The following is a 56,393-nucleotide window of genomic DNA, read 5'->3' as shown; positions in this document are numbered from 1 at the left end:
TCTCGGCCACCGAACATTCCGCCGAATGGCGCGACCGCTTTCTGGGCGCGGTGCAGCAATCGCCGGAGGTGATGGAGGTTTTGCGGCTCGGCGGCGATGCGGATTACCTCTTGCGCGTCACCGTGGCCGATACGCAGGGTTATGACGCCTTCTACCGCCGCCTGACCTCGGCCGTGGCCTTGCGGGCGGTGAGTTCGAAGTTCGTCATGGAAGTCGTCCACACCAAGCGCAGCCTGCCGCTCTTGGATGTGGCGTAAGATGGGCAGTATTGCCCATCCTACCGTTATAGGGCGCGCCTCTGATCAGGCGCGCAGGTCTGCCGGCAGGAGGGCGTCCGGCAGGTTCTGATAGGCCACCGGGCGCAGCCAGCGCCGGATCGCCATGGTGCCGACCGAGGTGGCGCCGAAGTTGGTCGAGGCGGGGTAGGGCCCGCCATGGACCTGCGCATCCACCACTTCCACGCCGGTCGGGAAGCCATTGGCGAGGATCCGGCCGGCTTTGCGTTCGAGGATCGGCATGAGGGCCTGAGCGATTTCGGTATCGGCCTCGTCCAAGAAGAGCGTGCAGGTCAGCTGGCCTTCCAGCCCCTGAGCCACCTCTTTCAGACCTGCCACATCCTTGACCCGAATGATCAGGCCGAGCGGGCCGAAGACTTCCTGCGCAAGGCTGTGATTGCCGACGAAATCGCCCGCCTTCACCTCGAAGAGGTCGGGCGAGGCCTTGCGGTCGGCGCTTTCGGTGGCCAGCACCCGCTTCACCCCCGCTTCGGCGGCGATCCGGTCGCGGCCGGCGCGGTAGGCGGCAGCGATGCCATCGGTCAGCATGGTCTGCGGGCCGATCTGCGATGCGGCCAGCTTGGCGGTTTCCACGAAGACATCCGCCTCGGGGCTGTCGATCATCACGGTGATGCCGGGATTGGTGCAGAACTGGCCGGCGCCCATGGTCAGCGAGCCGGCCCAGCCGCGGGCAATCTCCTCACCGCGGGCTTCGATGGCGGCGGGCAGGATGAACATCGGGTTGACCGAGCCGAGCTCGCCGAAGAAGGGGATCGGTTCGGGGCGCTGCGCGCAAAGGTCAAAGAGGGCGCGGCCGCCGAAGAGGCTGCCGGTGAAGCCCACGGCCTTGATCAGCGGGTGCTGGACCAGCGCCTCGCCGATGTCGCGCCCCGGGCCTTGCACCATCGAGAAGACGCCGGGGTGCAGGTCCAGCGCCTTGATCGCGGCGTCGATGGCCTGGGCCACGATCTCGCCGGTGCCGGGATGGGCCGGGTGGCCCTTGACGACCACCGGGCAGCCGGCGGCCAGGGCCGAGGCGGTATCGCCGCCGGCGGTGGAGAAGGCGAGCGGGAAGTTCGAGGCGCCGAAGACCGCGACCGGGCCGATCGGGCGTTGCACCATCTTGATATCGGGGCGCGGCGCGGGCTTGCGGTCGGGCAGGGCGGCGTCATGGCGGCGGTCGAGGTAGTCGCCCTTGCGGATATGGCTCGCGAAGAGGCGCAGCTGGCCGGTGGTCCGCCCACGCTCGCCTTCCAGACGCGCGGCCGGCAGGCCGCTTTCGGCCATGGCCACGGCGGTCAGCTCGGGGCCGCGCGCTTCGATCTCGTCAGCGATCTTTTCGAGGAAGACCGCCCGCGCCTCGCGGCTGAGGGCGGAGAAGCTGGGGAAGGCCGCCTCGGCGCCCATGACCGCCGCATCCACATCGGCGGGCGTGCCGGAGGAGAAGCTTTGCGGCTCGCCCGTCGCGGGGAAGGATTGGAAGGTCGCGGCGCTGGCAACCCAGGTGCCAGCAATCAGGTGCTTTCCGGTCAGCATGGTGGTCTCCTTGATCCGGCGGCCGGGGGTTTCGCACCCCCGGACCCCTGCGGGATATTTAGGCCAAAGTGAAGTCAAAGGAAGAAGGCGGGGACCATCTGTCTGCGCCCCAGCGTCAGGGCGTCGGCGACATGGGTCATCGGCGCAAGATCGACCTCGGACTGGCGGCGGGCGACGAGGTCGGCCATCCGGGCATAGAGCGCCGGATATTCGCCCATGATCGAATTCTCACCCGCCGCTTCGATCCCGTCGATCTCCAGCCGGTTGCCGCCCATCCTGAGGGCGAGGGTGCCCTGGGTGGTCTCGATGTCGAAGTCCCAGGTCTGCGGGCCTTCCTGGCGCCAGTCGAAATCGGCGGTGACATTGTCCGAAAAGGTCAGATCGGCCGCAATCGCGGTCTGGCAGTTTTCCGGGAAGGTCAGGGTGGCAGCGGTCAGATGCACCGGCTTCGGCAGGATCTCTGTCATGATCGACAAAGCGTTGATGCCGGGGTCGAAGACGCCCATGCCACCGGGTTCGAAGACCCAGTTCTGGCCGGGATGCCAGCGCCGCACATCCTCGCGCCAGGTGATGTGGCATTTGGTGATGGTCTTGTCGGCGAGCCAGACCTTGGCCGGGGCGACCGCATAGGCCATCCGGCTGTGCCAGGTCGTGTAAAGCGTCAGGCCCTTTTCGGCGGCCAGCGCCTCCAGCGCGTGAACCTCGGCCAGGGTGGCACCCGGTGGCTTTTCCAGCATGACGTGACGGCCCGCAAGCAGGGCCGCCTCGGCATAGGCAAAGCGCGGCACCGGGGGCACGCAAAGCGAGACCACCGGCACATCGGGCCGCGCCGCGAGGAAGGTGGCGAAATCGGTGAAGGCTTCGACGCCTTCGACCGAACCCTTGCGGCTGATCGTCGCCGCAAGCTCCCAATCCGGGGAATTGGCGATCGCCGGGACATGCTGGTCCACGGCGATCTTGCCCACGCCGACGAGTGCGACTTTCATCAGTGCGAATCCTTGCCGACCGGGTTGCCACGGCAGCCCTTGAGGAAATCGAGGTCGGCGCCGGTGTCGGCACCCTGCACATGGCGGTGGTGCAGCAGGGCATAGCCCGAGTCCGGCGGCACGATGCGGCTTTCCCATTTGGCCAGGCGCGCAGCGAGGTCGGCATCGGAAATGTCCAGATGCAGGCGGCGGTTCGGCACGTCGAGTTCGATCATGTCGCCGTTCTGCACGACGGCGAGCGGGCCACCAGCCGCAGCTTCGGGCGAGGTGTGCAGGACCACGGTGCCGAAAGCGGTGCCCGACATGCGGGCGTCCGAGATGCGGACCATGTCGGTGATGCCCTTGCGCAGGATCTTCGGCGGCAGGCCCATGTTGCCGACCTCTGCCATGCCCGGATAGCCCTTGGGGCCGCAGTTCTTCAGGACCATGACGCAGGTCTCGTCGATGTCCAAAGCCTCGTCGTTGATCTTGGCCTTGTAGTCGTCGATGTCCTCGAACACCACGGCGCGGCCGCGGTGGGTCATCAGGGCAGGGGTGGCGGCCGAGGGCTTCAGCACCGCACCCTTGGGCGCGAGGTTGCCCTTGACCACGACCACGCCGCCCGACTGGGTCAGCGCCTTTTCGGCCGGCAGGATGACGTCCTCGTTGTGGTTGGTCACGTCCTTGACCTGATCCCAGGCGGTCTGGCCGGACACCGTCAGCGCGTCCTTGTGCAGAAGGCCCGCTTCGCCGAGGCGCTTGATGACGACGGGCAGGCCGCCGGCATAGAAGAACTCTTCCATCAGATACTTGCCCGAGGGCATCAGGTTCACGATGGTCGGCACGTCGCGGCCGCAACGGTCCCAGTCTTCCAGCGTCAGGTCAATGCCGACCCGGCCAGCGATGGCCAAGAGGTGGATCACGGCATTGGTCGAACCGCCGATGGCCGCATTGGTGCGGATGGCGTTCTCAAACGCTTCTTTCTTCAGGATGTCGGAGGGCTTCAGGTCATCCTTGACCATCTGCACGATCCGCCGCCCGGTCAGCTGCGCCATCACGCGGCGCCGGCTGTCCACGGCGGGAATGGCGGCGTTGCCCGACAGGGCCATGCCCAAGGCTTCCGCCATCGAGGCCATGGTGGAGGCGGTGCCCATCGTGTTGCAGGACCCGGGGCTGCGGCTCATCGAAGCTTCGGCCTCGACGAACTCTTCCTTGGTCATCTTGCCGGCCTTCACGGCTTCGGAGAATTTCCAGAGGTGGGTGCCGGAGCCAACCCGCTCGTTCTTGTAATAGCCGTTCAGCATCGGCCCGCCGGTCACGACGATCGAGGGCAGGTCGGTCGAGGCCGCCGCCATCAGAAGCGAGGGCGTGGTCTTGTCGCAGCCGACCAAGAGCACACAGCCGTCCATCGGTTGGCCGCGCATCTGTTCCTCGACCGCCATGGCGGCGAGGTTGCGGAACATCATCGCGGTCGGGCGGAAGGCGGATTCCGAGGTCGAGAACACCGGCACTTCGACCGGGAAGCCGCCGGCCTCGTAGATCCCGTGCTTGACGCGTTGGGCGAGGTCATTGAGGTGGGCGTTGCAGGGCGTCAGCTCCGACCAGGTGTTGAGGATGCCGATCACCGGGCGCCCGTCGAACAGGTCCGGCGGGAAGCCCTGGTTCTTCATCCAGCCCCGGTGGTAGATATTGTCCTTCGAGGTCCCGCCAAACCAGGTTTGCGAGCGGAGTTTGCGGGGCCAGGCGGCGGGTTTGAAGGTCATTTCATCCTCACAGGGGTTTCACTGTGGTCGTGCCCGATTGGCCGGGCGCGAAGGTCAGGGGATTGGTCAGCGGCAGACCGAATTCGGCGACTTCGATCTCGAAGACATCGCCAGCGGTCGTCTTGATGCCATCGGCAAAGGACAGGGTCGCAGTGCCGAAGAAGTGGACATGCAGATCGCCGGGCTGCCGGAAGAGGTCGTATTTGAAGTGGTGGTGTTCCAGGTTGGCGAAGGTATGCGACATGTTCGCCTCGCCCGACAGGAAGGGCTTCTCCCAGATCACCTTGCCATCGCGGCGGATGCGGCTGGTGCCGCGGATGTCGGCGGGCAGATCGCCCACCAGGATCTCGGGGCCATAGGAGGCCTCGCGGAGCTTGGAATGGGCGAGCCAGAGGTAGTTGACCCGCTCGGTCACATGGTCGGAGAATTCATTGCCAAGCGCCCAGCCGATCCGGTGGACCGTGCCATCCGGGCCGACGATGTAGATGCCGGCCAGTTCCGGCTCTTCGCCGCCATCCTCGGCAAAGCCGGGGGCGGTGAGGGGCGCGCCGGGGGCGACGGCGACGCTGCCGTTGCCCTTGTAGAACCACTCGGGCTGGGCGCCGACGGCACCAGCGGCCGGGCGGCCGCCTTCCAGACCCATGCGGAACATCTTCATGCTGTCGGTCAGGGTCTCGGCCCCGTCCAGTTTCGCATGCATCGCATCGCGGGCCGAGGCGCTGCCCAGATGGGTCAGCCCGGTGCCGGTCAGATGCAGGTGGGCGGCATCGGGATGGGTGACGGGCAAGAGAAGACGGCCTTCGGCGGCGGCGGCGGCCAGATCGACCACCTCGCCCAGACCCTTCGCCTTCACTTCGGCGGCCAAATCATGACCGGCGGCGATGGCCGACAGGGCCAGATCATAGACCGAGGTTGCCCCCGTGACGGCCCGGGCCACCGATCCCTCGCGGGCAACCACAACCAGACCGCTGGCGGTTTGAATTTGAGACAGATGCATGGCAGACCTTACTTGGATTTGTTGTAAACGTCGAAGATCACGGCAATCAGCAGGACCAACCCCTTGATCATCATCTGGTATTCAATGCCCACGCCGAGGATCGACATGCCCATGTTCATGACGCCCATGATCAGCGCACCGACCACGACGCCGACGATCTTGCCCGAACCGCCCGTCATCGACGCGCCGCCGATGAAGACCGAGGCGATGGCGTCCAGCTCGAAGCCCGTGCCGGCCTTGGGCGTGGCCGAGTTCAGGCGCGCCGTCACGACCATCCCGGCCAAGGCCGCCAGAACGCCCATGTTGACGAAGCAGAAGAAGACCAGGCGGTCGGTGCGGATGCCCGAAAGCTTGGCGGCCTTCTCGTTCCCGCCAAGCGCATAGATGCGGCGGCCGGGCGTCGTGTTCTCGGTGAAGAAGGCGTAGAGGATGGTCAGCACGACAAGGATGACCATGACATCCGGCAAGCCACGGAAATAGGCCAGCTGCCAGCCGACGAAGGCCACACCGGCCGAGATGATCAGGCTGCGGCCGATGAAGAATCCCATCGGCTCCGGCTCGGTGCCGAATTCCATATCGCGCGCCCGGGCCCGGAAGCCGGCCCAGAAGGTTGCCATGATCGCCACGACGATGGCGGCCAGCGCCAGCCCATTGGGCTTGCCGATGCCGAAGATATCGGGGACGAAGCCGTTGGCCATGGCCTGGAAGGCCGGCGGGAAGGGGCCGATGTTCTGCCCGCTGAGCAGCCACATCGTCGCACCGCGGAACACCATCATGCCGGCCAGGGTCACGATGAAGGAGGGGATGCGCCAATAGGCCACCCAATAACCCTGCATGGCGCCGATCAGACCGCCGACCACCAGGGTCGCCGGGATCACCACATAGAAGGGCAGGCCAAGGTTGATCGTCATCCAGGCCGAAGCAGCACCCGTGAAGGCCGCGACCGAGCCGACCGACAGGTCGATATGGCCCGAGACGATGACCAGAAGCATCCCGAGGGCCAGAATGATCACATGGCCGTTCTGCAGGAAGATGTTGGTGATATTGGCCGAGTTCAGGAAGTCCTTCCCGTCCATCTTCAGCATGACCGTGAAGAAGACCACGATGGCGACCAGCGCCAGCAACATGCCGTTCTCGCGCAGGTGGCCGCCCAGAATGGCGCCCGCGCCCTTGCTCTCTTTTGTTGCAGCCATCATGCCACCATTCCCCCGCTTTGCACTTCGCTGTCGTCATGGCCCTTCAGGATCAGGCTCATGATCTTTTCCTGGCTGGCTTCCTCGCGGGTCAGCTCGCCCACAAGCTCGCCCTCGGACATCACATAGATCCGGTCGCACATGCCCAGAAGCTCGGGCATTTCCGACGAGATCATCACCACGCCACGCCCCTGCGCGGCCAGTTCGTTCATGATGCCGTAGATTTCAAACTTGGCCCCCACGTCGATGCCGCGCGTCGGCTCGTCGAGGATCAGGACCTGCGGATCGGCGAAGAGCCATTTCGACAGGACCACCTTCTGCTGGTTGCCGCCCGACAGGTTCACCACCTTCTGGTTCACATCCGGCGTGCGGATCGCCAGCGCCTTGCGGTAATCCTCGGCCACCTTCTGTTCGCGCGGGTGGTTCAGGATGCCGTTCTTGGAAATGCCGAAGAGGTTGGCGAGGCTGATGTTGCGCAGGATCGGCTCTTCCAGGATCAGGCCCAGCGTCTTGCGGTCCTCGGTCACATAGGCCAGACCCGACTTGATCGCCTTCGAGACGGTCGAGGTATCGGCAACCGCGCCACCCAGCTTGACCTGGCCCGAGATGTTGCGGCCATAGCTGCGGCCGAAGATCGACATGGCAAGCTCGGTCCGGCCCGAGCCCATCAGGCCCGCGATGCCGACGATCTCGCCCTTGGCGACGGTGAAGGAGGCGTTCTTGATCATCTGGCGCTGATGCTGTTCGGGATGCCAGACGTTCCAGTTCGTGACCTCCATCAGCGTCTCGCCGATCTTGGGGGTGCGTTCGGGATAGCGGTGCGCCATGTCGCGGCCCACCATGTCGCGGATGATCCGCGCTTCGGAAATGTCTTCGGCATCCAGCGTCGAGACGGTCGCCCCGTCCCGGATCACCGTGATCCGGTCGGCCACGCGCGAGATCTCGTTCAGCTTGTGGCTGATGATGATCTGGGTGACCCCTTGATTCTGCAGTTCCAGCATCAGGTCGAGCAGCTTCTGGCTGTCGTTCTCCTGCAGGGCCGCGGTCGGCTCATCGAGGATCAGCAGGCGCACATCCTTGGCCAGGGCCTTGGCAATCTCGATCAGCTGCTGCTTGCCGACGCCGAGCTTTTCGATCTTGGTGCCCGGCGGTTCGTCCAGGCCGACCTTCTTCAGCAGGGCCTCGGTCTTCTGGAAGGCGAGGGGCCAGTTGATCACGCCATTGCTTGCGATCTCGTTGCCCAGAAACAGGTTTTCGGCAATCGACAGAAGCGGCACCAGGGCCAGCTCCTGGTGGATGATGATGATGCCCTTCTCTTCGCTGTCGCGGATCGAGCGATTCTCCAGCAGCTTGCCGTCATAGTAGATTTCGCCGCCATAGGAGCCGACGGGGTAGACCCCGGACAGCACCTTCATCAGCGTCGATTTTCCCGCGCCATTCTCGCCGCAGATCGCATGGATCTCGCCGGCCTTGACGGTCAGATCGACGTGATCCAGGGCGCGCACGCCGGGGAAAACCTTGCTGATCCCGCGCATTTCCAGAAGTGTCGACATTCATTCCCCCGCATGAGGCCCCGATGAAGGGCAACATGGCCGCGGCCCGATCCTGGGCTGCGGCCATGATCCGTCTTTCAGTCTAGCAGATTACTTCAGTTGGTCTGCGGTGTAATAGCCCGAACCGACGAGGACGGCCTCGTAGTTGGACTTGTCGACCGGAACCGGCTTCAGAAGGTAGGACGGCACGACCTTGACGCCATTGTCATAGGTCTTGGTGTCGTTGACTTCCGGCGTGCCGCCCGACAGGACGGTGTCGACCATCTTGACGGTGACCTTGGCCAGCTCGCGGGTGTCCTTGAAGATCGAGGAATACTGCTCGCCCGCGATGATCGACTTGATCGACGGGATTTCGCAGTCCTGACCGGTGACGATCGGCATCTTCAGATCGCCCGAGCCATAGCCCACACCCTTGACCGAGGACAGGATGCCGATCGACAGACCGTCGTAGGGCGACAGCGCGCCGTGCAGCTTCTTGTCGCCGTAGTTGGAGGACAGAAGGTTGTCCATACGGGCTTGCGCGACCGAACCGTCCCAACGCAGGGTGCCGCAGACCTTCATGTCCATCTGACCCGACGGCACGGCGATCTCGCCGGCGTCGATCATCGGCTTCAGGACGGACATGGCGCCGTCGAAGAAGAAGAAGGCGTTGTTGTCGTCCGGCGAGCCGCCGAAGAGTTCGACGTTCCACGGCTTCACGTCCGGGAAACGCTCTTTCAGGCCGTTGACCAGCGAGGTCGCCTGCAGGACGCCAACCTGGAAGTTGTCGAAGGTGGTGTAGAAGTCGACATCGCCCGACTGACGGATCAGGCGGTCATAGGCCACGACCTTGATGCCGGCAGCGGCGGCGTTGGCCAGCGCGTTCGACAGGGTGGTGCCGTCGATCGCGGCCACGATCAGGGCCTTGACGCCCGAGGTGATCATGTTCTCGATCTGGCTCAGCTGGGTCGGGATATCGTCTTCGGCATATTGCAGGTCAGCGTCGTAGCCCGCTTCCTTGAACTGCGCGACCATCGATTCGCCGTCATGGATCCAGCGGGTCGAGGATTTGGTGGGCATCGCGATGCCGATCGTGCCCTTGCTGGCGGCGAAAGCCGGCATGCCAATGATCGTCGTGGCCGAAGTCGCGCCAACCAGCGCCAGAAGCGCACGTCTAGAAATATTCATGAGTAGTCCTCCCAGGCCGCAACCCTCTTGCGGCGAAAACCTTACGAAACGGCGGTTTTTCCGTCGTCTTCGTCTGGCGACAGTTGCAACGCCAAAGTATATCAGTCAAATGATGTTTTAGAATGAAAACATGGCGAATTGGTTATGTCTCAAGTTCACCGCTCTGACAGCCTGCTGCGCAAGGGGCTGAAGTTCAGCCACCTGAGGCTTTTGGCGGCGCTGGCGGAATCCGAACAGCTGACCAAGGCGGCCAGCCTGATCGGCATCTCGCAACCGGCGGCCTCGCGGCTGGTGGGCGAGATCGAGGGGATCATCGGGGCGGCGGTGCATGAACGCACCGGGCGCGGGGTCGGGCTGACAGCGATGGGCCGGGCGCTGGCCTTGCGGGCACAGCGCGTGCGGCTGGAGCTGGACGATGCCGCCCGCGACCTGGCCGAGATCGCGATGGGCGGTGTCGGCCATGTCCGCATAGGCGCCGTGACTGGCCCCGCGCTCGACCGGGTTCTGCCGGCCCTGCAGGACGAGGCCTTCCATCACCCCAATGTGACGGTGGAGGTCGTGGTCTCGCCCTCCGATGTCCTGTGCGAACAGCTACTCGCCGGGCGCCTCGATTTCGCCGTGGGCCGCTTGCCCGAGGGCCCGCGGACCGAGGCGCTGACCTTCGTGCCGATCGAGGTGGAGCCGGTGGCCCTGATGGTGCGCAGCGGCCATCCGCTTCTGGCGCAGAACACCGTCCTGCAGGCGAGCGAGACCCTGGCCTATGACTGGGTGATGCCGGGGCCGGAATCGCTGCTGACCCGCAGCGTCCATGCCCGGCTGCACAGCCTCGGCCTGCCCAAGCCGACGCAGCGGCTCTGGACCGCGTCCTTCCTTCTGACGCTGGCCATGCTGCACAAATCCGACGGGATTGCCGCGATGTCGCGCGCCTCGGCGGCGCAGTTCGCCACGGGGGAGGGCGCGGCCTTCGCCCTCCTGCCGATCGACCTTGGCATCGAGGTGGAGCCTTTCGGGCTGATCACACGGCAGAAGGTCTCGCTTACCGCCGCCTCGCAGCGCCTCGCCGACCTGATCCTGAAGGCGCCGGACTAACGGGTAAAGCGGGCAGGGGAAAGCTGCGCCACCAGGGCCGGCTCCAGCTCCGGCACGCGGCCCAACGTCAGGTCGGCGACCAGCTGGCTTGCCGCGGGCGAGGTCTGAAAGCCGTAACCGCCTTGCCCCGCCAGCCAGATGAAGGCCTGCTCCGCCACATCCGGCCCGATCACCAGCACCCGGTCCGGCGCAAAGGTCCTGAGGCCCGCCCAGGAGCTGAGAAGGCGGGTCACCGGCTCGGTCACCATCTCCTCATAGCGGGCGAGGCCCTCGGCCAGCACCATGTCATCGGCCCAGGCGTCATGCGGGTCCATCGGATGCTCCTCGGCCGGCGAGACGATCAAGGCCCCGGCATCCGGCTTGGCATACCAGCTTTCGCCACAGCCGAAGATCATCGGCCATGTCGAGACGTCATGCCCGCCCGGCGCCGGGATCCGCGCCATCGAGCGGCGGTTGGGCTGAAATCCCAGGGGCGCCACGCCCGCAAGCTTCGCCACCTCGTCCACCCAGGCCCCGGCCGCGTTGAGCATGAGCCGCGCGGTGATCTCCTGCCCGCCCGCCGTGACGCGCCAGCCGCCCGGGATCTTCGCAATCGCGGTGACGCGGGCATTGAGACGGATCTCCGCGCCATGTGCCCTGGCGGTGCGGGCAAAGCCCTGCAGCAGAAGGTCAGTGTCGATGTCCCAGGCATGGTCGGCCAGCGCCGCAAAGGCCACCATCTCGGGGTTGAGGATCGGCACCAGGGCCCGCGCCTCCTCCACCGAAATGGCCGCGACTCCGAGGTCGGCAATCTCGCGGGCGAAATCCTCCGCCTGATCGGCCCGGCCCAGCACCATCAACCCGCGCGGCGCCAGTACCCCCGGCACCCCGCGGAGATAATCGCCCGAGGCCATCGACAGGCCCACCACCGGCGCCAGCCCGTAACGCGGCTCGTAAAGTGCCGCCGACCGGCCCGAGGCATGATGCGCCAGCGCCGCCTCGGCCTCGAGCAGCACGACCTTGCCCGCAGGCGCCAGCCGCGCCGCCGCCGAAACCCCGGCGATGCCGCCGCCGATGATCAGGAATTCCGCGTCCATGATGATCCCCATTTTCGCCAAGTCCTTCCACGCTTTGCCCGAAGACACAAGCCGGGGACAAAGTCCGGGAAGATGGGCAGATTGCCCATCCTACCGCCCGGCGGCATCGCCCTTGATAAAGGTGGCAGGCCGCGCTGGCCCGATCGACCAGCGCGCCCGAACAAACCCGGCACGCGCAATGCCCCTTTGCTCTTTGCCCAAATACTCCCGCCGGAGGCGCAGGCCAGCCACAGGCGCCCCCCTGTCCGGTAGGATGGGCAATCTGCCCATCTTCCCAAAGCAAAAAGGCCCGCACGGGGCGGGCCTTTCCGAAATTTCAGAACCTCTTACGAGGCGCTTTCGACGCCCTTGACGAACCAGTCGATCACCGCGAGGTCGGCCAGCGCCATCACCTCGCCCTCCTTCACGCGCAGCTTGCCGTCCTGGTCATAGATCGGGCCGGTGAAGATGTCGTAGGTCCCGGCCTTGTAGCCCGCCTGCACGTCATCGGCGAGTTTGGCCACATCGGCTGGCACGTCCTTGGAATAGGGCGCGATGACCACGGTGCCTTCCTTGAACCCGTCCCAGGTGTCGGCCGATTTCCACGACCCGTCGAGGATCGCCTTGGCGCGTTCGACGTAATAGGGGCCCCAGATATCCTCGATCGCGGTCAGATGGGCGTTCGGGGCAAAGGTCGACATGTCGGCGCCCTGGCCAAAGCCATGCAGGCCCTTCTGCTCCAGGATCTGCAGCGGGCCGGGGCTGTCGGTATGGGTGGTGACGATGTCGCAGCCGAGGTTGATCAGCGTCTCGGTCGCGGCGGCCTCTTTCGGCGGGTCGAACCAGCTGTCGATCATGACGAGCTTCACGGTCGCCTTCGGGTTCTGCTTCTGCGCGGCCAGGCAGAAGGAGTTCACGCCCAGGACCACCTCCGGCACCTTGTAGGAGCCGAGATAGCCCAGCACGCCCTCTTTCGACATCTTGCCCGCGATGGTGCCCAGAACGGCGCGGCCCTCGTGGAATTTCGAGTTGTAGGTCGACACGTTGTCGGCCCGCTTGTAGCCGGTGCAATGTTCGAACTTCACGTCCGGGAACTCGCCCGCGACCTGGATCGTCTGGTCCATATAGCCGAAAGAGGTGGTGAAGATCAGCTTGCAGCCCTGCTGCGCCAGATCGCGCATGACCGGGATGGCGCTGGCGTCTTCGGCGACGTTCTCGACATAGATCGTCTCGACCTGATCGCCCAATTCGCTTTCGACCTGCTCGCGGCCCTTGTTATGCGCCCAGGTCCAGCCATAGTCGCCGATCGGGCCGAGGAAAACGAAGCCGATCTTCACCTTGTCGGCCGCCAGCGCGGGTTTGGCCAGGGTGGAAAGGGCGGCAACACCGGCCCCTTTCATCAGCGTGCGCCGAGAGATTTTGGTCATCAGACTCTCCTGTTGGTTTCTTATTAGGATGATGGAAGGAACGGTTTGCCAAGGCAAGCGGGCGCATTGGCCCCCGCCGTGCCGCGGGACGAGATGAAAGACAGGGCAACCACGGTCATGGCATAGGGCATAGCGGCCCAGAACTGACTGGGCAAGAACGAGAATCCTGCGGCTTTGGCGTAAAGCTCCAAGGCCATCAGGATGCCGAAGAAATAGGCGCCTGCCAAGAGCCGCCCGGTGCGCCAGCCGGCGAAGACCACCAACGCCAGCGCGATCCAGCCGCGCCCCGCCGTCATCTTCTCGGCCCACATCGGCGTGATGACCATGCTGAAATAGCAACCGCCGATCCCCGCCATGGCGCCGCCGAAGGCGATGGCAGCATAGCGGACCTTGACCACCGAATAGCCGATCGAATGGGCCGAGAGGTCGTTCTCCCCCACCGCGCGCAGGATCAGCCCGGCGCGGGTGGATTTGAGGAACCAGGCCGTCAAGGGCACCATGATCAGGGCGAAATAGACGATGGGCGAATAGCCGAAGAACAGCTGCCAGATCGGGTCTTTCGCCAGGCTGGCCGGAAAGACCGACAGGAAGGGCACCACGATCCGCCCGGTGAAGCTGAGGCCCAGAAGCGACGACAGCCCCGTGCCGAAGATCGTCAGCGCCAGCCCCGTCGCCACCTGGTTGGAATTGAGCTGCAGGACCAGCACCGCAAACAGCATGCTTGCCAGCGCGCCCCCCGCGGCCGCGCCCAGGACGCCCATCCAGGGGTTGAAGGTCATCACCGTGACGCCAAAGCCGGAAATGGCGCCGACCAGCATCATCCCCTCGACCCCGAGGTTGAGGACGCCGGATTTCTCCACCACCAGTTCACCAAGGCCCGCCAGCAGGATCGGCGTGGTCAGCCCGACCACGGTGATGATGGCGGGAATGCCGTAAGTGACGAAGAATGCGAGGATTTCGCCAAAGGACATCTCAGACCCCCGCCTTGGTTGCATGTTTGGCCGAAGGCACCAGCCGGACGCGGTAGCGCACCAGGATGTCGCTGGCCAGGATGAAGAACAGCATCATCGCCTGAAAGATCCCGGCGGTGGAGTTCGGAATATGGACCGAGGTCTGCGCCATCTGCCCGCCAACGTAAGTCACCGCCAGAACCGTCCCGGCCAGAAGGCAGCCGAGCGGGTTCAACCGGCCAAGGAAGGCCACGATGATCGCGGTGAAGCCATAGCCCGAGGGAAAGCCAAGGTCGATCTTGTGCAGGACGCCGGCAAACTCCAGCCCGCCGGCCAGCCCGGCCATGGCGCCGCTCAGGGTCAGCGTCGCCCAGATCGTCCGCTTGGCGTCGAACCCGCCATGCCGCGCCGCGATGGGGGAGGAGCCTACGACCCGGACCTGATAGCCGAACTCCGACCGCGCCATGATGACCCAGAAGACGAAGGGCAGGATCAGCGCCACCAACACGCCCAGATGCACGGTCGAGCCGGGCCAGACCGGCAGGCTCTGGCTGTCGGCCAAGGGCGCCGTGGCAGGAAAGTTGCGCCCGTTGGGGTCTTTCCACGGCCCGCCGACCAGATAGCCCAGCACCTGCAACGCGACATAGGTCAGCATCAGGCTGGACAGGATCTCGTTCACGTTGAACCTGGTGCGCAGGATCGCCGGGACCGCGGCCCAGATCGCGCCGCCGAGGATCGCGGCAAGGATCATCAAGAGCACGACGAAGAAGCCGCCCGTCGCCCCGAAGCCGATGCCGACCCCCGCCGCACAAAGCGCCCCGATCACATATTGCCCCTCGGCCCCGATGTTCCAGACCTGTGCCCGGTTGCCCACCGACAGACCCAGCGCAATGATGATCAAGGGCGCCGCCTTCAGCGCCACGTCCTGCCATTTGTAGCTGTTGAGCAGGGGGGACAGGAAGATATCCACCACCGCCCGGAAGCCCTTGATGCCGATGAGGTCGAAGACCACGATCCCGATCAGCATGGTCAGCAGAACCGAAGCCACCGGCGTGATCACCAGCATCGCCATGCTCGGCTCGCGGCGTTTTTCCAGTTTAATGCGCATGGGCGATCTCCCCGCTTGCGGTTTCGCCGTGGATGCCGCCCATCAAGAGGCCGATCTCGTCGATCTTGGCCTCTGACACCTTCATCGGTTTCGACAGGTGCCCGCCGTTGATCACGGCCAAAGTGTCGCAAAGGCTGAGAAGTTCGTCCAGATCCTGGCTGATCACCACGATGGCCGATCCGGTCGCGGCAAGGTCGACCAGGGCCTGATGGATGGCCGAGGCCGCGCCCGCATCGACGCCCCAGGTCGGTTGGCTGACCACCAGAACCTGCGGGCGCTGCAGGATCTCGCGGCCCATGATGTATTTCTGCAGATTGCCGCCCGACAGGCTTTCGGCCATGGCCCCCGGTCCGGTGGCCTTGACGGCAAAGGCCTCGATCACCTCGCCGGCATAGGTCCGCGCGGCCTTCGGGTCGATCAGCCCGGCCCGCACCATGCCCAGCCGGTCGCGCGCGGTCAGGATCGCATTGTCGGCCAAAGAAAACACCGGCACGGCGGCATGGCCGTTGCGCTCCTCGGGGACCGAGGCGACCCCCTTGGCCCGCCGCTCGCGCGCCTTCATCTGGCCAAGCGCCGCGCCATCGACGCTGACGCTGTCGGCCGAGACATTGGGCTCCTCGCCCGACAGGGCCAGCAACAGCGCGTTCTGCCCATTGCCGGCCACGCCCGCGATGCCGAAAATCTCCCCGGCGCGGACGGTGAAGCTGATGTCCTTCAAGGCGGTGCCGAAGGGGCCGTCAGCCGGCATCGACAGCGCCTTGACCACCAGCTTGGGTGCGCCGAACTCCCGCCCGTCGCCGCGCTGGATATCCTTCAGACTGCCGCCGATCATCTTCTCGGCCATCGAGCGCGAGGTCTCCACCTTGGGATCGCAGGTATCCACCAGCTTGCCGCCGCGCAGGATGGTGGCGGTGTCACAGAGCGCCTTGATCTCATGCAGCTTGTGGCTGATGTAGAGGATCGAACAGCCCTCGGCCGCCAGCTTGCGCAGCACGATGAACAGCTGATCCACCTCCTGCGGGGTCAGGACCGAGGTCGGCTCGTCCATGATCAGAAGCTTGGGGTTGAGCAGAAGCGCGCGGACGATCTCGATCCGCTGACGCTCGCCCACCGACAGGGTGGAGACGATGCGGTGCGGTTCCAGCTTCAGCCCGTATTGGCCCATCACGGCGAGGATCTTGCTTTCCAACTCGCGCGCCGGGATCTTGGCATCCATGCCGAGGGCGATGTTCTCCAGCACCGTCATCGCCTCGAACAGGCTGAAATGCTGGAAGACCATGCCGATGCCCAGCTTGCGGGCGGCCTTGGGGTTGGCGACCGTCAAGGGCTGGCCATCCCAGCGGATCTCGCCCTCGTCGGGCTGCATGATGCCGTAGATCATCTTGACGAGAGTGGACTTGCCCGCCCCATTCTCGCCCAGAAGCGCATGGATCTCGCCCGGCTTGACCGAGAAACTGACATGGTCATTGGCCAGAACCCCGGGAAACCGCTTGGTGATGCCGGTCAGCTGAAGGCGGGCGTCAGGGCTTTGCATCGGCACTCCGTAGGTCAGGGCAGATTGTAGTGGCCCGAGGGCGCAGGATTGGGGCAGGGTCGGGACGGGTCAGGGATTGAAAAGTGATGACCAAAGGCGGCGTTCTTGTATATGTAGCCGGAATTTGAAGCAGCTTCTTGAAAGCGGTACAAGTCGGCCCGGCCCGGCGCCGCACCTTCGCCGCTGTCCCGCCAAAGCCATGCTTTTCCCAAGAAAATCCCCCGAAAGCCGCTGGTTCAGCCGTCTTTTGCGGCTGTTTTCTGGGCCAAGCCTAGACCGGAACCCTGCCGCGAAACAAGGTCTTCCCGCGGAAGCCTTGCGATATCTGCCCAAGTTGAGGGCAATTGCCCGAAATCCGGGCGACCCTTGTCTGGCGCGGCTGAGGGGTGGACTTGCCAGAACCGGCAAAGGCGGCAACTCTTGGCGAAACCTTGAAGGGAGAGACCCATGCCCGCAGCCGAACTCGACCATGAAGCCTTTCTGCGCCGCGCCATCGCCGAATCCGCCAAGGCGCGGGCGGCGGGCAACCATCCTTTCGCCTCGATCCTGGTTGGCCCGGACGGAACCGTGCTGATGACCCAGCACAACGCCTATATGCCCGACCATGACATGACCGGCCATGCCGAGCGCGTGCTGATGACCCGCGCCTCGACCACGCTGCCCAGGGATTTGCTGAAGGAGTGTACGATCTACACCTCGGCCGAACCCTGTGCGATGTGCGCCGGGGCGATCTACTGGACCGGGCTGAAGCGCGTGGTCTTCGGGCTGACCGAGAAGGATCTGAAGAAGATCACCGGCGACCACCCGGAAAACCCGACGCTGGACCTGCCCTGCCACATCGTCTTTGCCGCCGGTCAGCGCCAGGTCGAGGTGATCGGCCCGATGCTGGAGGCCGAGGCGGCCGCGGTCCACGAAGGCGCCTGGGATTAGCCAAGATGGGCAGTATTGCCCATCCTACGGTTGCATGTCAGGCTTGACGCATGGTCGTGCCGTTTCTTCTTCTGGTGATTTCCGTGGCCGGCCTGCTGACCGCATGGGCCGGCTACCTGCCGCCGGACCGGATCTGGCTTTCGGCGCTTGGCATCCTTCTCAGCCTCTTTGTGCTTCTGGTCCGGGCGCGGAGAGCGGCGCGGGCACCGAAGCGGGCACCGGTCAAGGAGCGCTGGATCCTGGTCGACGGATCGAACGTGATGCACTGGAAAGACGGCACGCCACAGATCGCCACGCTCTGCGAGGTGCTGGGCCGCCTTGATGCACTCGGCTTCACCCCCGGCGTGGTTTTCGATGCCAATGTCGGCTACAAGCTGCTGGGCCGGTATGTGGATGACAATGACCTGGCCCATGTTCTGGGCCTGCCCGGCGCGCGCGTCTTCGTGGCCGGCAAGGGCACGCCGGCGGACCCTCTCCTGCTCGCCTCGGCGCGCAAGGTCGGGGCGAGGATCGTCACCAACGACCGCTATCGCGATTGGGCCGAGACCCATCCCGAGGTTGCAACGCCCGGGTATCTGGTCACGGGCGGCTACCGGCGCGGCGAGCTTTGGCTGGATCTGAAGCGGGAGGCTCAGTAGTCTGGCGCAAACCCCGTGGCCGCGTCCACGGCTTGCGGTCTGCCGTCGAGGAACAACTGCCCGATCCGCGGCGCCGTGCGGGCGATGATCTTGCCGCGGCGGATGACGGCGAGTTTGACGGCCTTGAGGCGCAAGGCCTCGGCGGGGTCGCGGGCAGGCACCGCAGGTTTTCTAGCCCGCCGTTAGGCATGAAGCCTTGTAGTCCGCCTGTGCCAAAGAAAGGCCCTCTGCGCTATACTGACGTGCGAGCCTTTGATACATTGCAGGCGCAAGGCGGGAGGGATCCTGGTCCGACCCGATTTCCTGTTGAACAAAGTCGGCCCAAGCATATCTCTCTGCGGGACATGGCCTGCAATCGCCTCGTTTCAAAGCCTGCTGAAGGACGGCTGTCGCTTAGGCAAGGGTTGCGTGGCTTTTGTCCAAGTCCATCCCGCCCCGCCCAACGAACGCACTTGGGATGTCGATGGGTTTACAGTGTTCATCCGCCAGAGGCGAAGCCAGGCCGGACTGCGCAATCGTTGACAAGGCCAGTAGGAAAGCGATCAACAGAGGCGTGGGGCTGGTCAATGCAATTCCTCCGAAGACAATTCAACTGATGCAAGGACGGGCGTCGCGCATTCCCGCGATCATCAATAAACGAAATTTAATCAATGCCTTGATTGCCATTCTTCATCTTGCTTCCTTTCAACCTCTCCCTGATGCGTAAAATCACGGTTAACGCCGCCTTTTAGCCCCGCGCGTAGAGACGGAAGGAAGACCGAAGAAAGACCCAAGGCAGACCGCCGCTTTGCGCCAAAGTTCAGGGATTAACCCAGCGCCCGCAAGGGCTTGGCGGCTCAGTACTCCGGCGCAAAGCCTGTGGCGGGATCGACGGCTTGCGGTCTTCCATCGAGGAACAATTGCCCGATCCGGGGGGCGGTGCGGGCGATGACCTTGCCGCGCCGGATCACCGCCAGCTTGGCCGCCTTCAACCGCAAGGCCTCGGCGGGGTCGCGGGCTTGCAGAAGGACGAGGTCGGCGTGGCAGCCGGGGGTCAGGCCGTAGCCCTCCAGCCCCATCGTCTTGGCGGAGTTGGTGGTCAGCGCCTGGAAGATCGCGGATTTCTCCTCCAGCCCGGCCATCTGGGCGACGTGGATCGCCATGTGGCCGACCTCCAGCATGTCGCCCGAACCCATCGAATACCAGGGGTCCATCACGCAGTCATGCCCGAAGGAGACGTTGATCCCCGCCGCCATCATCTCCTTCACCCGGGTCATGCCGCGGCGCTTGGGGTAGGTGTCGTGGCGGCCTTGGAGCATGATGTTGATCAGGGGATTGGGGATGACGTTCATCCCCGCCTCGGCGATCAGGGGGATCAGTTTGGAGACGTAGTAATTGTCCATCGAATGCATCGAGGTCAGGTGCGAGCCTGCGACGCGGCCTTGCAGGCCGAAGCGGACGGTCTCTGCCGCCAGGGTTTCGACATGGCGGCTCAGGGGATCGTCGGTCTCGTCGCAGTGCATGTCGACGGGCAGGCCGCGGTCGGCGGCGATGCGGCAGAGGGCCTCGACCGAGGCGCGGCCGTCTTCCATCGTGCGTTCGAAATGCGGGATGCCGCCGACGATATCGACGCCCATGTCGAGCGCCCGGGTCAGGGAGGCGACGCCCTCCTTGGCTCGGTAGTAGCCGTCCTGCGGGAAGGCCACGAGTTGCAGGTCAAGGTAGGGGGCAACCTGGCGCTTGACCTCCAGCATCGCCTCCACCGTCACGAGGCGCGGGTCGGAGGTGTCGACATGGGTCCGCACCGCAAGCAGGCCCTGGGTCACGGCGAGGTCGCAGTATTTCAGGGCGCGGGAGACGAGAGCCTCGACGGTGAGGGAGGGGCGGAGTTCCCCCCAGAGGGCGATGCCTTCCAGAAGCGTGCCGGAGCGGTTCATCCGGGGCAGGCCGAGGGAGAGGGTCGCGTCCATGTGGAAATGGGGGTCGATGAAGGGCGGGGTGACGAGGCGGCCGGAGCAGTCGATTTCCTCGCGGGCCTCGGCCTCGATCCTGGGGGCGACCTCGGCGATCTTGGCTCCGGCGATGGCGATGTCCTGGCCTTTGCGACCGTCGGGGAGGTTGGCTTGGCGCAGGATCAGGTCGAACATGGTTGCCCCTTGAGTTTGGCCTGACTTTGCGGGGATGGCGGGGCCGCGTCAAGCCGGGATTGCACGCGTGCAATCTTGGTTAGTGGATTGATATTGCTGGGTATTGCTAAAAATCTTCATCTTTTGTTAACCCGGAAACCGGGTTTTTCACGCCTCAGCGGGCCTGCACTGCGGCCAAGGGGGCTGCGGCCTTCAGGAAGGCCGTGGCGACGCCGAGGGCGATGGCTTGCGGGTGTTTGCCGAGGGCGGGGTCGCCGATCGGGCAGGTGATGCGGGCGATCTCTGCCGGGCTGTGGTCGAGGGCGGCAAGGCGCGATCGGAAGCGGGCCCATTTGGTGGCGCTTCCGATCAGGCCACATCGCAAAAAGCCATGGTTCAGCAGGCGGTGGCAGAGTTCAAGGTCGAGATTGTGGGAAAAGGTCAAGATCAGATGCTCGGCCTCGGGCGGGGCGAGGGCCACGGCAAGGGCTGGATCAGGAGCTGGGAGGGCGGTGACACCCGGCGGCAGCGTCTCGGGGAAGCGGTCGGGGGCGATGTCGATCCAGGTGATGGCGAGGTCGGGCAGGGGGGCCATGACCTCGGCAATCGCGCGGCCGACATGGCCCGCACCCCAGAGCCAGAGGTGGCGGGTGGGCTGCGCAACCGCCTCGATCAGCCAGCCTTGCAGCAGTTGGGTCTGCGGCAAAACGCCCTGCGCCCTGGCGCGGTCGAGCAGGCGCTTGACCGACAGCGGCATGGGCGCACCGTCGAGGCTGCGGGCGCAGATCGGGCCTTGGGGCAGGGTGGCGGCGTCAAAAACCTCGGTCACCAGGGTGACGGCGCCGCCGCAGCATTGGCCAAGCGCGGGGCCGAGGGGGATGCGGGTGACGGTGGTAGTGGAGGCATTGCGGGCGGCGATTGTGGCCTGGTGCTCCAAGGCACCGCCGCCGATCGTGCCGGATTGGCCGGTGGCCCAGATGAGCATGGCGGTCCCCGTCTCGCGCGGGGCGGAGCCGTCGTGGGCGGCGATCACCACCCGGGCGACGCGGCCATGGGCCACGACGGCCTCGGTCAGGGCGGCGAGGTCAAACATTTCTGACCCGGGTGACGGCGGCCAGCACCCGCTCTGCCGTGGCGGGGGCGTCGAGGGCGGGATAGGCGGGACCACAGGCGGAAACGGCGTGGGAAAGCGCCATCAGGGCCGAGATGCCGAGGTTGAAGGGCGGCTCGCCCACGGCTTTCGACTTGCCCACCGTGTCCTCGATATTCGGATCGGTCCAGAGGGTGACGTTGAAGATATCGGGCCGGTCCGAGACGGCGGGGATCTTGTAGGTCGAGGGCGCATGGGTGGTCAGATGGCCCTTGGCGTTCCAAACCAGTTCCTCGGTGGTGAGCCAGCCCGCACCCTGCACATAGGCGCCCTCGATCTGGCCGATATCCAGCGCGGGGTTCAGGGAATTGCCGGTGTCATGCAGGATATCGACGCGCAGGATGCGGTTTTCGCCGGTGAGCGTGTCGATGACGACCTCGGTCACCGCGGCGCCATAGGCGAAGTAGAGGAAGGGGCGGCCCTGGCCCTTGATGCGGTCCCAGGTGATCTTGGGGGTGGCGTAAAAGCCGGTGGAGCTTAGGGAGACGCGCGCCTGATAGGCCCAGTTGACGGCGCGGGCGAAGTCGTAGCTTTCGCCGGCGACCCGCACCATGCCGTCCTGAAAGCGGACGGTTTCGGGCCTGACCTGGTGCTTTTCGGCGAGGAAGGCGGCGATGCGGTCGCGGATGGTGATTGCGGCGGCCTCTGCCGCCTTGCCGTTGAGGTCAGAGCCGGAACTGGCGGCGGTGGCCGAGGTGTTGGGCACCTTGGCGGTATCGGCGGCGGTGATCTTCACCTGAGCCGCCGTCAGGCCGAAGACATGGGCGGTGACCTGGGCCACCTTCTGGTTCAGACCCTGGCCCATCTCGGCCCCGCCGTGGTTCACGATGACGGAACCGTCCTGGTAGACATGGACCAGCGCCCCGGCCTGGTTGAGCCAGGTCAGGGTGAAGGAGATGCCGAATTTGACCGGGGTCAGGCCGATGCCCTTCTTCAGGATCGGCGAGGTGGCGTTGAAGGCGGCGATCCTGGCCTTGCGTTCGGTGTAATCGGCGGATTTTGTGAGGGTGTCCAGGATCTTGTCGGTGATGCTGTCCTCCACCTCCATCCCGTAGGGGGTGGTCTGCGGGCGCGTGCCCATCGGCGCATAAAGGTTGCGCTGCATGACCGTGACCGGGTCGAGGTTCAGGGCGTGGGCGAGGTGGTCGATGACCCGCTCGATCCCGATGATGCCTTGCGGGCCGCCAAAGCCGCGATAGGCGGTGGCGCTTTGGGTGTTGGTCTTGAGGCGATGGGATTCGATGCGGATGTTCGGAATCCAGTAGCAATTGTCGGCATGGAGCATGGCGCGGTCGGCTACGGCCAGCGAGAGATCCTGGCTCCAGCCGCAGCGGAAGAGGTGCTGGAAATCGACGGCGATGAGTTTGCCCGTCGCATCGGCGCCGGCCTTGTAGCGGATCTTGAGGTCATGGCGCTTGCCGGTGATGACCATGTCATCGTCGCGGTCATAGCGCATCTTGCAAGGCTTGCCGGTGGCGTGGGCGGCCACGGCGCAGGCGACGGCCAGCGCATTGCCCTGGCTCTCCTTGCCGCCGAAACCACCGCCCATCCGCCGCATCTCGACCCTGACCGCCGACATCGGCAGGTGCAGGGCATGGGCGACTTTGTGTTGAATTTCCGTGGGATGCTGGGTGGAGGAGATGATGTGCATGCCATCCTCCTGCGGGATGCATGCTGCCACCTGGCCTTCGAGGTAGAAATGCTCCTGCCCGCCGACCTCGAAGCTGCCTTCGACGATCGTGTGGGCTTGGCTCATGGCGGAGAGGTCGCCACGGGTCCAGAGGATCGGGCCGGATTCGAAGCGGGAATTGGCGGCGAGGGCGTCTTCGACGGTCAGGAGGGCAGGCAGGGCGCGGTAGGTGATGCGGGCGAGGCGGGCGGCCTTGCGGGCGGCGAGATGGGTTTCGGCCACGACGAGGAAGATGGCCTGACCGACGTAATGCACCTCGCCTAGGGCCAGGAAGGGCTCGTCATGGGTGGAGGGGGAGAGGTCGGGCATCTCGGGGAAATCTGCGGCCGAGAAGACGGCAACGACACCCGGCGCGGCGCGGACGGGGGCGAGGTCAAGGCTGGTGATTTCGGCATGGGCCTCGGTCGAAAGACCAAAGGCGAGATGGAGGGCGCCGGCGGGCAGCGGCACGTCATCGACATAGCGCGCCTGGCCGGTGACATGGAGCGGGGCAGAATCATGCGGGAGGGCGGCGCCGATGGTCATGGCTGCACCTCCAGCACGTTGACGGGGGTTCCGGCGAGGTCGTGAAAATAGCGGGTCAGCAGGTTCTGCGCGGTCTGCAGGCGGTAGGCGGCAGAGGCGCGCATGTCGGTCATCGGCTGGAAATCCTGCGCGAAGGCGGGCAGGGCCTTGGTGACGGTGTCCAGCGTCCAGGTCTGGCCGATGAGGGCCGCTTCGACGGCAGAGGCGCGTTTGGGGATGCCGGCCATGCCACCAAAGGCGATGCGGGCCTCGGTGACCTTGCCGCCTGCGAGGGTCAGGTTGAAGCAGCCGCAGACGGCGGAGATGTCCTGATCGAAGCGCTTGGAGATCTTGTAGCAGCGCAAATTCGGGGCGTGTTCGGGGATCGAGAGGCCGGCCACGAATTCCGAGGGGCGGCGGTCCTGTTTGCGGTAGTCGAGGAAGAAGCTTTCCAGCGGGATCGAGCGCATCTCGTCGCCGCGGCGCAGGTGGAGGGTGCAGCCTAAGGCGATCAGCGCGGGCGGGCCGTCGCCGATCGGCGAGCCATTGGCGATATTGCCGCCGATCGTGGCGGCGTTCCTGACTTGCGTGGAGGCGTAGCGGCGCAGCATCTCGGCAAAGGAGGGGTGATGCGGCAGGAGCGCCTTGCGCAGCACCTCGATCGTCACCCCGGCGCCGATGTGGAGCTGGCCGCCCTGGCGTTCGATATGGGCGAGGTCTTCGATGGCACCCAGGAAGGCCAGGGGGGAGAGGCTGCGCAGTTGCTTGGTGACCCAGAGGCCGACATCGGTGGCGCCGGCGATCAGGGTGGCGTCAGGGTTTTGCAGGTACCAGTCGGCGAGGGCGTCGCTGTTCGTCGGCCGGAAGTTTGGGGGGGCTTCTCGCCCCCCCAAACCCCCCTCGCCAAGGGGACTTTCCGTCCCCTTGGGAACCCCGGAGGATATTTCGGTCTGGATGAAGCGCAGGTCGGTTTGCATCCAACCTGGGATGGGAGCGGCCTCGGCGGCCTTGGCGGCGCGCAGGATCGGGGCGTAGCCGGTGCAGCGGCAGAGGTTGCCGGCGAGCGTCGTGTCATGGTCGGTGTCGGCGTTCAGGTGCGCGGTCGCCATCGAGACCACGAAACCGGGGGTGCAGAAGCCGCATTGGCTGCCGTGGTGGGTGACCATCGCCTCTTGCACCGGGTGGGGTTCGCCCTTGGGGCCGGAGAGGCCTTCGACCGTGCGGACGGCCTTGCCGGCGAGTTGCGGCAGGAAGAGGATGCAGGAATTGAGCGCGCGGGAGCCGGCCTCATCCGTCACCATGACGGTGCAGGCGCCGCAGTCGCCCTCGTTGCAGCCCTCCTTCGTGCCCTTCAGCCCGGCGCTTTCGCGCAGGTGATCGAGCAGGGTGCGGGTGGGGTCCACGTCGTCAAGGTGGACGGGGGCTCCGTTCAGAAGAAACGCGACCTGAGCCATGATATGTCCTGCCGCTTTCCGTGCGATCCTTCTGGCCCCCCGATGCGGCGGAAAGGGGCCGGGCTTTCTGGGTGATTGAAGGACAGGCGGCGCCGCCTGTCCAGAGGAACCTTTCAAGCGGCGGCGAAAGCTCTTTCCGGCTTTGGGGGAGAATGGCGGGAAATTGGGCAAAGCTGCGGGCAAAGGTTTTCATTCGGGGGGCGGGTGGCTAGATTGGGGCGATGAGCAAGCCCCGATTCATCCACCTGCGCGTCCATACCGAACACTCCCTTCTGGAAGGGGCGGTTCCGGTCAAGAAGCTGATCAAGCTGGCCAAGGCCGCCGAGATGCCCGCCGTGGCGGTCACCGACACCAACAACATGTTCGCGGCGCTGGAATTTTCCGTGAGCGCCCTGGGCGAGGGGGTGCAGCCGATCGTGGGCTGCCAGGTCTCGGTCACCTATGAGGTGGCGGCCCCGGGCGAGAAGGTGAAAGGCCCGGCGCCGATCGTCCTGCTGGCGCAGAACGAGGCGGGTTACCTGAACCTGATGAAGCTGAACTCCTGCCTCTATATCGACAAGGGCGGTGCGCTGCCGCAGGTGACGCTGGAGGATCTGGACGCCCATGCCGAGGGGCTGATCTGCCTGACCGGGGGCGCCGACGGCCCCCTGGGGCGGAGCGTTCTGGCCGGGCATCTGCCGAAGGCGCGGGCGCTGCTGGAGCGCTGGGCGCGGGCCTATCCGGGGCGTTTGTATGTCGAATTGCAGCGCCATCCGGGCGAGGGCGGCGCCTTGCCCGAGGGGGAGGCGGCCTCGGAAGCGGCGATGGTCGATCTGGCCTATGATCTGGGCCTGCCTTTGGTTGCGACCAATGATGTCTATTTCCCGAAGTCGGAGATGTATCTCGCGCATGACGCGATGATCTGCATCGCCGAGGGGGCCTATGTCGACCAGACCCAGCCGCGCCGCCGTCTGACCGCACAGCATTACTTCAAATCCGAGGCCGAGATGGCGGCGCTTTTCGCCGACCTTCCGGAAGCGATCGAGAATACGGTGGAAATCGCGCAGCGCTGCGCCTTTGCGACCTACAAGCGCAAGCCGATCCTGCCGAAATTCGCCGATGACGAGGTGCAGGAACTGCGGCGTCAGGCCAATGAGGGGTTGCAGGCGCGGCTTGCCATCATCCCCCATGCGGTGACGCCCGAGGAATATCAGGCGCGGCTGGATTTCGAGCTGAACATCATCGAGAAGATGGGCTTTCCGGGTTATTTCCTGATCGTGGCCGATTTCATCAAATGGGCGAAGGATCACGGGATTCCGGTAGGTCCCGGGCGGGGTTCGGGCGCGGGCTCGCTGGTGGCCTATGCGCTGACGATCACCGACCTTGACCCTTTGCGCTATGCCCTGCTGTTCGAGCGGTTCCTGAACCCCGAACGCGTCTCGATGCCCGACTTCGACATCGATTTCTGCATGGATCGCCGGGAAGAGGTGATCCAGTATGTGCAGAAGAAATACGGGCGCGAGAAGGTGGCGCAGATCATCACCTTTGGTGCGCTGCTGTCCAAGGCCGCTGTGCGCGACGTGGGCCGGGTCTTGCAGATGTCCTATGGCCAGGTGGACCGGCTGTCCAAGATGATCCCGGTGGAAGGGGTCAAGCCCGTCTCGATCACCAAGGCCCTGGCCGACGAGCCGCGCCTGCGCGAGGCGGCCAAGGAAGAGGTCGTCGGGCGCCTTCTCGGCTTTGCCGAGCAGATCGAGGGGCTTTACCGCAACGCCTCCACCCACGCTGCCGGGGTGGTGATCGGCGACCGCCCGCTGGACGAGCTGGTGCCCCTGTACCAGGACCCGCGGTCGGACATGCCGGCCACCCAGTTCAACATGAAATGGGTCGAAGCGGCCGGGCTGGTGAAGTTCGACTTTCTGGGCCTGAAGACGCTGACGGTGATCCAGAACTGCATGGAGCTTCTGGGGCTGCGGGGAATATCCTTTGATATCAACCTGATCCCGCTGGATGATAAACCATCTTATGAACTTTACGCCAGCGCCAAGACGGTGGCGGTGTTCCAGGTGGAAAGCTCTGGCATGATGGATGCGCTGCGGCGGATGAAGCCGACCTGCATCGAGGATATCGTGGCTTTGGTGGCCCTCTACCGCCCCGGCCCGATGGAGAATATCCCGACCTATTGCGAGGTGAAGAACGGGCTGAAGGATCTGGAATCGATCCATCCGACCATCGACCATATCCTGAAGGAAACCCAGGGCATCATCGTCTACCAGGAACAGGTGATGCAGATTGCCCAGGTCATGGCGGGCTATTCGCTGGGCGGCGCCGACCTGTTGCGCCGGGCCATGGGCAAGAAGATCGCCGAGGAAATGGCCAAGGAGCGGCCGAAGTTCATCGAAGGCGCGGCCAAGACCCATAACGTGCCGAAGGAAAAGGCGGGCGAGGTCTTTGACCTCTTGGAGAAATTCGCCAACTACGGGTTCAACAAGAGCCATGCCGCCGCCTATGCAGTGGTCAGCTACCAGACGGCCTATCTCAAGGCCAATTACCCGGTCGAGTTCATGGCCGCGGTGATGAACTGCGATTTGCACCTGACCGACAAGCTCGCCGTCTACAAGCGCGAGGTGAACAAGCTTGGCATCGTGACGGTGGCACCTTCGGTCAACACCTCGCTCGCGAAGTTCACCGTGCGGGATGGCAAGGTGATCTATGCCTTGGGCGCGTTGAAGGGTGTCGGTGTCGAGGCGATGGAGTTGATCGTGGCAGCGAGGGGCACCAAACCCTTCGCCACGCTTTTCGACTTCGCCCGCCGGGTGGACATGAAGCGCGTGGGGAAAAGGCCGCTGGAAATGCTCGCCCGCGCCGGGGCCTTTGACGAGTTGGACCAGAACCGCGCCCGGGTGTTTGAAGCGCTCGACCCGCTGGTGGCCTATTCGGCGGCGATCCATGAGGCCAAGGCCTCGAACCAGGTCTCGCTCTTCGGTGACAGCGGCAGCGACATCCCCGAGCCGCGCCTGCCCTTCCGCGACGACTGGCTGCCGGTGGAGCGGCTGGGGCAGGAGCATCAGGCGATCGGCTTCTACCTCTCGGGCCATCCCTTGGACGATTACATGTCGGCCTTGAAGCGCAAGGATGTGAAGACCCTGACCGAGATCACGGCGCTGGCCGAACGCGGGCCGCTGGTGGCCAAGATCGCAGGCTCGGTCTCGGCCAAGCAGGAAAGGAAATCGGCCAAGGGCAACCGGTTTGCCTTCGTCAGCCTGTCGGACCCGACCGGTCTTTACGAGGTGACGGTGTTTTCGGACACGCTGGAGGCGGCGCGCGACAACCTTGAACCCGGCATGAACGTGGTCCTGACGGTCGAGGCCAATCTCGAAGGCGATACGCTGAAACTGCTGGCGCGCGCCGCCCAGCCGATCGATCAGGTCGCGGCCGACGCCGGGGCGCAGGCGATCCGGGTTCACCTGAACCGGGCGGAGGCCATCCCCTCACTGGCCGCATTGCTGGCCAAGGTCGAGGGGCGCAACAAGGCGCAGATCACCCTTTGCGTGCCCGACGATCAGGGCCGCGAGATCGACCTGACCCTGCCCGAGCCCTATCCCCTGACCCCGCAGATCCGCGGCGCCATCAAGGCGATGAGCGGGGTGGTGATGGTGGAAGAGGTCTGACACTCCGGTGCTGCGGCGCCGGAGCGAAAAGGAGCGCCAGAGGCGCAAGTCCTTGTCTCGCCTCTGGCGCTGCGCGCCAACCGGCTCGGGCTTTTGCCTCCGGCGGGAGTATTTGGGCAAAGAGCAAATTGGGATGCCGCCCCTCACCAATGCGGCGGCGGGACGTTCGCCTCCGGGGCGCCGCCGCCGGAGGCTTCGCGTTCGGCCTCGCGTTCGGCCAGCAGGCCCACGATGCGGGTCAGGCGGTCGATCTCGCGGCCCTGACGCGTCACCATGTCGGACAGATCCTCCACCGCGCGGATCAGATGCGCGGCCTTTTCTTCCAGTGCCTCGAAACGGTCCATCTTCTTGCCCCTTCATTGGTCCATAAATATCCCACGGGGGTCCGGGGGTGTGAAACCCCCGGCCGCCGGCCCAAGGCGCCCCCGCGGTCCTTGAAGCGCGCCCGCCCCTCCGCTATGGAACCCCCAACCAGAGAAGGGGCTACCCATGGCACAGGACAAACCCGCCCGCCGCCCGCGCGCCGAGACGCCGAAGGGCTTTCGCGACTATTTCGGCGCGGAAGTCACCGAACGCAAGCAGATGCTCGACAAGGTGGCCGAGGTTTATCATCGCTATGGCTTTGACCCGCTGGAGACAAGCGCGGTCGAGACGGTCGAGGCCCTGGGCAAGTTCCTGCCCGATGTCGACCGCCCGAACGAGGGCGTCTTCGGCTGGCAGGATGAGGATGCCGACTGGCTGGCGCTGCGCTATGACCTGACCGCCCCCCTGGCGCGGGTGGCGGCGCAGTATCGCAATGATCTGCCCTCGCCCTACCGGCGCTATGCCATGGGGCCGGTCTGGCGCAATGAAAAGCCGGGTCCGGGGCGGTTCCGCCAGTTCTACCAATGCGACGCCGATACGGTGGGCGCGCCCTCGGTCGCGGCGGATGCCGAGATCTGCGCGATGCTGTCGGATGCCCTGGAAGCCGTGGGGATCGAGCGCGGCGATTACCTCGTCAAGGTCAACAACCGCAAGGTTCTGAACGGGGTGATGGAGGTGGCGGGTGTGCTCGACCCTTCCGACCCCGAGCGCTTCTTCGAGGAGCGTGGCATCGTCCTGCGCGCCATCGACAAGATCGACCGGCTCGGCGATGCCGGGGTGCGCGCGCTGCTGGGCGAGGGGCGCCGCGACGAGAGCGGCGATTTCACCAAGGGTGCGGGCCTGTCGGCGGAGCAGGCCGAGGTCGTCATGGGCTTCACCTCGGCCCGGCGCGACACCGGGATCGCCACGGTGGCGCGGCTGCGCGAGCTGATCGGGGCCTCGGTTCTGGGCGCCGAAGGGGTCGCGGAGCTGGAGACGATTGCCGAGCTTCTGGACCGGCAGGGCTATGGCGCGGACCGGATCCTGCTGGACCCGGGCGTCGTGCGGGGGCTTGGCTATTACACCGGGCCGGTCTTCGAGGCCGAGCTGACCTTTGAAATCCTGGATGAGAAGGGGCGCAAGCGCTCCTTTGGCTCGGTTGCGGGCGGCGGGCGTTATGACGATCTGGTCAAGCGTTTTACCGGGCAGGCGGTGCCGGCGACAGGGGTCTCAATCGGGGTGGACCGGTTGCTTGCCGCCTTGCGGGCCAAAGGGCGGGTCTCGGTCGACAGCGCGGGGCCGGTGGTGGTGACCGTGATGGACCGCGACCGGATGGCGGATTACATGGGGATGGTTGCCGACCTCCGGCAGGCGGGCATCCGGGCGGAGGTCTACCTCGGCAATCCGAAGAACTTCGGCAACCAGTTGAAATATGCCGACAAGCGCCAGTCGCCCGTCGCGGTCATCCAGGGCGGCAACGAGGCGGAGAAGGGCGTGGTGATCCTCAAGGACCTGATCCTTGGCGCGCAGATCGCCCAGAATGCCACCTTGGAGGAATGGAAGGACCGCCCCGCCCAGGTCGAGGTGCCGCGTGCCGAACTGGTCGCGGCGGTACGGCGGATGCTGGGGCAATGATCTCCAAGGCTGAGGTGCGGGCCGAAGCGGACCGGTTGTTCGCGGGCTTTCAGGCGGCGGGTGCGGTGCCGGTCGAGGCGGATATCCTGCTGCCGGCGGGCACCCTTCTGGACCTCTACGGCGAGGACATTCGCGCGCGGGCCTATGTCACCACCGACCCTTTGCGCGGCGAGATGATGCTGCGGCCCGACTTCACCGTGCCGGTCGTGCAGGCCCATATGGCCGACGGGGCGGAGCCGGCGCGCTATTGCTACTGCGGCGAGGTCTTTCGCAAGCAGGATCACCTGGGCCAGCGGGCCAGCGAATACCTGCAGGTCGGCTTCGAGGTCTTCGACCGCGAGGCGCCGGGAGCCGCCGATGCCGAGGTTTTCGCGCTGTTCCGCGATGCTTTGGCGGGGCTGCCCCTGCGGGCGGTGACCGGGGATATCGGCATCCTGATGGCCGCCGTGCGCGGGCTGGACACCACCCCGCGGCGCAAGGCCGCGCTTCTGCGCCACATCTGGCGGCCGCAGCGCTTTCGCGCCCTGCTGGACCGTTTCTCGGGCCGGGCGGCCATGCCTGCGGCGCGGGGCGCCTTGCTGGAGCGGTTGGCGGCGGGCTCGCCCGCCGATCTGATTGCGAGCGCCGGGCCCTTGATCGGCCTGCGCGGGGCGGAAGAGATCGCGGCGCGGGCGGCGGCTTTGCTGGAAGATGCCGGGGCGGCGCCGATCTCGGCGCTGGAGGCGGCGATGCTTTACGACCTTTTGCAGTTGCAGGCCCCTGCGGGCGCGGCGCTGGCGCATTTGCGCGGGATTTCGGTGCATCTGCCGGCGATCGTCTCGGCGGTGGACCGCTTTGCCACCCGGCTGGAGGCGCTGGCGGGGCATGGCGTCGATGTGAAGACCCTTGCCTTCGAGGCGAGCCATGGCCGGACCGCGATGGAATATTACGACGGTTTCGTCTTCAGCTTCGTGCACGGCGCAGAGGTCGTGGCCTCGGGCGGGCGCTATGATGCGCTGACCTCGGTGCTGGGGCAGGGGCGGTCGATCCCGGCGGTCGGCGGCATCCTGCGGCCGCATCTGGTGGCGGCTTTGCGGGGAGAGGTCTGATGGTCAAGATCGGGGTGCCCTCCAAGGGCCGGCTGATGGAAAAGACCTTCGAATGGTTCGGCGCGCGCGGGCTGAAGATGGCCAAGACCGGGTCGGAGCGGGAATATGCCGGCGTGGTCGAGGGGGTGGAGGGCGTGGAGCTGGTCATGCTTTCCGCCGGGGAGATCCCGCGTGAGCTGGCGGCCGGGCGGATCGACCTGGGGGTGACGGGCACCGACCTCGTGCGCGACAAGCTGGCGGATTGGGACCGGCAGGTGTCGGAGGTCGCGGCGCTGGGCTTTGGCCATGCTGACCTCATCATCGCGGTGCCGGTGGCCTGGATCGATGTCGATACGCTCGACGATCTGGACGCGGCGGCGGCGGCGTTTCGGGCAAAGCACGGCTTCCGGCTGCGGATCGCCACCAAGTATCACCGGTTGGTGCGGGATTACCTGACGGCGCAGGGCGTGGCGGATTACCAGCTGGTCGACAGCCAGGGGGCGACGGAAGGCACGGTCAAGAACCTGACGGCGGAGGCGATTGCCGACATCACCTCTTCGGGGGAAACCCTGCGGGCCAATCACCTGAAGGTGCTGTCGGATGCGGTGATCCTGCAGAGTCAGGCCATGCTTTATCGGTCGGCGATGGCGGAGGGGGCGGAAGTGTCGGCGGTTTTGGGGAAGATCGGCTTCTGACGGCTTGCTTCGCCGGCGGCCGGGGGCTGTCTGCCCCCGGACCCCCGAGGATATTTATGGACCAATGAAAGGGGCGGGTCTCAGCCTTTGCGGCTGGCCATCGCGACGCCGGTGGCGGCGAGCGCCATGCCGAGCCAGCCGAGGGGGGGCATGACCTCGCCCAGAAGAGGCCAGGCGAAGAGGGCGGAGAGCGGTGGGACGAGGTAGAAGAGGGCGGAGACGCGGCTGACCTCGCCCACGCGGATCATCGCGAGGAGGAGGCTGAGCGCCAGCAGCGAATTGCCGAAGATCAGGTAGGCCATGACCCAGATGAACTGCGGGTCCCAGTCGATCTGAAGGTTCTCGGTGAAGAGGGCCAGGGGCACGGCGAAGAGGGCGCCGACGCCGTACTGGATCAGGTTGGCGGTGACCGGGTGGTGGCTGACGCCGTATTTCTTCTCGTAGAGCGTGCCGCCGGTGATGCCGAGCAGGCCGAGCACCGTGCAGGCGAGGCCGAAGGGGCTTTCGGCGGCGATCTTGGAGCGGGCGAGGATCACCACGGCGGCCCCGGCGAGGCCGAGGGCGAGGCCGATCCAGCCTTTGCGCGACACCGTCTCGCCCACCAGATAGGGGGCGGACAGCGCCACCAGAATCGGCTGCAGGCAGACGATGATCGAGACCGCGCCGGCAGAGACGCCGTTCTTGAAGGCGAGGTAGCAGAGCGCGAAATAGACGATTTGAATCAAAAAGCCCACGACGGCGATGTCCCAGGCGGCGCGCCAGGTTTTCGGCAGGGGCGGGCGGATCACCAAAGCAATCGGGATCAGGATGACCAGGAGCAGGACATAGCGCAGCGCCAGGATCGTCAGGGGCTGGGCATGTTGCAGGCCCAGCTTGGCGATGGCAAAGCCCGCCGACCACAGGAAGAGGAAGATGAACGGGGCGGCGACCAGCCAGAGGGGGCGTTTCATCCCGCCTGTCTGCCAGCCCCTCGCCGCGGGTTCAAGTCAGCGCAGGCCGATTTCGGCGAGCGCGAGGGCCAGGGCCGGGGGCAGCACGTCATCCAGCGCCCGCCCCTTGGGCAGATCGGGCGGCGATTCCGCAGGCGGGAAATAGCGCCAGCCCTGGAAGGGGCGGCGTGGGGCGGCCTCGGTGCGGATCACCTCGGGGTCGAGGAGGATGCCGCAGCGCAGGATGCCATCGGCGCCCTCGACCTTCTCCAGCCCGACGATCTTCTGGCGGGCAAGGATGACGCCCTTGATCACCCAGTAGAGCGAGCCGCCGTCCAGCACCTCGTCCTCGCGCTTCGGCCACATCCGGGTGACGTGGCGGCGCACCCCGCCGGGGCGGGTCGAGGGATTGGCCTGGTGCCAGGCGATGAGGTCATCGACCGAGTCGCAGCCGACGCAGAGTTTCAGGATGTTGAGTGCCATGGACCCATCATAGGGCCGATCCGCGCGGCCTCAAGGCTTGGCGCGGGAAGTTCGCGCCAACTGAACCAGAACGTGATATCGTCTTGCCGAGGCCGCGCCGGGGGCGTATCTGGTGTATTCCTCTGACCCTCCCCACCATCCATCGATAAGGTTGCCGCCATGTCCGCATTTTCCGCCCCCATCGCCGAGCAGATCTGGGACATGAAATACCGTCTGAAAGAGGCCGATGGCAGCGCCGTCGATGCCTCGGTCGAGGACACCTGGCGCCGGATCGCCCGGGCGCTTTCGGTGGTGGAAAAGGAGCCTGCGGTCTGGGAAGAGCGGTTTTATGGCGCTTTGGAAGGCTTCAAGTTCCTGCCCGCGGGCCGGATCACCGCGGGCGCGGGCACGGGGCGGGCGGTCACGCTGTTCAACTGCTTTGTCATGGGCACGGTGCCCGACACGATGGCGGGGATTTTCGACGCGCTGAAGGAGGCGGCCCTGACCATGCAGCAGGGCGGGGGAATCGGCTATGACTTCTCCACCATCCGGCCGCGCGGGGCCGAGGTGAAGGGGGTAGCGGCGGATGCCTCGGGTCCCTTGAGCTTCATGGATGTCTGGGATGCGATGTGCCGCACCATCATGTCTGCGGGCTCGCGCCGGGGTGCCATGATGGCCACGATGCGCTGCGACCATCCGGATGTGGAGGCCTTCATCGAGGCCAAGAAGGACCCGGCGCGGCTGCGGATGTTCAACCTCTCGGTCCTGATCACCGATCCCTTCATGGCGGCGGTCAAGGCGGATGCGCCCTGGGAGCTGGTCTTCGGCGGCAAGGTCTACAAGACCCTGCCGGCGCGCGATCTGTGGAACAAGATCATGCGCAACACCTATGATTTCGCCGAGCCGGGCGTGATCTTCATCGACCGGATCAACAAGGCCAACAACCTGTCCTATGTCGAACAGATCGCCGCGACCAACCCCTGCGGCGAGCAGCCCCTGCCGCCCTATGGCGCCTGCCTTCTCGGCTCGATCAACCTGCCGACGCTGGTCTCCGGCGCCTTCACCGGCCAGGCCAAGCTGGACCTCAAGGCGCTGGAGGATCTGGTGCGGATGGCGATCCGGATGATGGACAACACGGTCGATGCCAGCCGCTTCCCCCTGCCGCAGCAGGAGGTCGAGGCGCAGGCCAAGCGGCGGATCGGGCTGGGCGTGACCGGGCTGGCCGATGCGCTCTTGATGGTGGGCCTGCGCTATGGCTCGGCCGAGGCGGCCAAGCAGACCGAGGAATGGATGCATGCGATTGCGCGGGCCTCTTACCTCGCCTCGGTCGATCTCGCCAAGGAGAAGGGCGCCTTCCCGCTGTTCGATGCCGATCCCTACCTCGCCTCGGGCAACATGATGGCGATGGATGAAGATGTGCGCGAGCTGGTGGCCCGGCACGGCATCCGCAATGCCCTGCTGACCTCGGTCGCGCCGACCGGGACGATCAGCCTTTACGCCGGCAATGTCTCGTCCGGCATCGAGCCGGTCTTTGCCTATGCCTATACCCGCAAGGTCCTGCAGAAGGACGGCAGCCGCACCGAGGAAGAGGTCGTCGATTACGCCGTCCGCCTGTGGCGCGAGCTGCACGGCGATGCGCCCTTGCCGGATTACTTCGTCAATGCCCAGACCCTGCCGCCGCTCGATCATGTGCGGATGCAGGCGGCGGCGCAGAAATGGATCGATTCCAGCATCTCCAAGACGATCAACTGCCCGGAAGACATCAGCTTTGAAGCCTTCCAGGAGGTCTATATGGCCGCCTGGGATCAGGGCTGCAAAGGCTGCACCACCTATCGGCCCAATGCGGTGACGGGCTCGGTGCTGACGGTCAGCGAAAGCTCAGACAAGACCCCGGCCGAGGCGCCGCAGACCGCCAAGGGGGCGGAGGTGGTTTACCTGTCGGAACCGCTCGACCGGCCCGCCGCGCTGGAGGGCAATACCTACAAGGTCAAATGGCCGGGCAGCGAACATGCGCTGTACATCACGGTGAATGACATCGTCATCGCAGGGCACCGCAGGCCCTTCGAGGTTTTCATCAATTCCAAGAACATGGAGCATTTCGCCTGGACCGTGGCGCTGACCCGGATGATCTCGGCCGTGTTCCGGCGCGGGGGCGATATTTCCTTCGTGGTGGAAGAGCTGAAGGCGGTCTTCGATCCGCGCGGCGGGGCCTGGATGGAGGGGCGGTACATTCCGTCCATCCTTGCCGCCATCGGCGGGGTGATCGAGCGGCACCTGATCACCATCGGCTTCATCGCGGGCGAGGGGCTGGGCCTGAAGTCCGACCCCAAGGCCGAGGTCATGGTGGTGGGCGAGACGCCGCGTGGCAAGGCCTGCCCGAGCTGCGGGTCCTATGCCTTGCAGATGAAGGAAGGCTGCATGACCTGCAACGACTGCGGCCATTCGAAGTGCGGCTGATACCGGGGCGGGGCTGAGGTCACCTCGGGTCCCCGCTCATCTTGCGGCGCGGGCGGCGATCAGGGTCTGGATCTTTTCAGCCGAAGCCTCGGTGACGGGATTGAAGACCAGCAGGCCCAGATCGGGCCTGCCCGTGACCGAGAAGGCGGTGAATTCGAGTTCGACCAGCCCGACGCCGGGGCGATGGATGCGTTTGACGCCTTCGCCATGGTCGGCCACGTCCTGATCCTGCCAGAGGCTGGCGAAATCGGGGCTGAGGCGGGAAAGCTCTTCGACCAGGTGCCTGACCTCCGCCGCAGCGCCCGAGCGGGCGGCATCGGCGCGGAAGGCCGCCACGACATAGCGCGCCACGGCGCGCCAATCCGGCTGGTCGGCCCGGTTTTCCGAGGAGAGGAACATCAGGCGCAGGATGTTGCGCTGTTCCGGGGCCAGCAGGGCATAATCGGTCAGAAGCGATGCTGCGGCCTCGTTCCAGGCCAGCACATCCCAGATCGCGGTGCGGATGATCGCGGGGGAAGGCGACAGCGCCTCCAGCACGCGTTGCAGGCGGGGCGAGACCCCGGTTGGCGCGCTGTAGCGCGGCCCGGGCGGGCGACCGAGGCCCAGCATGAAAAGATGCTCCCGCTCCAGCGCCGTCAGCATGAGGCCCGCGGCGATGCGGTCCAGCACATCGGCGGAAGGCGCGCCGCCGCGCCCCTGTTCCAGCCAGGCATACCAGGTCGGGCTGATGTTGGAGCGGGCCGCGACCTCCTCCCGCCGCAGGCCGGGGGTGCGGCGCCGCCCGGAGCCGAAGCCAAGCGCCACCGGGTCAAGCCGGGCGCGGCGGTCTTTCAGGAAGGCGGCGAGGGTCGGGCCGGGATCGGCGGGCATGGATGCCTCCGTGGCGGAGCCTGTTGGTCATTATACTAGGATAAGGTCACTACTTTAATAGGATAGTACGCGGTGCCATAGCAGCCAGGCAACTCAAATCGGAGCAGTTTCCATGCGGATTTTTCTAACAGGTGCCACCGGCTTCATCGGATCGCGGGTCTTGCCCGAATTGCTGGCGGCGGGCCATCAGGTGCTGGGCCTTGCCCGCTCGGCCGAGGGGGCCGCGGCCTTGCAGGCGGCGGGGGCAGAGGTGCATCGGGGCACGCTGGAAGACCCCGCCACCCTGCGCGCCGGGGCGGAGCGGGCGGATGCGGTGATCCACACCGCCTTTGACCATGACTTCACCAATTTTGCCGCCAATTGCGAGAAGGACCGCCGCGCGATTGAGGCGATGGGAGAGGTCCTGCTGGGCAGCGCGCGCCCGCTGATCATCACCTCGGGCGTGGGGGTCGGGCTGCCGGAAACCGGGGGGCCCGCGGTGGAGGATGTCTTCAACCCCCACCATCCCAACCCGCGGATCGCCTCGGAGGTGGCGGGGAATGCGCTTCTGGACAAGGGGTTGGATCTGCGCGTGGTGCGGCTGCCGCAGGTGCATGACACCCGCCGGCAGGGCCTGATCTCGCCCTATATCGACATCGCGCGGGCGAAGGGCGAGGTGGCCTATCAGGGCGCAGGCGAAAACCGCTGGGCGGCGGTGCACCTGTCGGATGCGGCGCGGCTTTATCCGCTGGTGCTGGATCATGGGGTGGCGGGGCTGCGCTATCATGCCGTGGGCGAGGAGGGGGTCTCCGCCCGCGCCATCGCCGAGGAGATCGGGGCGCGGCTTGGCCTGCCGGTGGTCAGCCTAGCGCCCGAAGCGGCGGCCGATCATTTCGGCTGGTTCGCGATGTTTGCGGCGATGGATCTGTCGGCCTCCGCCGCGCTGACGCGGGCGCGTCTGGGCTGGGCGCCGGTCGGCCCCGATCTCTTGAGCGATCTGCGGCAGATGGACTGAGGCTGAAGGGGCCCGAAGCCCCGGCCCGATGCGCAAAGCTTCTCCGGGCGCCGTGGCGCCCGGCGGGCAAGCCTGCGCGATAAATCCGTGGCTTGTGGGGGACACCTGCGCTAGGCTCGGGGGATGAGCAGCGCTTTGGGAAGACACGAGATACCGGGTGGGGAGCCCGGGGCCTGGCAGGCGGAAGCGGAGGATCTGATCGCCTGTCCGCAATGCGATGTCCTGCATCAACGCGTGACGGTGCCGACCGGGCAGCGCGCGCGGTGTCGGCGCTGCCGCACCGTCCTGATGGCGCCGCGCGGTTATGCCTATGTCCGTTCGGTCGCGCTGTCGCTGACCGTGGTCATCCTGATGATCAGCGCGATCTTCTCGCCGTTCCTCACGATCTCGGCGGCGGGCAATTCGCGCTCCACCTCGGTTTACGAGGTGCCGCTGGCCTTCGCGCATGGCGTGCTTTTGCCGCTGGCCTTTGTGGTTCTGGCGATGGTCGTGCTGTTCCCGGTGCTGCGGGCCTCGGCGCTGATCTATGCGATCTGGCCCCTGGCGCAGGGGCGCAAGGGCTTTGCCCATGCGGCGGGCGCGCTGCGGCTGGCTTACAAGCTGCAACCCTGGTCGATGGCCGAGATCTTTGTCTTCGGCACCTCGGTCGCGCTGGTCAAGGTCGCGGGCCTTGCCACGGTCGAGCTTGGCCCGGCCTTCTGGTCCTTTTGCGGACTGGTTCTTCTGATTACCGTCAATGACAATTCCCTTTGCAAATGGACATTATGGCAAGCCCTGGAAGACCAGACGAATTCCTGACCGCAGAGGCGGCGGGGCTGATCGGCTGCCGGACCTGTGGCCGGGTCTGGCCGCTGGGCACCGCGGTCTGCGGGCGCTGCGGGTCGGGGCTGGTCGACCGGCGCGAGGGGCACAGCCTGCAACAGGTCTGGGCCTGGCTTCTGGCCGGGCTGATCGCCTATGTGCCGGCCAATCTTTACCCGATGCTCAACACCTCGACCCTGCTGGACCAGAGCCACAGCACGATCATCGGCGGCGTGGTCGAACTGACCAAACATGGCAATTACGGCATCGCGCTCATCGTCTTCGTGGCCAGCGTGCTGATCCCGATCGGCAAGTTCATCGCCATCGCCTGGCTGGCCGTCAGCATCGCCAATCCGCGCGTCATCGGCTCGCATCACCACCTGCACCTGTTGCATGTGGTCGAATTCATCGGCCGCTGGTCGATGGTGGACGTCTTTGTTGTGGCTATCCTGTCCACCCTGGTGCAACTGGGCGTGGTGGCGACGATTCATCCCGGTCCGGCAGCGGTGTCCTTCTGCTTGTCGGTTGCCTTCACAATGGTGTCAGCGCAGAGTTTCGATCCGCGCCTGATCTGGAACAGCAGGAAGTCCCGCAGCCTTGAATGACAAGTTCACCCCCGAACCGCTTGCCCTCGGCCCCGCAAAACGGCCGTTCTGGACAAAGATCTCGATCGTCTGGCTGGTGCCGGTGCTGGCGCTGATCGTCTCGCTCGGCGTGGCCTGGCGTACCTTCGAGGACCGGGGCACGCTGATCGAGGTGGTGTTTCCGGATGCGTCCGGCCTCGAGGTCGGCAAGACCGTGCTGAAATTCCGCGAGGTCGAGGTCGGCAAGGTCGAAAAGATCGGCTTCAGCACCGATCTGAGCCAGGTCGTCGTCTCGATCCGGGTCGACAAGGATGTGGCGCCCTTCGTCGATGCCGACAGCAGCTTCTGGCTGGTGCGGCCCGAGCTGACCACCAGCGGCGTCTCGCGGCTGGACACGGTTCTGTCGGGCGTCTTCATCGAGGGGCTGTGGGACAATGTGCCGGGCGCGCCGGCCACGCGCTTTGCCGGGTTGAAGGACGCCCCCCTGGCGCGGACCCCGGGCGAGGGCACCTGGATCACGCTTTTCAGCGAGGATGGCGGCTCGCTGGCCGAAGGGGCGCCGGTGATCTACCGTGGCATCAGGGTCGGCCAGCTGCGCAACCTGCGCCTGAACGAGGCGGCGGCGGGCGTGCAGGTCGATGCCTTCATCAAGTCGCCCTATGACGAAAGGCTGACCTCCACCTCGGTCTTCTGGGACACCTCGGGCTTTTCGGTGTCCTTCGGCGCCGAGGGTCTGAAGCTGAACGTGCGCAGCGTCGCCTCGCTGATCCAGGGCGGGGTGGAATTTGCCACGCTGGTTTCGGGTGGCAAGCCGGTCGAGGCCTCGCACCAGTACCGGCTTTTTGCCGACGAGGCCACGGCGCGGTCCAGCGTGTTCAATGATGCGGTCTCGGCCCCGGTCAACCTGGCGCTGCTGCTTGACGGCTCGATCCGCAACATCGCCGAGGGCACCGCCGTCACCTACCGCGGCCTGCCGGTGGGCGAGGTCCAGAGCCTGCATGTGCGCGCCAACCAGACGCCGGGCGGGGTGGAGATCTACCGGCAGGAGGTCGATTTCGCGATCAATGGCGAAAAGATGGGCCTGCCCGATGGCGTGACGCCGGACGAGGTCATGGACTTCATGAAGACCCAGGTCGAACAGGGCCTGCGCGCCCGTCTGGTCAGCACCGGCCTCTTCGGTGGCAAGCTGGAGATCGAGCTGACCGTGGTGCCCGATGCGCCGCCGGACCGGATCCTCTTCGTCGAGGGCGAGATACCGGTCATGCCCAATATCGAACCCAAGGTGGCCGATTTCAGCCAGGTCACCGGCGACATCCTGAACCGGGTGCAGAAACTCCCGGTCGAGGATCTGATGAAATCGGCGATCCAGGTGATGGATTCCGCCAACCGCTTCATCGCCAAGGACGAGACGCAGAAGGCGCCGGAACAGCTGACCGGGCTCTTGGGCGATCTGCGCGGCTTCGTCGGCTCGCCCGATGTGCAGGCGGTGCCGGGGGCCTTGCGTGGCGGGCTGGACAATGCGCAGTCGATCCTCGGCGATCTGAAGAAAGCCGATGTGGCGGGGCAGCTGACCAGCACCGTCGACACGCTGAAGACGGCGGCCTCGGCCTTCACCGATGCGACCAAGGGCGTGCCCGGCGTGGTGGAGCAGATCAAGACGCTGACCGCCAAGCTGAACGATCTGCCGATGAAGGAGCTGATCACCTCGACCCGGTCCACGGTGGATGCGATCGGCGGCTTCATGCAAGCGGACGGGATGCAGCAGGTTCCGGCCTCGCTCAGCGCCGCGCTGAAGTCGCTGGGCATGACGCTGGACGAACTGCGCCAGGGCGGGGCGGTGACCAACCTCAACGCCGCGCTGGAACAGGCCCGCCATGCCGCCGAAGCCGTGTCCAAGGCCAGCGACCAGCTACCCGAGGTCATTGCCCAGGCCAAGGCCGCCGTGACCAATGTGAACCGGCTGGCGGCGGGCTATGGCGCCAATTCCGATGTCGGCCAGCTGGTCACCGCGATGCTGCGCGAGATCCAGCGGACGGCGGCAGCGGTGGGCTCCACCGCCAAGACCATCGAACGCAACCCGCAATCCTTCCTCTTTGGCCGATAGGGCATCCCATGACCAGAACACGCTATGCCCTCTTGATCCTCGTGGCCCTTGCCGCAGGCTGCGCCAAGCCGGAGAAGACCGGGCATTACCTGATCGACAGCGCCCCGCTGGCCCGGCATCTGCCCAACAAGCTGGGCCGGGTGATGATCAAGGATGTGGTCCTGCCGCAATATGCCTCGGGGCAGGAGATCGCCTATCAGACGCCCGACGGCGCCCTGCGCAGCCGGCCCGACCAGATCTGGGCCGATGATCCGGTCCATGCGGTGACGGGCTTTCTTGCCAACCAGATCACCGCCGTCAGCGGCGCCACCGCCATTGCCGAGCCCTGGCCCTTCAACGAGCCGCCGCAGCGCCAGGTCGAGGTCCGCATCGCGCGGATGCTGGCGGGGGCGGATGGCATCTTCCACCTGTCGGGGCGCTATTTCGTGACCTCCGAACAGGGCGGCGATCTGGCGCGCAATTTCGACATCAACCTCGCCATCGGCGCGCCGGGACCGGGGGCGATTGCCGCGGCCCAGTCGCAGGCGCTGCAGACCCTGGCGCAGAAGATCGCGGGCCTGTCGAACTGATTTGGCCTTCCAACGCAAAGGCCCCCGGTGCGGACCGGGGGCCTTTGTCTTTTCGATAGAGGGGCTTACCAGATGCCGGTATTGCCCATGCTGGCCCAGGGCTCTTGCGGGGGCAGGCTGCCGTTCATCTGCAACAGCTCGATCGAGACATTGTCGGGGCTGCGCACAAAGGCCATGTGGCCGTCGCGCGGCGGGCGGTTGATCGTCACACCCGCGGCCTGCAGCTTGGCGCAGATGTCGTAGATATTCTCGAACTCATAGGCCAGGTGGCCGAAATGCCGGCTGTCCGAGGGCAGGCCGGTGTCGCCATCCCAGTTGTAGGTCAGCTCGACCGGGGTTTCCGGCTGGCCGGGCGGGGCGAGGAAGACCAGCGTGAAACGGCCCTTCTCGTTCTCGATCCGGCGGGTCTCTTCCAGACCCAGAAGCTTGTAGAAGGCGATGGATTTCTCGAGGTCCAGCACGCGGACCATGGTGTGCAGATAGCGCAGTTTCATGAGGGTTCCTCTTGCCATGCGACCACGGGGGCCGGGGATTGCATGGCCGCAACCTAGCAGCAAAGCCCCGGAAAGCCAGATCAGAAGCGCGATTTGACCGAGAGGCTGACCCCGATGGTCTGGGTGTCGTAGAGAGAGACATTGCTGTCATTGCGCGCGAAATCCAGCGACAGGACCGGGGCAAAGCCCATGTAGCTGATCTTTTCGACCTGGGCCGACAGGCTCGCCGCCCAGCGCAGATCCTGCCGCCCGGTGGCGGTATAGGGCGAGGCCGCGTAATCCGCCCCGCGCAGGGACAGGCTCGCCCCCAGATCCAGCCCCATGATCGGCGCCTTGGCCTGCCAGCCGAGGGCCAGGGTCGCCTCGGCATGGTCGATCCCGATGTCGTCCGAGACGATGCGCGCCAGGCTGACGCTGCCCTGCCAGGTGTCACCCTTCGGCCCCGGCTTCGACAGCGAGGCCCCGAGCGCGGCCTCGGTCGAGGAGGAGAGCGCCAGATCCAGCCGGTTCTGCCGCGTCAGCCCGAAGGAGAAGCTGCCGCGCCCGCCCGCGACGGGGCGCGCCAGCGTCAGCTCGGCGCCAAGGTTGTTGGACAGGTCCGCGCCATCATACCAGGTATGGCCAGCGGTTAGCCCGGCCGTGGTCAGGCCGATGGGCAGGGCAAACTCCCGCTCCACCCCCGCCTCGACATGGCTGAGGGCATAGTCGCTGTTGCGCGCCATCGGCGCCTTGGCCCGCGCCGCCTCGGACAGAAGCACGCCCTGCTGGTTCAGGGCGAAGGTCAGCGAGGTGACGCCGGCCTGAGTATCGGACAGCCGGTATTTGCCCTGCACCCCCAGCCCCAGCGACAGGCCCGACAACGCCTGCGCATCGCCGGAGAGGACGAAGGGGATGCCCTTGTATTCGAACAGCGGATCGCGCGCGCCGCCGTTCACATTGTTGGAGGGCTGGACCGAAAGGTCGAATTGCAGGCTCAGGGGGTTCTGGCCGCGCACATAGTCGAAATCCTGCTCGGCCTGCTGGCGGGCGGCGCCGTTCGGGGCCTCCTGCACGGCGCGGCGCAGCCAGAACTGCGCCCGCGTGCGGTGGCCTTGCAGCGACAGCGCCTGCGCCAGCGTGCTGGCGGCAGTATAGCGCGCGCCGGGGGTGTCGGCCTCGGCCCAGGCCTGGCGGGCGGCAGCCTCGCTTTCCGGCAGGCGCTGCAACAGGCGCAGGGCCTGCGCCTTCAGGGCCAGCGCCGAACTGTCATCGGGGTCGCGGGTCAGCAGGGCCTCGGCAATGCTCAGGGCCTGATCGGCATAGCCGCGCGCCAGCGCCTCGACGCCGAAGGCGCGCATCTGGTCGACGGTCAGGACGGCAGGCTTGCCGCTGGCAAGGCCCGCACCCAGACCCACCAGCACGCAGGCCATGGCGGCCCAGCGCAGGGCGCGGTTCACTTGCGGTACAGGATGAAGCCACCGGTTTCGCGGCCCTGATCGCCATTGATCGTCGAGTTGACGACCAGGATGCCGATCACCTCGTCCTTGGCGCCGGTGGTGGCATCGCCCGACAGCACACCGTAATAGGTGCCGCTTTCGAACTCGGTCCCCTTGCCGTTCGAGACGATGTCGCTGTTCAGCGTGCCCGTCATCTCGCCATTGTTGTCCATCACCCCCGGGCCGACCTTGAACTGCAGGACGGGCAGGGAGACCAGGTCGACATCCGGCTTCTTGTCGGCATTGATCGCCGAGACCACGCTGGCGGTGATGTCGGTGCCGTTCAGGTCAAAGATCTTGCGGTCCGACACCGTGCCCCGGATCACCGCGCCATTGGCGTTGTTCGTCTCGGCCGAGGCGGAGGAGCCGAAGTTGATCGCCATGTCCATCTTGCCGGTGGTGTAGTTCAGCGTGGCCGAGGTGTCGGAATCGCGCAGGCCCGCGTATTGACCGCTGTAATAGGCCTCGCCCGATTTCGGCAGGACCACGCCATTGCCCTCGGCCCGCTTGTAGATGAAGCCGCCGAAGCCATAGTTCACATAGGCGCCGGTCCGCACGATGGCAAAGCTGTTGCCGGTCTTGGACTCGCCATAAAGCGCGCGGTAGGAGAACTGGTTGATCGGCGTGCCGGTCACGTCGTCCTTGTAGATATTCGGGCCGGCAAAGACCTGGGCGGGCCCGAGCGTCGGCTTCTTGGTGTCCGGCTTGTAGACATTGTTGCCGTCGAAGGCGATGTTCTCGACCGTGAAGGTCTTGGCCTTGGGATCATAGGTGAAGCCCTGGGCAAAGCCGTTGCCGTTCACCTTCGCCCCGCCCGGACCCGCGTTTTCCGCCTCGGTGCGGGTGATGGCGGAACTCGGGCTGGGCGAGGTCGTGCCCGGCAGCGGCGCTATCGACGCATCCGAAGAGGAATCCCCGCCCGAAGATCCGCTGTCCGACTGAAATGGCTTGCCGCTGCATCCGGCCAGCACGATTGCGGCCAGGAGCGAGGTTTTGATGACCGACATGATGCCTCACAAGTTTTTTTCTGGTTTTGCGGGTAGTTTGCCGGATATGTCGGAAAAGGTCAAAAACCCCGTGACTGGTGCGGAATTTCCCTTCCGCGTGATGCGGCGTTGCACCACCGCACCCATTGTGGTTCCTATGCCCGCCTCCACCAGATAGAGTGGGGTCCGACTCATCCTTCGCAGCACCACACCGAAAGGCCGCCCGCCATGCCGCTGACCCCTGAACAGCTTGCCGAAATCGAGGCCGCCCGTGCCACCCCGCGCCTGACCTACCGCGCCGTCTCGGACGGGATGGAGGCGCATCTTTACAAGGCCAATCCGGTGCTGGACCACGGGCTTGTCCGCGTCATCGACTATATGGGCGACGATGCCGCCATCGTGCAGGCGGCCCGGGTCTCCTATGGCGCGGGGACAAAGCATGTCTCCAACGACGAGGGGCTGATCCGCTACCTGATGCGGCACTGGCACTCGACCCCTTTCGAGATGTGCGAGATCAAGCTGCATGTGAAACTGCCGGTCTTCGTCGCCCGCCAATGGATCCGCCACCGCACCGCCAACGTCAACGAATACTCCGCCCGCTATTCGATCCTCGACCGCGAGTTCTATATCCCGCAGCCCGAACAGCTGGCCGCCCAGAGCACGGTCAACAACCAGGGCCGCGGCGCCGTGCTGGAAGGGGCCGAGGCGGCCCGCGTGCTGGACATGCTGAAACGCGATGCGGCGACCTCCTATGACCATTACGAGGCGATGCTTTCCCAAGAGGGCCAGCAGGGTCTGGCCCGCGAATTGGCGCGGATGAACCTGCCGATGAACATCTACACGCAATGGTACTGGAAGGTGGATTTGCACAACCTCTTCCACTTCCTCCGCCTGCGCGCCGACGCCCACGCCCAATACGAGATCCGCGTCTATGCCGACGAGATCTGCCGCCTGGTGAAAGACTGGGTGCCCTTGGCCTATGCCGCCTTCGAGGATTACCGGATGGGCGGCGTGACCTTGAGCGGCAAGGCTGTCGAGGTGTTGAAGCGGCGTCTGGCAGGGGAAGCGGTGGACCAGCCCGCGAGCGGGATGAGCAAGGGCGAGTGGCGGGAGTTTGTGGAGGTTTGGGGGTGAGCCGCGGCCCCGGCTCTTGCCGGGGAGAAAATGGTCCGATGAGCGTAGGGTGCGCATTCATCGCGCACCACTTCCCCGACGTTCCCCGCGTATGACCGCGAAGGTGTCTGGACGCAGACTCATGGTTATCAGGGGTGCGCAACGAATGCGCAACAAAGGTGCGCAATGAATGCGCACCCTACGTCAGCATATCTCCGTCGGTTTGCTTGCGGTACGAGGTGAAGGGCCAGTCCTCGGGGCGGTTCACCAGGCCGTGCTTGACCGGGTTGATCCAGCAATATCGCACATGGTTGCGGTAATCGGTTTCGTCCCGGATGTGATGCTCCCAAAATCGGCGTTGCCAAATTCCGTGTTCGCGCCGTTTGGCGTGGCTTTCCCTGCGCGGCACCGAGGGCATGGCGCGCGCAAACCGTGCCTTGATCACGCTCCACCGGGTTGAAAAATCCCGGTCGCCTTCCGGCAAAGTCCAGACACAATGCAGATGATCCGGCAAGACCACCCAGGCATCGATGCCGAAGGGCCTTTCCGCCCTGGTGGTCCGGACCGCCTCGCGCAAGACCTCGACCTCCCGCGTCAACAGGTCTGATCCGCGGCCCGCCAAGGCCACCGTGAAGAACACGGTTGCGCCGGGTTGTCTGGGGCGGATGTAGTTGGACATGTGCTAGAGCATGGCAGCGACTGGTTAACAACAGGTTTCATGCGGCCGATCATGCCGATCCGGCCCTGTCGCGCCGGATTGGCCGGGCTGGGCTTTGGCGCATCACGAAAACCCCGCCACGACGGGCGGGGTTTGCTGGCTTGGAGCGTTTCAGCGGATCAGTTCCCGGTTTCGACCCGGATCTTGCGCACCTGATCGGCGGTGAGGTAGCCGGTGACCCTCAGCCCCTCGTCGCCCTGCCAGCGGGCGATGGCGGTGCGGGTGTTCTGGCCGAAGACGCCATCGGCGCCATAGGTGTTGTAGCCGAGGCGCGACAGGCGGCGCTGCAGGTCGATCTTCTCATAGGAGGTCAGGCTCAGCAGGCTTTCCTCCAGCGCGGCATTGGCCCCGCTGCCGGGCTGCGGACCCGGCTGGGCGACGGTGCCGGCCTGGTTCGCGATCAGGCTGACTTGGGCGCCGGTGATATAGCCGGTGGCGGTCATCTTGTTGGCGCCTTGCCATTTGGCCAGCGCGGTGCGGGTCTTGGTCCCCCAGAGCCCGTCCGGCGTGCCGGTGGGATAGCCGATCTTGTTCAGCTGGGCCTGGATGGTGACCCGCTGGGTGCGCGACAGGCCAAGCGAGGCCTCGACCTCGGCGGCGGAGAGGGTGCCGGTGCCAGTGCCGGTATTGCCGCCGGTCGGCGGGGTGACGACGCTGCCTTGCAGCAGGCTGTTGGCCTGGGACAGGGTCAGATAGGCGGTGGCCGTCTGGCGGTTGCGCGCCTGCCAGTTGGCGATCGCGGTCCGGGTGTTGTAGCCCCAGACGCCATCGGCGCCACGGGTGTCAAAGCCAAGCGCGGTGAGGCGGCGCTGGATCGTGACCTTCTGGGTGTAGCTGAGGCCAAGAGCGGCCTCTTCCTGCGCGGGCGACAGGCTGCCGCCGGTGCCCGGCGCGGGCGTGCCGGGAAGGGGCGAGGTGGTGGTGGCGCCCAGCCGGGCCAGGGCGTTCAGGGCATTGCCGCGGTAGATCCCGTTCGGGAACTGCGCCAGATAGCTGCGATAGGCGCTGACGGTATTGGCGTTCTGGGCTGCGACATAGGCGCGCTGGTCCAGCTGCTGGGTCAGAAGGCTCTGCGCCACGCCATTGACCACATCGCCGAGGTTGGTCTGGGCTTGGAGCGGCGCGGCGAGGGAGAGGCCGGTGGCCAGCATCAGGGGCAGGGCAAAATTCCGCATCGGAGAAACCTTTCGAAGCAGATGGCCGATGTGGCCATCCGGATGATGCAAGCCCAACGCGCGAGACGGCGAATGGTTGCCTCGATTATCCGCAGGCGCTGCGAAAGGGGGGGAGCATTGGCTTGACAGGGGCGAGCAAAGCGTTACGCCTGCAACCGGTCCACCTGCCGGGCAGGGGCCCTGCCGACCCAAGAAGGAGCCTGAGGCGATGATCGTTTACGGAATTTCGACGTGTGACACGACCAAAAAGGCGTTGAAGGCGCTGGAACGGGCGGGCAAGGATGTGACCTTCCGCGACGTGCGCGCCGCACCTTTGAGCGAGGCCGAGATTGCCGCGATCGTTGAGGAATTTGGCGACAGGGCCGTGAACAAGCAGTCCACGACCTATCGAGGCTTTTCGGCCTTCTTGCGCGAAAGCGAACCCGAGGCGCAGATCGCGGCCCAACCCACCGTGATGAAGCGCCCCATCATTCAGGACGGGGCCACCTGGTTTATCGGCTGGGACGCTGAAACCGAAGCTAAGACAACGGCTTAAAGCAGCCGCAGGTCGCCGGCCGATTGCTTGCCGTCACGGCCTGACTGCAGCTCGAACCCGATCTTCTGGTTCTCGTTCAGCCCTTTCATCCCGGCGCGCTCCACCGCCGAGATATGCACGAAAACGTCCTTGCCGCCGTCATCGGGCGCAATGAAACCATAGCCTTTGGTCGCGTTAAACCACTTCACGGTGCCCGTCGGCATGCCGCTTCTCCCATCTTAACCCTCCCGGGGCGATATTGCGCCGGGCCGTGCGGCCAGATCTTCTCGGTCTTCACGAAGGGAGCCGGGTAGAAAACTGTCGTCACTGGGGGCGATGATGCCAAAGGTGAAATGAAAATCAAGCGTGATCCTTGAAAATAAGGCGTTTTCAGGCGGTTTGATGACGTTTTCGGGGGGGATGGGCGGGGAAATCACGCCGATAGCGCCACCAGTCGGGCCGATCCGGCAGGAATTATGGCGGCAGCGGGGCCGATTCCACCCCCTGTTGCGGCCCCGGCGCGCAAGAAAAAGCCCCGTCCGGGCATGGGCCGGACGGGGCAGACGCGAAAGACGGCCTCAGTTGGCGGGCGGCAGGGCGGCAAAGCCAAGGTCGGACAGCGCCGCATCCAGCGTCATGGTGTCGGTCCGGCTTTCGCCGAGACGACGGACCGAGACGGTGCGCTCCTCCACCTCTTTCATGCCGATGGCGAGAAGGACCGGCACTTTGCCCAGCGAATGTTCGCGGACCTTGTAGTTGATCTTCTCGTTGCGCACGTCGGCCTCTGCCCGCACCCCGGCCTTGCGCAGGGCGCCCACGACCTCATGCACATAAGGATCGGCGTCCGAGACGATCGAGGCCACGACGACCTGACGCGGCGCCAGCCAGAAGGGCAGCTTGCCGGCGTAGTTCTCGATCAGGATGCCGATGAAGCGCTCGAAAGACCCGAGGATCGCGCGGTGCAGCATGTAGGGCCGGTGCTTGGCGCCATCCTCGCCGACATATTCCGCGCCAAGGCGGGTCGGCAGGTTGGGGTCAACCTGGAAGGTGCCGCACTGCCATTCGCGCCCGATCGCATCTGTCAGCTTGAAGTCGAGCTTCGGGCCATAGAAGGCACCGTCGCCGGGGTTGATCTGGTAGGGCAGGCCGAGCTTTTCGATGGCGCCTTTCAGCGCGCCTTCGACCTTGTCCCATGTCTCGTCCGAGCCGATGCGGACATCGGGGCGGGTCGAAAGCTTGATGTCGAACTTCGGGAAGCCGAGGTCTTTGTAAACGCTGGACAAAAGCGCGATGAAAGCCGCGCATTCCGACTCGATCTGGTCTTCGGTGCAGAAGATATGCGCATCGTCTTGCGTGAAGCCACGCACCCGCATCAGGCCGTGCATCGAGCCTGAGGATTCGTAGCGATGGCAGGACCCGAACTCGGCCAGACGCAGCGGCAGGTCGCGATAGGACTTGATGCCTTGGTTGAAGATCTGCACATGGCAGGGGCAGTTCATCGGCTTCAGCGCGTTGATGCGCTTTTCCTTGGCGCCGTCCTCGTCCACTTCGACGATGAACATGTTCTCGCGGTAGGCCTCCCAATGGCCGGACTTCTCCCAGAGGATGCGGTCCACCACCTGCGGCGTGCGAATCTCCTTGTAGCCGGCCGTGCGCAGACGGCCGCGCATGTAATCTTCCAAGCTCCGCCAGATCTGCCAGCCGTTCGGATGCCAGAAGACCATGCCGGGGGCTTCGTCCTGCAGATGGAACAGCTCCATCTCGCGGCCCAGCTTGCGGTGGTCGCGCTTGGCGGCCTCTTCCAGCATGGTCAGATGGGCCTTGAGGTCGTCGCGGTTCTTGAAGGCGAGGCCATAGATGCGCTGCAGCATGGGGCGCGTCGCGTCGCCGAGCCAATAGGCCCCGGCGACATGGGTCAGCTTGAAGGCATCGGCGGGCACCTGGCCCGTGTGCTGCAGATGCGGGCCGCGGCAGAGGTCCTGCCAGTGGCCGTGCCAGTACATCCTGAGGTCTTCGCCCTCCGGGATGCGGTTGATCAGCTCGATCTTGAAGGGCTCGCCGCGCTCCTCATAGTAGGCGATGGCGCGGGCGCGCGGCCAGACTTCGGTACGGACCGGGTCACGGGCGTTGATGATCTGCTTCATCTTGGCCTCGATCTGGCCAAGGTCGTCGGCCGAGAAGGGCTCGGCGCGGTCGAAGTCGTAGAACCAGCCATAGTCGCGGACCGGGCCGATGGTGACCTTCACGTCGGGCCAGATCTCCTGCACAGCGCGGGCCATGATATGGGCGCAGTCGTGGCGGATCAGCTCCAGCGCCTGGGCGTCATCGGCCATGGTGTGGATGGCGATGGCGGCATCCTTCAGGATCGGCCATTGCAGGTCGTAATGGACCCCGTCGACCGAGGCGGAGATCGCCTTCTTGGCCAGACCCGGCGCGATCGAGGCCGCCACTTCGGCAGCCGTCACGCCGGCGGTATAGTCGCGGCGCGCACCATCGGGAAATGTCAGGGAAATCTGTGACGCATGGGGCATCTGGCCCTCTCCTCGTCGTTTTGGCGCCTACGAAGCGCCCGGTTGCGGGTTGGTCCGGGGGTTCTGCCGGGAAGGCGGGCGGTTGTCAATCGCGGCGGGGGGCGTAGGATGGGCAATCTGCCCAACTATCCGGAAAGTGACCGATGACCCAAGCCAGCCGTTTGCAGACCCCCGAGGGCCGCGACCTCGCCTATCACCAAAGCGCAGGGCAGGGGCCGGGGATCGTGTTTCTGGGCGGTTACCGGTCGGACATGGGCGGCACCAAGGCGATGGCTTTGGAGGCATGGGCCCGCGCGCAGGGCCGCGCCTTCCTGCGGTTCGACTATTCCGGTCACGGGGAATCGGGTGGCGATTTCAACGATCTGGGGATTGGCGACTGGTTCGCCGATGCCAGGGCCGCGCTTGCCCTGACCGAGGGGAAGCAGGTTCTGGTCGGCTCGTCGATGGGGGGCTGGATTGCGCTGCTCCTCGCCCGCGCCGTGCCGGAGCGGATCGCGGGTCTGGTCGGCATCGCCGCCGCCCCTGATTTCACCGAGGACAGCGTGCTGCCCAGCCTGACCACGGCGGAACAGGCGCAGATGGCCGTGCGCGGGTTGATCGAGCGGCCCTCGGCCTATTCCGACGAACCCTATGTCTTCACGGCGAAATTGATCGAACAAGGGCGCGCGCATCTGGTGTTGCGCACGCCCCTGGATCTGCCGTTTCCGGTGCGGTTCCTGCAAGGCTCCGCCGATGAGGATGTCCCGCCCGAGGTCGCGATCCGGCTTTTCAACCACGCGCGGGGCGGGGATATAAGGCTGACCCTGATGAAGGGGGCCGACCATCGCTTTTCCTCCCCCGAGGCGCTGCGCCTGATCGAGCGCAGCGTCGCGGAGGTCTCCGCCTAGCCCTTGTTGGCTTGACGGATCGGGGTGACATTGCCCGACGAAGGCGCTGCAGCCGGGGTCGAAGCCGGGGCTGCGGTCGGGGTCGCCGGGGTGGTCTGCGCTGCGACCGGAGCCGGGGCAGGGGCGGCGACCGGGGCAGGTTGCGGCGCAGCGGCCACCGGAGCCGGGGTCACCGCAGCCGGCTTTTCGGCGACGGTCGGCTCCTTGGCCACAGACGGCGCAGGCGTGGCCGGCGCTGGCATGGTGGGGGCGGGCGCGGGCTTGGCCTCGGCAACCACGGGCTTGGGTGCCGGGGCGGCTGCGGGCTTGGCCACTTCAGCCGGTTTGACGGCAGCGGGCTTCACCTCAGCGGCTTTCACCTCCACCGGCTTCGCGGCGACAGTTTTAGGCGCTGCGGCTTTAACCGTCTCGGCCTTCGGCGCTGCGGCTTTCTTGGCGGCGGGCTTTGCTGCGGGCTTGGTGGCGGGAGGGGCCGCAACCGGCGCCTTTTCGGCCACTTTCTCCACCGGCGGTGCCAGCCGTGCCGATTTCACGAAAACCGCGTTGGGCGCGGCATCGGCCGGGGCGTTCAGCTTGGCCGGGGTCGCTGCCTCGGCACCCGAGTGCTTGTCGATGAAGCCCAGAACCAGCGGGCGGATGTTCAGCCGCCAGCTCTTGCCGGCGAAGATGCCGTAATGGCCGGCGCCGGGCTCCAGATGTTCGGCCTTCATCGCCTCGGGCAATCCGGTCAGCATCTTCAGCGCCGCGACGCATTGGCCGGGGGCCGAGATATCGTCCTTCTCGCCCTCCACCGTCATCACGGCCACCCGCTTGATCGCGCCGATGTCCACCTTCTTGCCGGCGACGACGAATTCGTTCTTCGCAATCTCGCGCTTCTTGAAGATGCGGTCGACGGTGGAGAGGTAGAACTCCGCCGTCATGTCCATGACCGAGAGATATTCGTCATAGAAACGGTTGTGCGCGTCCTGATCCGAGGCCTCGCCATGCACCACGCGCATGATCTGTTCGGAGAAGGCCTTGGAGTGACGCTCGGCATTCATCGAGATGAAACCGGCCAGCTGCAGAAGGCCCGGATAGACCAGACGCCCGGCGCCCTTGTATTTGAAGCCGACGCGCTGGATCGCCATTTCCTCCAGCTGCCCCATGGTGACGCGGCGGCCAAAGTCGGTGACATCGGTGGCTGCGGCATCGGGGTCGATCGGGCCGCCGATCAGGATCAGGCTGTGCGGCTGGGCCTTGGGGTCCTCACCGGCGAGATAGGCGGTGGCGGCCAGGGTCAGGGGCGCGGGCTGGCAGACGGCGATCACATGGGTGTCGGGCCCGAGGTGGCGCATGAACTCGACGAGGTAGAGCGTGTAATCCTCGATGTCGAACTTGCCGGCGCTGGCGGGAATGTCGCGCGCATTGTGCCAGTCGGTCACATAGACCTCGGCGTCGGGCAGCAGGCTGGTGACGGTCGAACGCAGCAGCGTCGCATAATGGCCCGACATCGGCGCCACGACCAGAAGCTTGCGCTTCATCGGCTCGCGCCGGCGGACCGCGAAATGGATCAGGTCGCCGAAGGGCTTGGCCACCTCGACCTTCACGTCGACCAGGTGGTCCTGCCCGGTCGGGCCGACGAAGGAGCGGATGCCCCAGTCGGGCTTGACGCTCATCCGGCCAAAGCTGCGCTCGGCCACTTCGCCCCAGGCAGCGGTAAGGCCGATCATCGGGTTCATCGACAAGGCAAAGGCCGGGTAGGAGGCAATCGCCCTTGCGCTGGCGCCCGCCCACTCTGTGGTGTTGCGAATGCTTTCCATCCAGTCGTATGTGGCCATATACTTCATCTGGCGTCCTTATGTGGTTGGCGTCCCGGCCCTATGGTCGCGATGCGGGGAGGGGGCGGAAAATGCTGCACAGCAGCGAGAATAGGGGCGAAAAGGCATCATGACAACTGACGAGATTGACGCACAAGCAAAGTTGGCGCGGTTGACCGAAAATCTTGCCCGGGTCGAGGCGCTTTCGGCCCGTCTGATGCAGGCGATGGCGGCGCGCAAACCGCATGACACCGCGCTCGATGGGCCGCATCAGGACCTCTACATGAAGGCGGCAGCGGCATATCTGGCGGGGATGATGCAGAATCCGGCCAAGATGATGGAGCAGCAGGTCGGATACTGGGGCAAGACGATGAAGAATTACGTCGAGGCCCAGCAGGCCCTCGTCAAGGGCGAGGCCCCGCCCGCGACCGACGCGCCCAAGGACCGCCGCTTTGCCAATCCGGTCTGGGACACCAATCCCGCCTTCCATTATCTGAAGCAACAATACCTCCTCAACGTCGAATCAGTGCAGACCGCGATGTCGGATATGGATGCGCTGGACCCGGATGAACGGAAGCGTGTCGAATTCTTTACCCGTCAAATTGTCGACATGATGGCGCCGACCAATTTTCTGGGTACCAACCCCGATGCGCTGGAAAAGGCGATGGCGACCGATGGCGAAAGCCTGGTGCAGGGGCTGGAGAACCTCGTGCGCGACATCGAGGCGAGCAATGGCAACCTGCAGGTGACCCTCGCCGACCCCGAGGCCTTCACCATCGGGGTGAACATCGCCACCACGCCGGGCGCGGTGGTGTTCCGCAACCACATGTTCGAGCTGATCCAGTACACGCCGGTGACCGAGACGGTCTACAAGACGCCCCTGCTGATCTTCCCGCCCTGGATCAACAAATACTATGTGATGGACATGAAGCCCGCCAACAGCCTGATCCGCTGGGTGGTGGAACAGGGCTTCACGCTTTTCGTCGTCTCCTGGATCAACCCGGATGCGGCCTATGCCGATATCACGATGGACGACTATATCCGCGACGGGTTCCTCACCGCGATGGCCGAGACCCGGCGCGCAACCGGCGAAAAGCAGATCAACTGTGTCGGCTATTGCATCGCCGGCACCACGCTGGGCCTGACCCTCTCGCATCTGGAGCGGGCCGGGGACAAGACGGTGAAGAGTGCCACCTTCTTCACCACGCTGACCGATTTCTCCGATCCGGGCGAGGTGGGGGTCTTTCTGGCCAATGACTTCGTCGACGGGATCGAGCGGCAGTCGAAGAGCGACGGCATCCTGTCGAAAGCCTTCATGGGGCGCACCTTCAGCTTCCTGCGCTCCAACGACCTGATCTTCCAGCCGGCGATCAAGAGCTACATGCTGGGCGAACAGGCGCCGGCCTTCGACCTTCTCTACTGGAACGGCGACGGCACCAATCTGCCGGCCAAGATGGCGGTCGAATATCTGCGCGGCCTCTGCCAGGACGACGGCTTTGCCCAGGGCACCTTCAAGGTCTTCGGCAAGCCGGTCAGCCTGTCCGAGGTCAAGGTGCCGCTGTGCGCCGTGGCCTGCGAGACCGACCACATCGCGCATTGGAAGGGCAGCTTCAACGGCGTCCGCCAGATGGGCAGCAAGGACAAGACCTTCATCCTGTCGCAGTCGGGCCATGTCGCGGGCATCATCAACCCGCCGTCCAAGGGCAAATACGGCCATTACACCAACGCCGCCCCGATGGGCGTGGCCGAGGATTGGTACAAGGGCGCCACCTTCACGCAAGGCAGCTGGTGGCCGCGCTGGCGCGACTGGCTGGCCGAACGCTCCGGCCCGCAGATCGCCGCGCGCGAGCCGGGGGCGGGCCCGCTGCCGGTGCTCTGCCCGGCGCCGGGCACCTATGTTCTGGGGGCAAGCGCCCCCTGAACCCGGGGCCGCACATCGGTGCGGCGCAGCGGGCGTTGACAGGGGCGAATACAAGCTATGCGCGACTGTCACCGCTGCGTCGCAGAATTTTCACTTGAAATGCTGCACTGCAGCATGTATATATCCTCCACAGGAAACGGGATTGGACCCGCTTCATAAGGAGAATATGAAATGACCAAGACCCCCGATTTCACCAAAGTGATGCAAGACATGATGGCGTCCTTCCCGGTTGACGCCTCTGCCTTCCAGAACGCTTTCAAGACCCAAGCCGCTTTCGGTGAAAAGCTGACCAAGGTTGCGCTCGACGCTGCTGAGAAGTCGACCGAAATCTCGTCCAAATGGGCCAAGGACGCGCTGGCCAAGCTGACCGCCGTCTCCAAGGCCAAGACCGAACCGGCCGACTACACCAAAGCCGCCACCGATTTCGCTTCGGCCGCTGCCGAAATGGCGTCCGAGCACCTGGCTGCCTTCGCCGAAGTCGCCAAGAAGGTCCAGCTGGACACCGTCGAACTGCTGCTGGCCGCTGGCAAGGACGCTTCGG

At 65.6% G+C, this 56,393-nt stretch carries 48 protein-coding genes and 1 pseudogene (2 of these 49 running past the window's edge); 20 read left to right on the top strand and 29 right to left on the bottom strand.

Annotation, left to right across the window (positions count from 1 at the left end):
* On the top strand, positions 1 to 257 hold the 3' portion of the coding sequence (locus tag AC1DZT_RS16660; protein ID WP_478000185.1) for an Lrp/AsnC family transcriptional regulator. 205 nt of this gene lie to the left of the window's left edge; 257 of the gene's 462 nt are visible here — the last part of the coding sequence; its start codon lies off the left edge, out of view; its stop codon occupies positions 255 to 257.
* A 45-nt stretch (positions 258 to 302) separates the two neighbouring features.
* Here AC1DZT_RS16660 and AC1DZT_RS16655 read toward each other — a convergent pair whose 3' ends face one another.
* The 7 genes from AC1DZT_RS16655 to chvE form a co-directional block, all read right to left on the bottom strand.
* Positions 303 to 1,811, bottom strand: coding sequence for an aldehyde dehydrogenase (NADP(+)) (locus AC1DZT_RS16655; RefSeq protein ID WP_478007763.1), 1,509 nt, complete (start codon positions 1,809 to 1,811; stop codon positions 303 to 305).
* A 74-nt stretch (positions 1,812 to 1,885) separates the two neighbouring features.
* Complete coding sequence (locus tag AC1DZT_RS16650; protein ID WP_478007762.1) at positions 1,886 to 2,797, bottom strand: Gfo/Idh/MocA family protein; 912 nt, start codon at positions 2,795 to 2,797, stop codon at positions 1,886 to 1,888.
* Positions 2,797 to 4,539 carry an L-arabinonate dehydratase gene (gene araD / locus AC1DZT_RS16645; protein WP_478007761.1) on the bottom strand — a complete coding sequence of 581 codons (1,743 nt, stop codon included), beginning with the start codon at positions 4,537 to 4,539 and terminating at the stop codon, positions 2,797 to 2,799. Before araD ends, AC1DZT_RS16650 begins: the two co-directional genes overlap by 1 nt.
* Positions 4,540 to 4,546: 7 nt before the next feature.
* The gene (araD1, locus tag AC1DZT_RS16640) at positions 4,547 to 5,536 is read right to left on the bottom strand and encodes an AraD1 family protein (RefSeq protein ID WP_478007760.1); all 990 of its coding nucleotides are present in this window, start codon (positions 5,534 to 5,536) and stop codon (positions 4,547 to 4,549) included.
* 8 nt (positions 5,537 to 5,544) lie between these two features.
* The gene (gene mmsB, locus AC1DZT_RS16635; RefSeq protein ID WP_478007759.1) at positions 5,545 to 6,732 is read right to left on the bottom strand and encodes a multiple monosaccharide ABC transporter permease; all 1,188 of its coding nucleotides are present in this window, start codon (positions 6,730 to 6,732) and stop codon (positions 5,545 to 5,547) included.
* Positions 6,729 to 8,282: a multiple monosaccharide ABC transporter ATP-binding protein gene (gene mmsA / locus AC1DZT_RS16630; RefSeq protein WP_478007758.1), complete on the bottom strand. Its 1,554-nt coding sequence runs from the start codon at positions 8,280 to 8,282 to the stop codon at positions 6,729 to 6,731. The genes mmsB and mmsA overlap by 4 nt, the downstream gene beginning before the upstream one ends.
* A gap of 90 nt (positions 8,283 to 8,372) precedes the next feature.
* Positions 8,373 to 9,383, bottom strand: a complete 1,011-nt coding sequence (gene chvE / locus AC1DZT_RS16625) for a multiple monosaccharide ABC transporter substrate-binding protein (RefSeq protein WP_478007860.1) — start codon at positions 9,381 to 9,383, stop codon at positions 8,373 to 8,375.
* A 210-nt stretch (positions 9,384 to 9,593) separates the two neighbouring features.
* On the opposite strand from chvE, the gene AC1DZT_RS16620 reads away from it, so the two are divergent.
* On the top strand, positions 9,594 to 10,538 hold the full coding sequence (locus tag AC1DZT_RS16620) for a LysR family transcriptional regulator (RefSeq protein WP_478007757.1): 945 nt from the start codon (positions 9,594 to 9,596) through the stop codon (positions 10,536 to 10,538).
* Here the strand turns inward: AC1DZT_RS16620 and AC1DZT_RS16615 are convergent.
* The 5 genes from AC1DZT_RS16615 to AC1DZT_RS16595 form a co-directional block, all read right to left on the bottom strand.
* Entirely contained in the window at positions 10,535 to 11,614 is a 1,080-nt protein-coding gene (locus AC1DZT_RS16615; RefSeq protein WP_478007756.1) for an NAD(P)/FAD-dependent oxidoreductase, read from the bottom strand. The genes AC1DZT_RS16620 and AC1DZT_RS16615 overlap by 4 nt on opposite strands.
* A 326-nt stretch (positions 11,615 to 11,940) precedes the next feature.
* Positions 11,941 to 13,020 carry a BMP family ABC transporter substrate-binding protein gene (locus tag AC1DZT_RS16610; protein WP_478007755.1) on the bottom strand — a complete coding sequence of 360 codons (1,080 nt, stop codon included), beginning with the start codon at positions 13,018 to 13,020 and terminating at the stop codon, positions 11,941 to 11,943.
* Positions 13,021 to 13,043: 23 nt separating this feature from the next.
* Complete coding sequence (locus AC1DZT_RS16605; protein ID WP_478007754.1) at positions 13,044 to 13,991, bottom strand: ABC transporter permease; 948 nt, start codon at positions 13,989 to 13,991, stop codon at positions 13,044 to 13,046.
* A 1-nt stretch (position 13,992) separates the two neighbouring features.
* Entirely contained in the window at positions 13,993 to 15,078 is a 1,086-nt protein-coding gene (locus AC1DZT_RS16600; protein ID WP_478007753.1) for an ABC transporter permease, read from the bottom strand.
* On the bottom strand, positions 15,068 to 16,612 hold the full coding sequence (locus AC1DZT_RS16595) for an ABC transporter ATP-binding protein (RefSeq protein WP_478007752.1): 1,545 nt from the start codon (positions 16,610 to 16,612) through the stop codon (positions 15,068 to 15,070). The genes AC1DZT_RS16600 and AC1DZT_RS16595 overlap by 11 nt, the downstream gene beginning before the upstream one ends.
* Before the next feature lie 447 nt (positions 16,613 to 17,059).
* On the opposite strand from AC1DZT_RS16595, the gene AC1DZT_RS16590 reads away from it, so the two are divergent.
* Positions 17,060 to 17,542: a nucleoside deaminase gene (locus AC1DZT_RS16590; RefSeq protein WP_478007751.1), complete on the top strand. Its 483-nt coding sequence runs from the start codon at positions 17,060 to 17,062 to the stop codon at positions 17,540 to 17,542.
* Positions 17,543 to 17,592: 50 nt separating this feature from the next.
* Positions 17,593 to 18,180, top strand: coding sequence for an NYN domain-containing protein (locus AC1DZT_RS16585; protein ID WP_478007750.1), 588 nt, complete (start codon positions 17,593 to 17,595; stop codon positions 18,178 to 18,180).
* Here the strand turns inward: AC1DZT_RS16585 and AC1DZT_RS16580 are convergent.
* The 5 genes from AC1DZT_RS16580 to xdhA form a co-directional block, all read right to left on the bottom strand.
* Positions 18,174 to 18,341, bottom strand: a complete 168-nt coding sequence (locus AC1DZT_RS16580) for a hypothetical protein (protein ID WP_478007749.1) — start codon at positions 18,339 to 18,341, stop codon at positions 18,174 to 18,176. The genes AC1DZT_RS16585 and AC1DZT_RS16580 overlap by 7 nt on opposite strands.
* A 675-nt stretch (positions 18,342 to 19,016) precedes the next feature.
* Positions 19,017 to 20,306 carry an amidohydrolase family protein gene (locus AC1DZT_RS16575; protein ID WP_478007748.1) on the bottom strand — a complete coding sequence of 430 codons (1,290 nt, stop codon included), beginning with the start codon at positions 20,304 to 20,306 and terminating at the stop codon, positions 19,017 to 19,019.
* 154 nt (positions 20,307 to 20,460) lie between these two features.
* Complete coding sequence (gene xdhC, locus AC1DZT_RS16570) at positions 20,461 to 21,378, bottom strand: xanthine dehydrogenase accessory protein XdhC (protein ID WP_478007747.1); 918 nt, start codon at positions 21,376 to 21,378, stop codon at positions 20,461 to 20,463.
* Positions 21,371 to 23,650 (bottom strand): xanthine dehydrogenase molybdopterin binding subunit, encoded by a 2,280-nt coding sequence (gene xdhB / locus AC1DZT_RS16565; RefSeq protein WP_478007746.1) that lies wholly within the window; start codon positions 23,648 to 23,650, stop codon positions 21,371 to 21,373. Before xdhB ends, xdhC begins: the two co-directional genes overlap by 8 nt.
* Positions 23,647 to 25,083 (bottom strand): xanthine dehydrogenase small subunit, encoded by a 1,437-nt coding sequence (gene xdhA, locus AC1DZT_RS16560; protein WP_478007745.1) that lies wholly within the window; start codon positions 25,081 to 25,083, stop codon positions 23,647 to 23,649. The genes xdhB and xdhA overlap by 4 nt, the downstream gene beginning before the upstream one ends.
* Before the next feature lie 221 nt (positions 25,084 to 25,304).
* Here xdhA and dnaE point away from each other — a divergent pair, with 221 nt between their 5' ends.
* The gene (dnaE, locus tag AC1DZT_RS16555) at positions 25,305 to 28,733 is read left to right on the top strand and encodes a DNA polymerase III subunit alpha (protein WP_478007744.1); all 3,429 of its coding nucleotides are present in this window, start codon (positions 25,305 to 25,307) and stop codon (positions 28,731 to 28,733) included.
* A 143-nt stretch (positions 28,734 to 28,876) separates the two neighbouring features.
* On the opposite strand, the gene AC1DZT_RS16550 is transcribed toward dnaE, so the two are convergent.
* Positions 28,877 to 29,077 carry a SlyX family protein gene (locus tag AC1DZT_RS16550; protein WP_478007743.1) on the bottom strand — a complete coding sequence of 67 codons (201 nt, stop codon included), beginning with the start codon at positions 29,075 to 29,077 and terminating at the stop codon, positions 28,877 to 28,879.
* A gap of 145 nt (positions 29,078 to 29,222) precedes the next feature.
* Between AC1DZT_RS16550 and hisS the strand changes: the two genes are divergently transcribed.
* The 3 genes from hisS to hisG are packed head-to-tail and all read left to right on the top strand — an operon-like array spanning position 29,223 to position 32,472.
* Entirely contained in the window at positions 29,223 to 30,710 is a 1,488-nt protein-coding gene (gene hisS / locus AC1DZT_RS16545) for a histidine--tRNA ligase (protein WP_478007742.1), read from the top strand.
* A complete protein-coding gene (locus AC1DZT_RS16540) occupies positions 30,707 to 31,798 on the top strand; it encodes an ATP phosphoribosyltransferase regulatory subunit (RefSeq protein ID WP_478007741.1) in 1,092 nt (363 codons plus the stop codon). The genes hisS and AC1DZT_RS16540 overlap by 4 nt, the downstream gene beginning before the upstream one ends.
* Positions 31,795 to 32,472: an ATP phosphoribosyltransferase gene (gene hisG / locus AC1DZT_RS16535; protein ID WP_478007859.1), complete on the top strand. Its 678-nt coding sequence runs from the start codon at positions 31,795 to 31,797 to the stop codon at positions 32,470 to 32,472. Before AC1DZT_RS16540 ends, hisG begins: the two co-directional genes overlap by 4 nt.
* 80 nt (positions 32,473 to 32,552) lie before the next feature.
* Here hisG and AC1DZT_RS16530 read toward each other — a convergent pair whose 3' ends face one another.
* Both AC1DZT_RS16530 and AC1DZT_RS16525 read right to left on the bottom strand, forming a co-directional pair.
* A complete protein-coding gene (locus AC1DZT_RS16530) occupies positions 32,553 to 33,422 on the bottom strand; it encodes a DMT family transporter (RefSeq protein WP_478007740.1) in 870 nt (289 codons plus the stop codon).
* 36 nt (positions 33,423 to 33,458) lie between these two features.
* Complete coding sequence (locus AC1DZT_RS16525) at positions 33,459 to 33,884, bottom strand: DUF1489 family protein (RefSeq protein WP_478007739.1); 426 nt, start codon at positions 33,882 to 33,884, stop codon at positions 33,459 to 33,461.
* Between the two features lie 159 nt (positions 33,885 to 34,043).
* Here AC1DZT_RS16525 and AC1DZT_RS16520 point away from each other — a divergent pair, with 159 nt between their 5' ends.
* The gene (locus AC1DZT_RS16520) at positions 34,044 to 36,320 is read left to right on the top strand and encodes an adenosylcobalamin-dependent ribonucleoside-diphosphate reductase (protein WP_478007738.1); all 2,277 of its coding nucleotides are present in this window, start codon (positions 34,044 to 34,046) and stop codon (positions 36,318 to 36,320) included.
* A 36-nt stretch (positions 36,321 to 36,356) separates the two neighbouring features.
* Here the strand turns inward: AC1DZT_RS16520 and AC1DZT_RS16515 are convergent, their stop codons facing one another.
* Positions 36,357 to 37,190 (bottom strand): helix-turn-helix transcriptional regulator, encoded by an 834-nt coding sequence (locus AC1DZT_RS16515; RefSeq protein ID WP_478007737.1) that lies wholly within the window; start codon positions 37,188 to 37,190, stop codon positions 36,357 to 36,359.
* 112 nt (positions 37,191 to 37,302) lie between these two features.
* On the opposite strand from AC1DZT_RS16515, the gene AC1DZT_RS16510 reads away from it, so the two are divergent.
* The 5 genes from AC1DZT_RS16510 (at position 37,303) to AC1DZT_RS16490 (ending at position 42,242) form a co-directional block, all read left to right on the top strand.
* The gene (locus tag AC1DZT_RS16510; RefSeq protein ID WP_478007736.1) at positions 37,303 to 38,184 is read left to right on the top strand and encodes an SDR family oxidoreductase; all 882 of its coding nucleotides are present in this window, start codon (positions 37,303 to 37,305) and stop codon (positions 38,182 to 38,184) included.
* A 123-nt stretch (positions 38,185 to 38,307) separates the two neighbouring features.
* Positions 38,308 to 38,982 (top strand): paraquat-inducible protein A, encoded by a 675-nt coding sequence (locus AC1DZT_RS16505; protein ID WP_478007735.1) that lies wholly within the window; start codon positions 38,308 to 38,310, stop codon positions 38,980 to 38,982.
* A complete protein-coding gene (locus AC1DZT_RS16500) occupies positions 38,949 to 39,590 on the top strand; it encodes a paraquat-inducible protein A (protein ID WP_478007734.1) in 642 nt (213 codons plus the stop codon). Before AC1DZT_RS16505 ends, AC1DZT_RS16500 begins: the two co-directional genes overlap by 34 nt.
* Positions 39,583 to 41,673, top strand: coding sequence for an MlaD family protein (locus AC1DZT_RS16495; protein ID WP_478007733.1), 2,091 nt, complete (start codon positions 39,583 to 39,585; stop codon positions 41,671 to 41,673). Before AC1DZT_RS16500 ends, AC1DZT_RS16495 begins: the two co-directional genes overlap by 8 nt.
* Positions 41,674 to 41,681: 8 nt before the next feature.
* On the top strand, positions 41,682 to 42,242 hold the full coding sequence (locus AC1DZT_RS16490) for a PqiC family protein (RefSeq protein ID WP_478007732.1): 561 nt from the start codon (positions 41,682 to 41,684) through the stop codon (positions 42,240 to 42,242).
* Positions 42,243 to 42,307: 65 nt separating this feature from the next.
* On the opposite strand, the gene AC1DZT_RS16485 is transcribed toward AC1DZT_RS16490, so the two are convergent.
* From AC1DZT_RS16485 to AC1DZT_RS16475, 3 genes are all read right to left on the bottom strand, one after another.
* The gene (locus tag AC1DZT_RS16485; protein ID WP_478007731.1) at positions 42,308 to 42,736 is read right to left on the bottom strand and encodes a VOC family protein; all 429 of its coding nucleotides are present in this window, start codon (positions 42,734 to 42,736) and stop codon (positions 42,308 to 42,310) included.
* An 80-nt stretch (positions 42,737 to 42,816) separates the two neighbouring features.
* Entirely contained in the window at positions 42,817 to 44,172 is a 1,356-nt protein-coding gene (locus AC1DZT_RS16480; RefSeq protein ID WP_478007730.1) for a tetratricopeptide repeat protein, read from the bottom strand.
* Positions 44,169 to 45,218 (bottom strand): hypothetical protein, encoded by a 1,050-nt coding sequence (locus AC1DZT_RS16475; RefSeq protein WP_478007729.1) that lies wholly within the window; start codon positions 45,216 to 45,218, stop codon positions 44,169 to 44,171. The genes AC1DZT_RS16480 and AC1DZT_RS16475 overlap by 4 nt, the downstream gene beginning before the upstream one ends.
* Between AC1DZT_RS16475 and AC1DZT_RS16470 the strand changes: the two genes are divergently transcribed.
* Both AC1DZT_RS16470 and thyX read left to right on the top strand, forming a co-directional pair.
* Positions 45,208 to 45,375, top strand: coding sequence for a hypothetical protein (locus tag AC1DZT_RS16470; protein WP_478007728.1), 168 nt, complete (start codon positions 45,208 to 45,210; stop codon positions 45,373 to 45,375). The genes AC1DZT_RS16475 and AC1DZT_RS16470 overlap by 11 nt on opposite strands.
* Before the next feature lie 50 nt (positions 45,376 to 45,425).
* Positions 45,426 to 46,331 carry an FAD-dependent thymidylate synthase gene (gene thyX, locus AC1DZT_RS16465; RefSeq protein WP_478007727.1) on the top strand — a complete coding sequence of 302 codons (906 nt, stop codon included), beginning with the start codon at positions 45,426 to 45,428 and terminating at the stop codon, positions 46,329 to 46,331.
* Positions 46,332 to 46,509: 178 nt separating this feature from the next.
* On the opposite strand, the gene AC1DZT_RS16460 is transcribed toward thyX, so the two are convergent.
* Both AC1DZT_RS16460 and AC1DZT_RS16455 read right to left on the bottom strand, forming a co-directional pair.
* Positions 46,510 to 46,989, bottom strand: coding sequence for an REP-associated tyrosine transposase (locus AC1DZT_RS16460; RefSeq protein WP_478007726.1), 480 nt, complete (start codon positions 46,987 to 46,989; stop codon positions 46,510 to 46,512).
* 158 nt (positions 46,990 to 47,147) lie between these two features.
* Entirely contained in the window at positions 47,148 to 48,203 is a 1,056-nt protein-coding gene (locus AC1DZT_RS16455) for a peptidoglycan-binding domain-containing protein (protein WP_478007725.1), read from the bottom strand.
* 208 nt (positions 48,204 to 48,411) lie between these two features.
* Between AC1DZT_RS16455 and AC1DZT_RS16450 the strand changes: the two genes are divergently transcribed.
* Positions 48,412 to 48,738 carry an arsenate reductase family protein gene (locus tag AC1DZT_RS16450; protein ID WP_478007724.1) on the top strand — a complete coding sequence of 109 codons (327 nt, stop codon included), beginning with the start codon at positions 48,412 to 48,414 and terminating at the stop codon, positions 48,736 to 48,738.
* Here AC1DZT_RS16450 and AC1DZT_RS16445 read toward each other — a convergent pair.
* Positions 48,735 to 48,941 (bottom strand): cold-shock protein, encoded by a 207-nt coding sequence (locus AC1DZT_RS16445; RefSeq protein ID WP_478000146.1) that lies wholly within the window; start codon positions 48,939 to 48,941, stop codon positions 48,735 to 48,737. The genes AC1DZT_RS16450 and AC1DZT_RS16445 overlap by 4 nt on opposite strands.
* Positions 48,942 to 49,295: 354 nt before the next feature.
* Positions 49,296 to 51,248, bottom strand: coding sequence for a threonine--tRNA ligase (gene thrS / locus AC1DZT_RS16440; protein WP_478007723.1), 1,953 nt, complete (start codon positions 51,246 to 51,248; stop codon positions 49,296 to 49,298).
* A gap of 143 nt (positions 51,249 to 51,391) precedes the next feature.
* On the opposite strand from thrS, the gene AC1DZT_RS16435 reads away from it, so the two are divergent.
* Positions 51,392 to 52,135: an alpha/beta hydrolase gene (locus AC1DZT_RS16435; RefSeq protein ID WP_478007722.1), complete on the top strand. Its 744-nt coding sequence runs from the start codon at positions 51,392 to 51,394 to the stop codon at positions 52,133 to 52,135.
* Between the two features lie 548 nt (positions 52,136 to 52,683).
* On the opposite strand, the pseudogene phaZ reads toward AC1DZT_RS16435, so the two are convergent.
* A pseudogene (gene phaZ, locus AC1DZT_RS16430) lies at positions 52,684 to 53,961 on the bottom strand (polyhydroxyalkanoate depolymerase); the annotation flags it as partial.
* 100 nt (positions 53,962 to 54,061) lie between these two features.
* Between phaZ and AC1DZT_RS16425 the strand changes: the two are divergent.
* Together AC1DZT_RS16425 and AC1DZT_RS16420 are read left to right on the top strand one after the other, a co-directional pair.
* Positions 54,062 to 55,852 (top strand): PHA/PHB synthase family protein, encoded by a 1,791-nt coding sequence (locus AC1DZT_RS16425; protein ID WP_478007721.1) that lies wholly within the window; start codon positions 54,062 to 54,064, stop codon positions 55,850 to 55,852.
* Between the two features lie 171 nt (positions 55,853 to 56,023).
* Positions 56,024 to 56,393 carry the 5' portion of a Phasin gene (locus AC1DZT_RS16420; protein ID WP_478007720.1) on the top strand. Its footprint extends 89 nt past the window's final position, so only the first 370 of its 459 coding nucleotides appear in the window; its start codon is at positions 56,024 to 56,026; its stop codon lies off the right edge, out of view.

The organism is Rhodobacter sp. P1_C2 (genome assembly GCF_056406375.1).
The sequence above is the reverse complement of the archived record's forward strand: the minus strand, read 5'-3'. Positions and strand labels throughout refer to the sequence as shown.

Excerpts from the sequence above, each read along its gene's own strand:
- AC1DZT_RS16655 (WP_478007763.1), bottom strand. The coding sequence starts at position 1,811 with ATGCTGACCGGAAAGCACCTGATTGCTGGCACCTGGGTTGCCAGCGCC.
- AC1DZT_RS16650 (WP_478007762.1), bottom strand. The coding sequence starts at position 2,797 with ATGAAAGTCGCACTCGTCGGCGTGGGCAAGATCGCCGTGGACCAGCAT.
- araD (WP_478007761.1), bottom strand. The coding sequence starts at position 4,539 with ATGACCTTCAAACCCGCCGCCTGGCCCCGCAAACTCCGCTCGCAAACC.
- araD1 (WP_478007760.1), bottom strand. The coding sequence starts at position 5,536 with ATGCATCTGTCTCAAATTCAAACCGCCAGCGGTCTGGTTGTGGTTGCC.
- mmsB (WP_478007759.1), bottom strand. The coding sequence starts at position 6,732 with ATGATGGCTGCAACAAAAGAGAGCAAGGGCGCGGGCGCCATTCTGGGC.
- mmsA (WP_478007758.1), bottom strand. The coding sequence starts at position 8,282 with ATGTCGACACTTCTGGAAATGCGCGGGATCAGCAAGGTTTTCCCCGGC.
- chvE (WP_478007860.1), bottom strand. The coding sequence starts at position 9,383 with ATGCCGGCTTTCGCCGCCAGCAAGGGCACGATCGGCATCGCGATGCCC.
- AC1DZT_RS16620 (WP_478007757.1), top strand. The coding sequence starts at position 9,594 with ATGTCTCAAGTTCACCGCTCTGACAGCCTGCTGCGCAAGGGGCTGAAG.
- AC1DZT_RS16615 (WP_478007756.1), bottom strand. The coding sequence starts at position 11,614 with ATGGACGCGGAATTCCTGATCATCGGCGGCGGCATCGCCGGGGTTTCG.
- AC1DZT_RS16610 (WP_478007755.1), bottom strand. The coding sequence starts at position 13,020 with ATGACCAAAATCTCTCGGCGCACGCTGATGAAAGGGGCCGGTGTTGCC.
- AC1DZT_RS16605 (WP_478007754.1), bottom strand. The coding sequence starts at position 13,991 with ATGTCCTTTGGCGAAATCCTCGCATTCTTCGTCACTTACGGCATTCCC.
- AC1DZT_RS16600 (WP_478007753.1), bottom strand. The coding sequence starts at position 15,078 with ATGCGCATTAAACTGGAAAAACGCCGCGAGCCGAGCATGGCGATGCTG.
- AC1DZT_RS16595 (WP_478007752.1), bottom strand. The coding sequence starts at position 16,612 with ATGCAAAGCCCTGACGCCCGCCTTCAGCTGACCGGCATCACCAAGCGG.
- AC1DZT_RS16590 (WP_478007751.1), top strand. The coding sequence starts at position 17,060 with ATGCCCGCAGCCGAACTCGACCATGAAGCCTTTCTGCGCCGCGCCATC.
- AC1DZT_RS16585 (WP_478007750.1), top strand. The coding sequence starts at position 17,593 with ATGGTCGTGCCGTTTCTTCTTCTGGTGATTTCCGTGGCCGGCCTGCTG.
- AC1DZT_RS16575 (WP_478007748.1), bottom strand. The coding sequence starts at position 20,306 with ATGTTCGACCTGATCCTGCGCCAAGCCAACCTCCCCGACGGTCGCAAA.
- xdhC (WP_478007747.1), bottom strand. The coding sequence starts at position 21,378 with ATGTTTGACCTCGCCGCCCTGACCGAGGCCGTCGTGGCCCATGGCCGC.
- xdhB (WP_478007746.1), bottom strand. The coding sequence starts at position 23,650 with ATGACCATCGGCGCCGCCCTCCCGCATGATTCTGCCCCGCTCCATGTC.
- xdhA (WP_478007745.1), bottom strand. The coding sequence starts at position 25,083 with ATGGCTCAGGTCGCGTTTCTTCTGAACGGAGCCCCCGTCCACCTTGAC.
- dnaE (WP_478007744.1), top strand. The coding sequence starts at position 25,305 with ATGAGCAAGCCCCGATTCATCCACCTGCGCGTCCATACCGAACACTCC.
- AC1DZT_RS16550 (WP_478007743.1), bottom strand. The coding sequence starts at position 29,077 with ATGGACCGTTTCGAGGCACTGGAAGAAAAGGCCGCGCATCTGATCCGC.
- hisS (WP_478007742.1), top strand. The coding sequence starts at position 29,223 with ATGGCACAGGACAAACCCGCCCGCCGCCCGCGCGCCGAGACGCCGAAG.
- AC1DZT_RS16540 (WP_478007741.1), top strand. The coding sequence starts at position 30,707 with ATGATCTCCAAGGCTGAGGTGCGGGCCGAAGCGGACCGGTTGTTCGCG.
- AC1DZT_RS16530 (WP_478007740.1), bottom strand. The coding sequence starts at position 33,422 with ATGAAACGCCCCCTCTGGCTGGTCGCCGCCCCGTTCATCTTCCTCTTC.
- AC1DZT_RS16525 (WP_478007739.1), bottom strand. The coding sequence starts at position 33,884 with ATGGCACTCAACATCCTGAAACTCTGCGTCGGCTGCGACTCGGTCGAT.
- AC1DZT_RS16520 (WP_478007738.1), top strand. The coding sequence starts at position 34,044 with ATGTCCGCATTTTCCGCCCCCATCGCCGAGCAGATCTGGGACATGAAA.
- AC1DZT_RS16515 (WP_478007737.1), bottom strand. The coding sequence starts at position 37,190 with ATGCCCGCCGATCCCGGCCCGACCCTCGCCGCCTTCCTGAAAGACCGC.
- AC1DZT_RS16510 (WP_478007736.1), top strand. The coding sequence starts at position 37,303 with ATGCGGATTTTTCTAACAGGTGCCACCGGCTTCATCGGATCGCGGGTC.
- AC1DZT_RS16505 (WP_478007735.1), top strand. The coding sequence starts at position 38,308 with ATGAGCAGCGCTTTGGGAAGACACGAGATACCGGGTGGGGAGCCCGGG.
- AC1DZT_RS16500 (WP_478007734.1), top strand. The coding sequence starts at position 38,949 with ATGGCAAGCCCTGGAAGACCAGACGAATTCCTGACCGCAGAGGCGGCG.
- AC1DZT_RS16490 (WP_478007732.1), top strand. The coding sequence starts at position 41,682 with ATGACCAGAACACGCTATGCCCTCTTGATCCTCGTGGCCCTTGCCGCA.
- AC1DZT_RS16485 (WP_478007731.1), bottom strand. The coding sequence starts at position 42,736 with ATGAAACTGCGCTATCTGCACACCATGGTCCGCGTGCTGGACCTCGAG.
- AC1DZT_RS16470 (WP_478007728.1), top strand. The coding sequence starts at position 45,208 with ATGACCGACATGATGCCTCACAAGTTTTTTTCTGGTTTTGCGGGTAGT.
- AC1DZT_RS16475 (WP_478007729.1), bottom strand. The coding sequence starts at position 45,218 with ATGTCGGTCATCAAAACCTCGCTCCTGGCCGCAATCGTGCTGGCCGGA.
- thyX (WP_478007727.1), top strand. The coding sequence starts at position 45,426 with ATGCCGCTGACCCCTGAACAGCTTGCCGAAATCGAGGCCGCCCGTGCC.
- AC1DZT_RS16460 (WP_478007726.1), bottom strand. The coding sequence starts at position 46,989 with ATGTCCAACTACATCCGCCCCAGACAACCCGGCGCAACCGTGTTCTTC.
- AC1DZT_RS16455 (WP_478007725.1), bottom strand. The coding sequence starts at position 48,203 with ATGCGGAATTTTGCCCTGCCCCTGATGCTGGCCACCGGCCTCTCCCTC.
- AC1DZT_RS16450 (WP_478007724.1), top strand. The coding sequence starts at position 48,412 with ATGATCGTTTACGGAATTTCGACGTGTGACACGACCAAAAAGGCGTTG.
- AC1DZT_RS16445 (WP_478000146.1), bottom strand. The coding sequence starts at position 48,941 with ATGCCGACGGGCACCGTGAAGTGGTTTAACGCGACCAAAGGCTATGGT.
- thrS (WP_478007723.1), bottom strand. The coding sequence starts at position 51,248 with ATGCCCCATGCGTCACAGATTTCCCTGACATTTCCCGATGGTGCGCGC.
- AC1DZT_RS16435 (WP_478007722.1), top strand. The coding sequence starts at position 51,392 with ATGACCCAAGCCAGCCGTTTGCAGACCCCCGAGGGCCGCGACCTCGCC.
- AC1DZT_RS16425 (WP_478007721.1), top strand. The coding sequence starts at position 54,062 with ATGACAACTGACGAGATTGACGCACAAGCAAAGTTGGCGCGGTTGACC.